The organism is Corynebacterium incognita (assembly GCF_014217255.1).
Classification (GTDB): domain Bacteria; phylum Actinomycetota; class Actinomycetes; order Mycobacteriales; family Mycobacteriaceae; genus Corynebacterium; species Corynebacterium incognitum.
The window spans coordinates 2064806-2122476 of record NZ_CP059404.1 but is presented as its reverse complement, the minus strand read 5'-3'; the positions used below and the strand labels follow the sequence as shown (position 1 = coordinate 2122476).

Genomic DNA, 57671 nt, shown 5'->3' with positions numbered 1-57671 from the left:
CCTCATCCCAGGGCTTTATGGTGCCATCGCCACCCTCGGAGCTTTGGCAGAGCGAGCACACAGTCACCAGGGTCAGCATGTTGACATTGCAATGTTTGATTCCTTGGTGTCAATCCTAGAATCGGTCGGAATGCGTGCCGTGCATACGGACGAGGAACCGAAGCCCGAAGGCAACGACCACGCAATGACCGTTCCATTTTCCACCTATCAAGCTAGTGACGGCCCGGTTGTCATCGCGGTCCTTAACGAGAAACTCTTCGGCAACCTCGCCACCGCTTTCGATTTGGACTACATGCTCGAAGATCCGCGCTTCAACAGCAACGACGCCCGGCGCGACAATCGCGCACTATTCCGCGACTTGCTCGAGGAGAAGCTGTCCCAGTACACCACGTCCGAAGCAATCGCGCTGCTTCGCGAGCATGGCGTTCCCACGTCCCCTGTGCAATCCGTCAGCGAGGCCCTACACGGCCCTATCGGACAAGAACGCCAGGTGCTTGCCAAAGAAGCTGACGACTTCACCACCCTGGCGTCTCCCATTCGCTTAACGGGGTCTGCGGCCCCATCTCCTGCACCCAAACTGGGCGAACACAACCACCTGATCGAATCCTGGCTCGCTGAGCCCCCTCGTGGCTTCGCCTCCGCTCCTTACCGAAAGAAGGAAGAACAATGAGTGGCACCGCAATCCAAGAATTTGCAACCACTGAAGAAAAGGCCAAAGCACCCTGGCGCTTCTTTCTGTACAGTGGTCTCGGTATTTTTGCTTTCTTCGTCCCCTTCCCAGTTGGGGATACGAACACCATCCTTTTGGACCACATTGTCGGGTGGCTCAAGGTAGGGCTTGGCGACGCCGCGAAGTACGTGGTGTGGCTGATTATTCTGGCCGGCGCAGTGGTCCCTTTCTACACCGGTACGTGGCGTAAGTCTGTCGCTCGCCGAGTATTTGCGTTCCTCTACATTTTTGCCGCGATTATCGCGACTATGCTCGTCTTCAATTTTGGCCCGTCTGTGGTGTTCCGCGAAGAACTCGGGCCGTTCTTGATGAACAAGTTGGTCATTCCGGTAGGTCTTTTGATTCCCGTTGGTGCCCCATTCCTCGGCCTTTTGGTGGGATTCGGCCTCATGGAATTCATCGGTGTGTTTGTACAGCCCATCATGCGACCGCTATTCAAAACTCCTGGCCGGTCAGCCGTTGACGCAGTGGCATCATTCGTCGGCTCGTATTCTTTAGGTCTCCTCGTGACTGACCGCGTGTACAAAGCCGGCGGTTATACCAGCAAAGAGGCAGCCATCATCGCGGCTGGCTTTTCCACAGCCTCGGCGACCTTCATGGTGGTCATCGCCAAAGCACTCGGACTCATGAGCGTGTGGGGACTCTACTTCGGCGCGACCCTCATCGTGACTTTCATCGTCACCGCCATCATGGTTCGCGTCCCTCCAATCAGCTCTATCCCAGACGAGTACTACCCCGGGGTTACTCCCACCCCAGAAGAAGCCATTTCAGGCGATCGGATGAAGTTGGCCTGGCTGGAAGCGAAACACGTGCTCAAAAATGTACCAAGCCTCATGCGAGTGCTTTGGGAGAACTTCCGCGATGGAATGCTGATGACGATGCAGGTGCTCCCTGGCATCTTGTCTATCGGCTTTCTCGGGCTCGTCCTCGCCTACTACACCCCAATTTTCGAGTGGATAGGCTACATTTTCTATCCCTTGCTGTGGGTTCTCCAGATCCCTGATACTCAGCTCGCTTCAGAGGCGTTAGCAATTGGGTTGTCTGAGCTGTTCCTGCCCGCCACCATCGTGGCCGACTCACCGCACGACGTCACGAGGATTCTCATTGCCATTGTGTCGGTATCTCAGATCTTCTTCTTCTCTTCGATGGTCCCGTCGATTCTCGCCACCGAAATCCCACTGAAAATAAAAGATATCCTTGCTGTCTGGTTTATCCGCGTCGTGCTCTCGGTAGTGGTAGCTGCCCCCTTCGCCTACCTGATCGCAATGGCGTTGTAGCACACGACGACAACAAGCCGCACTGCCCTCCTCGCACTCAAGTGCCAGGCGCGAGCTGGCTACAACAGCAAATAAGCCAGCGGCGTAGTGATAAGAACTGTCAACGCCACACGCTCAAACCACACGATCACCATGTCCTTGATGGAGATGGGAATCTTGGTGGCCAGGATGCATGGCACCAGGCCGGAGAAGAAGATGATGGCGGAAATAGCCACCACGCCGACGACAAAGCGCAACACCAGGTCACCACTGTCACCGATGAGCGTAGCGGGTAGGAACATTTCCGCTATGCCCATTGCCATAGCCTCGCCGGCAAGCACAGGCTCCGGCAGCCGTACGAGCCAGGCGAACGGGTAGAACAAGTAGCCAATCCATTCAAAGATGGGAGTAAAGCGAGCCAGAAGCAGCCCGCCCAGACCGATGGACATGATCGACGGCACGACCGACGACGACAAGCGAATACCGTCGCGCAAATTCTCCCAGATATTGCGCTGGAGACTGGGCGCACCAGCCAGGGTCAACAGCGCCTCGCGCCAGGCAGCACGGAATCGGTTGCCTTGTACCGGCTTCTCCGGGTCTGGCTCTGCACCGTCGAAGTACTCGTCGGGAATCTTGCTCAAGGGGTAGATGCGCACGGTAATCGCCGTAACGATGAAAGTAACTACCAATGCCACAACGAAATACAGGCCCCACAAGTCCATGATTCCCAGCGACTTCGCCACGATCACCATGAATGCAGCCGAGACCGTCGAAAAGCCCGTGCAAATAATGGCTGCCTCACGAGCCGTGTAGCCACCTTGTTGGTATACCCGGTCAGTAATCAGAATGCCCAAGGAATAGGAACCGACGAAGGAGGCGACGGCGTCGATAGCCGAACGGCCTGGGGTGCGCCACAGCGGGCGCATGATGGGCTGCATGAAAACGCCCACGAACTCAAGCATGCCGTAACCAATAAGCAGCGCCAGGAAGATAGAGCCGACTGGAATAATCAGCCCCACGGACATGGCAATCTTCTCCCACAGGAACGGCACCAAGTCCTTCTCCCCCAGCACCCAGGGCAAGGAGTCCGTCATCATCATGATGGACACCACCAGACCGATGACGTTGGCGAAGGTAAAGAACGCCTTAATGGGGCCGAGCTTATACTCCTTCTTCACAAACCCCATCACGGTGCCGTACGCACACAAGAGCAGCACAAACCACTGCGCGCCCTGGGGCGCTACTTCCTTAATCATGGTGACGAAATGGTCCAACATGATGGAATTGTTGCCCTTGTAGGTCACTGGCCAGAAGAACACCGCAGCGCCAATCGCACTGTAGACAAAAAGGCGCCACACCCCGGATACGCGGGGCAGTTCGCTTGTCGACGCCGCGCCTCCTGCCGCCTGCGCCGGCACCGCATGGCCGTCGGTTACGCCACTAGCTTCGGTAGCCATCGCATTCATCCTTTCCGATCAACCCGCGCCCCACTATTGTGCCGCGCGCCATGAACTCCTCAATGCTATGACATAGAGCACGAATGTTGAACAAAGCACTTGTGGCTGATTGTCTGATATTCCAGACAAGGGGTTCTATGCACAGCCAAATTCGAATAATAGTTCGGCCCGTTGCTTCTTCTGTCGCGCTAGCAGCTATGGTGTTTTGTGTCGAGGCTTCACCGCCACCTTTAAAATCAAAGACTTCACTACGAGGAGCAGCCACCCATGGATGCAGTCAATCCACACAATCCCCCACGTCTCACATCCGTGGAGATTTGTGCAGGCGCGGGTGGCCAAGCCCTAGGCTTAGAGCAGGCCGGTTTTCACCACACCGCGGTAGTAGAAATCGACGAGTGGGCGGCCGAGACCCTACGCCTCAACCGCGCGCATGGTGGTCCACTCGGACCATGGAAAGTTATAGAAGGCGATGTCACCCAGCTAGACGGCATGCAATGGCGGGGGCAAGTCGATCTCTTTGCAGGTGGAGTCCCCTGCCCACCTTTCTCAATCGCCGGCAAACAACTCGGCGCGGACGATGAACGCGACTTATTTCCCGACGCTCTACGCCTCATTTCTGAAATCCGCCCCAAGGCTGTTCTACTAGAAAACGTCAAGGGTCTCGGACAAAAACGCTTTGACAGCTATCGCAACGATGTCATCCGCCAGCTCAACGACATGGGTTACGTGGCTTTCTGGGAGCTCTTGCAAGCCGCCGACTACGGCGTTCCCCAACTCCGTCCCCGTTTTATCCTCGTCGCACTCTTACCCGAATACGCCGACTTCTTCGCTTGGCCGGCGCCTTCCGACACACGTGTGACCGTTGGCGAAGCTCTTTATCCACTCATGAAGAAGAATGGTTGGAAGGGGGCAAAAGCTTGGGCTCAGACAGCTGACAACGTGGCCCCGACACTAGTGGGTGGTTCCAAGAAGCACGGTGGCCCGGACGTGGGTCCCACGCGTGCACGCGAAGCCTGGAAGAAGCTCGGGGTTAAGGGCTCGTCTATCGCTGAGGAAGCCCCGGGAAGCGACTTCCCCGTCGGAGATCCGAACAACATGCCCCGCCTCACCGTAGAAATGGGTGGTGTCATCCAAGGATTCCCTGCAGAATGGACGTGGGCGGGACGTAAGACCGCCCAATGGCGGCAGGTTGGAAATGCTTTTCCGCCCCCGGTCGCAAAAGCCATCGGAATGTCGATCAAGAACGCACTAAACCAGGTTCCTTGCTCACCGGCGACTCCGACCTTGCCAACAGAGTTTCTCGTTGCCCAGTAGAGCCTACGCGGCTCAGCAATAACCTCGCCAAAGGAGTCACAGTGTCCGGCGCTAGCGATTTAGGTTCCCCAATTGATGTTCACCACTGGGAACGCCCTGATCATTCCCAAGAGCTAGCCACGGCAATGCGCAATGAGGATCCCGATGGAAGCGTTTTCGCCCGATTGTTTCGGCAATCTTTCGACCAAATCTACGACGGCCAGAACACCGGACGCTACTCCATTTCGCAGCTCAGTAAAACCGAGTCTGCACACATCGGATCGATTGTGGAGATCAACATCCGTCGCGCTTTCGATGGCTTCATCCGCGACGGCATGGTGATGGACTTCGACATCCTTGGACACGAGGTTGATTGCAAATACTCCAAAGCTCCTTTTGGTTGGATGATCCCTTCTGAGGCCCTCGGACACCACGCAATGGTCTGCCACGCAGATGACGACAAGGGGATGTGGCGAGTGGGGTTCGTGCAGATCAGCGACGACATCCTCACCAGAGGCGGCAATCGCGATGGCAAACGAACGATCTCAAGCCAGGGACGCGCGAATATTTCCTGGGCCTTCTACGACGAACCGTTGATTCCAAACACCCTCCTTCAACTCTCCAGTGAGGATCGTCGCGCCATCCTAAACCCAAAGTCGGGTCAAGCCCGCATCAACGAGCTGTTTCGCCGCGCCCAACAAAGACTCATCCCTCGCGGCATCATTGCAACGGTAGCCCAGCAAAAGGACTATATGAAGCGCGTGCGGGGCAATGGCGGTGCACGTTCCGCATTGGCCGCAGAAGGAATCGTCATCTTGGGCGACTACAAGGCTCATCGGCTCATTGCGGAGACCCTAGAGCTTCCGGTCCCCGGCCCTGGCGATTCTGTAGCGGTGCGACTAGTCCCATCCGAGCCCAATGCCCCGCACCCGTGCATTGAGCTGGAAGGACAGCGGTGGCGCGTCGCCGAAGGCAGCGATCCCATCCACCACGCGCCTGCCATCGTTTACACGGGCTCGCGGTGACCCGCGCAGCAAGTACGTAGCTAGAGCCTCTTACGCAGCGGCCTCAGCACAGCCTTTCGCGCCTGCAGCGTCTCCCGCCCAAATCCCCACGCGATGATTCCCACGAGGGCAACGGCACCGCAGAGGGCGAAGGCTGTGGTGAAGCCGTACACGTCGGCGAGGGCGCCGATGAGGATGGGGCCGAAGATTTGGCCGAGGTCCATGGACATCTGGAAGGTAGACACCACCTTGCCGCCTGCGCGGTCATTGCCAATGATGTCGGCGATGACCGCCTGCTGTGCGGGGTTAATAAGACCAGACGCGGCACCAGCGAGTGCTGAGGCCAACAGCAGCGTGGGGATGGATTCCGCAAGACCGAGTACCCCCATGAACAACCCGGAACCGAGCAAGCCGGCAATGATCAACGGGCGGCGCCCGATACGATCCGCCAGGTTACCGGAGAACTGCAACACGATAGCGTTGCCTGCCGCGAACGTCGCTAAGGCATAGCCGGATGCTTCCGCGCCGTCGGCAAAGATAGCGGCGGCGAACAACGGGAGAACCGAAATACGAACGCCAAAGTTAATCCATCCTTGCGCGAACCCAGACGTCAGCACGGCGCGGTAGGCCGTGTCGCGCCAGGCCTCCCCCAGGCTCATCGCCGGCTTGGCATGGGCCTTGAGTTCGACCATGTCGTCGGCAGGCATTCGCCACCACACAAACACCGCCGCAAGTCCGACGCCAATACCGTAAATCAGGAACGGGAGGCGAAAGCCGAGGAACGACAACGACGCGCCGAGCACCGGGCCGATGACGTTGCCGAGGAGAAACGCTGTGGCGTACGTCGCCGAACACTTACCGCGGATGGACGCCGGCGCCAAACGCACGATGAGGCCCATCGCGGAGACTGTAAACATCGTGGAGCCAATACCCGCGAGGGCGCGGAGCGCAAGAATATGCCAGTAATGCTGGGCGCCGGCCACGAGCCCCGTTGTAATCGCAACAGTAATGAGGCCGGTGAGATACACCTTTCGTGAGCCCAGCTTGTCCACCAGGCTGCCTGACATAGGCGCAAACAGGAGCCGCGACGCTGAGAAAACGGCAACCACGGCACCTGCAGCGGCCATGGTCACATCGAAGCTCACCACAAATTGCGGGAGCAACGGCGCGATCAGACCGTAGCCGAGGGCGATAGTGAACGCGGCAACGACCAAGATCCAGATCTCAGGAGGAATTTTTTCTTGAGGAATCTTGTGTTCAGGAAGTTTTTCTGCATCGGCCATGGTGAATCCTGAGGGTAGTCCTTCCCGTGACGTTCGGCGAATTATGCCCTCGTTTACCCAGCACACAACCCCGGAATAGAACACGTGTTCGAGGATGGGAAATTTCAGTCAGGATGATGTCTTTCGCCTTCGTAATATCCTCACCATGAAACAACACATGGACTACCGCCGCCCGTCATTGAACACTTTCGAGCTCACCGCACGCATTCTTGAGCACCACGGCGAGACGCTCGACTCACTCCAGAGCGTCTTGCATCACCCGCGCTCCCTGGCGCGTCCTACACCAGATTGGCGCCCGCCACAGAAACAACTGCCGGACATCGCGGGCGATGGTGATCTCACCATGACGTTAACGCGCCACCGCGTAGGCCCGCGTGCCAGGGCGCGCGTCCGTGGTTTTGGCGAGACCCGGGAACCGGCTTATTTGGTGTCCGTGCGCATTACCAATCCCAACGGCTACCCGGTACTCCCGGCGCTGGCCGAGGCCTGGGTGCGCGCATTGGTGCCTGGCGCAAAGTCAGGTGCGGTCCACGAGATCACTACGGGGAGCGCAGCCACCTTCCTCTGGTTGGTGGACAAGGCATTCCTGCCCGTGCGCTCCCCTGTGTCTCTCTTCGAGGGCCTTGCCTCAGCGGCGTAGGCGCTGACCCTTACTTTTTGCTGTCGTCGGTGCTGTCGCTGTCGCTGCTGTCGACGTCGTCGTCCTCAAGCTCATCGTCTTCGTCGTCGTAGTCGACGTCGTCATCAAAGTCGTCGGCGCCGAAGATGTCGTAGACGTCAGGCTCGTCGTATTCACCTTCATCGAACTCCACGAGCTGGGACTCCCAGTCGTCGGCTTGGTCGGCGACGAGGGACAGGATGTTAAACAGGCGGTCGAAATCAGTGTAGGTACCCAGCTCCAGTGTTTCTGACGGCACCTCGACTATCGGCTCAATGTCCAAGAACTCGTCATCCGCACCGAGAACGTCGATGTCGTCCTCATCGTCGCCGAAGAGACGCTGGCGATCTTCATCGGAAAGCTCATCGGAGTCATCGGTGATCCAGAAGTCATCCTCCTCCACTTCACGGTCATCATCGAACTCAGCGCTGAGGTCAAAGGAAAGGAATCGCACCACGGCGGTAGGGACGCTATCCACCACTTCCACGAGAACGCGCAGCTGGGATTCCTGCGCTACGTCCGCGATAACGAGGTTCGGATTGAACTCGTCTTGCATGAACTCGAGGTCTGCGATGCGTTCATCGGTGCCTTCGAGAAGGTCGCGCAGGACGGTCACAACCTGGTCGGTGGCAACGTGGCGGGCAACTGCCTCCACAGCGTCATCGACAGAGAACGCCACGGACACCAAGACCGCCTCGAACTCGTCATCGTCCTCGTCCACGTCAGCAGCTGCGATATACACGTTTGCGGCTGGCAGGATGGGGTCGATTTCAACGAACTGAATCTCCAGGTCCGAGGTGATCGGAACGAACATCACGTCATCATTAACACGAGATTCAATGCCCTCAGCGTCCAACGCGGTGGCAATATCTTCGAAAAAGCTCATTTTCCCTTTGCCCTATCTGCATTCAAGAGTGGATGTGAAAGCGAAGCCAAGCCTACCGACTATTGCCCGGGCGCGTGTGCTGAATGCTGTTTATTGCACGTTGGGTGGCTCACCGAGCCCCTCCGTCAGGAAACTCAGGGCTTCAAGAATCTCCGGACGGCCTACTCCCCACTCGGTCATTGAGTACCCCTCCCAAGCAATACGCCGCTCCGCCTTCGGGTCGTACTCCAGTGAGCTTTCCGCGTCGAAGATCCGCGTAATGCGCTGGTCGCAATCATAACGAGGCCAGCTGGAATCCAGGTCTTTGCCGTGGAAGAAGTCGCCCCAAAAACCTTGCATTTCTTGCGTGAGACGCTCCATATCTGTGGAGTCACCCAGTTTGGTGAAGAAGGAAACGCGTGAGGCATCCATGTCGCCAAAGACGTTGGCCAGTTCTAGTGAATGCATCGCGCCCAAGCCAACCCAGCGCAGGGCTGGGGGCGCGAAGTCATAGCGATACATCCACGTTGGGTGGTTGTCCGAGTGCCGGGACGCCAAAGCCGTGGCCGGGGCCCAGAACAGGGCGTCGGCCAGCAATTCTGCAAAGTCCGAGCGCGCCGTCGCATCGTTGTACGCCGCAAGTACCCCCGGGGCGCCGTCCGGATCGAAAGACCGAAGCAGGCGGTGCGCGGCCTTGCTGCGCTTCTTCTGCCGCTGGTAGACGAATTTACCGAAACTTGCCTCGTCGGAGTTCGTGCCGATGAGCAACGGTACTTGCGCCTGATTGCCATTAGCGAAAGCCGCTAAGGGGTGCTCTGGGAGGAAATTCTCGTCCGCGGTCGGAGCGTACGACGTGTTAAGGTGCAGAAACTCTCGCCCCGCCCACATCATTGATTGTCCCGCCCGGACGATATCAGCGAAGTTCTCCACGCGTAGGTCGTCCACTGAGGCCAAGCGCGGCAACCCCAGCCTAGACACCAACTCCCGTGCCCAGAACGTCGATTGCGTCCGCGAGTGAAAGACGCCCATCGGCGGGGATTGCGCCAAGGCGCGGTGGAAGAGACCGTGCGCTGAAGGGACGCTCATCAACGTCAGCACCGCGGCGCCGCCGGCGGACTCCCCCATCAATGTGACGTTGTCCGGGTCACCGCCGAAGGCGGCGATGTTGGCCCGCACCCAACGCAGAGCCAGTAACTGATCCTCCACAGCAGGGTTCGCCGTGCAGTCACCTGAGAGACTGCGCAGGTCCAGGTAACCCAGCGCCCCAAGACGAAAATTCACTGACACGTAGACCACATTCGTAGTGCGGGCTAAATGAAACCCCCGCAGCATCGGCTCATGACTTGCCCCCATGATGAAGGAGCCGCCGTGCAGGTAGACCACCACGGGAAGTTTCTCGTCCGTGGCCCGCCGCACGATGTCTAGATGCAGACAGTCCTCATCGCCTGCGATTCGGTCGGTCCACGAGTACGTGGGTTGGGGAGCAGGGCTGCCGTACTGCGAGCATTCCAGTACTCCTTCCCACGGTTCCACTGGTACCGGCGACGCGAAGCGGCGCTGGCCGCTGGTCTCTTGCCCATAGGGAATGGCACGCCAGGAACGCACCCCCAGCTCAGGCATGTCCACGCCCTTGACCCACCCGAAGCGGGTGCGCACCAGCATGGGGTTGTCGGTGACGTCCAAGTCCTCGACCGCGTCATCAGCTCCGGGTTGCGTGCTCATATTCTCCAGAATAACGATATGGACTCAACGGGAACCGGAGGGAAATCGGTAGCGTTGATGATGGTGTGCGATAAGGAAAGCTCATCGCACGCGTTTACTTAGGAACGAATTTAGAACTTACGACACCACAGAGAAGGAATGATGAGAAATGGGACTTTTTGGTGTGGGTAAAGATGACACTGGCACTTCGCGCGAGTCTTCCACCGAAGTGACGACCCCGCAGGGCGAGACCAGTGCAGTCACCCCGGAGCGTCTTAACGACAACGACACCGCGGCAAAGATGCTCTTGGGCGGTCTGGACCGAGCAGTGTCCATGCAGTCAAGCGCCATTGAGAAGTACATCCGCAGCCTGGTGAAGAAGAACCCCGATGCGTCCCCGGCGGACATTCAGTCGCTTATCGACGGCCACTTCCTCAAGCTTGTCTCTGGCACCGGCGCGGCGGCGGGCGCGACCTCCGCCATCCCAGGTATTGGATTTGTAACCGGTGCCGCGGCAGTAGGCGCTGAGTCGCTCGTGTTCCTCGACGCCAGTGCCTGGTACATCGTGGCCTCTGCCTTCCTGCGCGGCGCTGACATTCGGAACCCCGAGGTGCGGCGCACCCTGGTCCTCGTCGTGTTGCTGGGTAACAAGGGATCCGCCATCGTGGAGACCGTTCTGGGTGATACCGCTTCACTGAAGGGAGCAACCTCGCTGGCAACGCTGTCGCACTTTTCCGGCCCGACTCTGCAGGGACTCAACGGCCGCTTGACCAAGGCCTTCATGAAGCGCGCGACGAAGAAACTGCGGTGGTCACTGTTTTCCAAGATCCTGCCGCTGGGTATCGGCGCCGTGCTGGGCACGATGGCCAACCGCAAGCTGGCGCAGCAGGTTATCTCCTCGGCGCACGACGAGCTTGACCCCTTGCCGGGGACCGTGCGCCAATTCGCGTCGTAAAGCATGGGTGCCAGCCGGGCCGCAGGGCAAAGGAATATCTCTTCCCCCTGCGTACGGTGGCTTGTCAGCACACCTTTTTGGGGTAAAAAACTCCCTACTCGGAAGGGTTCGGGCGTCGTTTTAGGGGTTAAACGACGGCCGTCGTTGTGCATCAATGATTCCCCCGTATGATTGGGGACGGATCACTTTTCAAAGTGCTACTAATGTCTAAAAGACAAAGTTAAAAGCCAAGAAAACACAGCAAGGAAATGAGGCGAGCTTCTGCCGTGAGCAATGCGAGCGTGTACGGCCCTAACGCATGGCTGATCGATGAGATGTACCAGCAGTACAGCGAGGATCCCCAGTCGGTGGATCAGGAGTGGCGCGACTACTTCGAGAAGAACGGCGCACCGAAGTCCGGTGGCGCTGCTGCTGCCGCCCCGACTGCTGTCAAGCAGGCGGAATCCAAGGGACAGGCCGTTCCCCCTACCAAGGTTTCCACCGAGGAGAAGCAGGCTACCCGCGAGACCAAGGTGACCGAAGCAGCCAAGGATGCACGCGCTTCCAAGCCAGAGGCGGGTAAGCCTGCCGCCGCGGCCGCCAAGAAGGCGCCGGAGTCCCCGATGGACCGCATCGGCGAGGCCCCCGAGGCCGGTGAAAAGCAGCTCAAGGGCATGTTCAAGGCTATCGCCAAGAACATGGACGAGTCGCTGGAAATCCCCACCGCTACCACCGTGCGCGACATGCCGGTCAAGCTCATGTGGGAAAACCGCTCCATGATCAACGAGCACCTCAAGCGCACCCGTGGCGGCAAAATCTCCTTCACCCACATCATTGGCTACGCCATTGTGAAGGCCACCCAGATCCACCCGGCTATGAACGTGCGCTACGAGGTCAAGGACGGCAAGCCAACCGTCGTGCAGCCCGAGCACATTAACCTCGGCCTCGCGATTGACCTGCCCCAGAAGGACGGCTCCCGCGCCCTGGTGGTTGCCTCCATCAAGGAGACCGAGAACAAGAACTTCGCCGAGTTCGTGGAGGCTTACGAGGACATCGTTGCTCGTTCCCGCAAGAACAAGCTCACGATGGATGACTTCTCCGGCGTCACCATTAACCTCACTAACCCGGGCGGCATCGGCACCCGCCACTCCATCGCGCGCCTGACCAAGGGCTCCGGCGCCATCATCGGCGTGGGCTCCATGGACTACCCGGCAGAGTTCGCCGGCGCGTCCGCGGACCGCCTGGCTGACCTCGGCGTTGGCCGCCTGGTTACCCTGACCTCTACTTACGACCACCGCGTCATTCAGGGTGCCGAGTCCGGCGACTTCCTCAAGACTATGTCCCAGCTGCTTATCGACGACAAGTTCTGGGACGAGCTCTTCCAGGCCATGGGCGTTCCTTACCAGCCAATGCGCTGGGCACAGGACCTGCCGAATCTGGGCGTGGACAAAAACACCCGCGTCATGCAGCTCATTGAGGCCTACCGTTCCCGCGGCCACCTGCTCGCGGACGTTAACCCGCTGAGCTGGCGTCAGCCGGGTCTGCCGTTCCCGGATCACCGCGACTTGGACATCGCTACCCACGGCCTCACCATTTGGGACCTGGACCGTACCTTCAACGTCGGCGGCTTCGGTGGCAAGGAGACCATGACCCTGCGCGAGGTGCTCTCCCGCCTGCGCAGCGCCTACACCCTGAAGGTGGGCTCCGAGTACTCCCACATCCTCGACCGCGATGAGCGCGAGTGGCTGCAGAACCGCCTGGAAGCGGGCCAGCCTAAGCCGACCAACGCTGAGCAAAAGTACATCCTGCAGAAGGTCAATGCTGCAGAAGCATTCGAGAACTTCCTGCAGACCAAGTACGTGGGCCAGAAGCGCTTCTCCCTCGAAGGCGCCGAGTCCCTCATCCCGCTGATGGACTCCATCATCGACACCGCTGCGGGCCAGGGTCTGGACGAGGTCGTCATCGGTATGCCGCACCGCGGCCGCCTCAACGTGCTGTTCAACATCGTGGGCAAGCCACTGGCGCAGATCTTCAACGAGTTTGAGGGCAACTTCACCGGCGGCCAGGCCGGCGGTTCCGGCGACGTGAAGTACCACTTAGGCGCCGAGGGCCACCACATCCAGATGTTCGGCGAGGGCGAAATTGACATCACCCTGGCGGCGAACCCGTCCCACCTCGAGGCCGTGAACCCGGTCATGGAGGGTATGGCCCGTGCGAAGCAGGACCTGCTGGACAAGGGCGAGAACGGCTACAGCGTCGTCCCGCTGCTGCTACATGGCGACGCCTCCTTCGCTGGCCTTGGCATCGTCCAGGAGACCATCAACCTGTCCCAGCTGCGTGGCTACACCACCGGCGGCACCGTCCACGTTGTGGTCAACAACCAGATCGGCTTCACCACCACCCCGGACTCTGGTCGTTCCACCCACTACTCCACCGACCTGGCTAAGGGCTTCGACTGCCCGGTGTTCCACGTCAACGGCGACGACCCAGAGGCCGTTGCATGGGTGGGTCAGCTAGCCACCGAGTACCGCCGCGAGTTCGGCAAGGACGTCTTCATCGACCTCATCTGCTACCGCCTGCGCGGCCACAATGAGGCTGATGACCCGACCATGACTCAGCCGGTGATGTACGAGCGCATCATTGACCGTAAGACGGTCCGCGAGCGCTACACCGAGGAGCTCATCGGCCGCGGTGATCTGTCCGCTGAAGAGGCCGAGGCGGCTGCACGCGACTTCAACGAGCAGATGGAGGCCGTGTTCTCCGACGTCAAGTCCACCGACAAGTCTGGTCCGGAGGAGCAGGTGGGCATCACTTCCGCTCAGGAACTGGCGCACGGCCTGGACACCTCCATCACCGCCGAGGAAATGAAGGAGATCGGCGAAGCTTACGCCACCCCGCCGGAGGGCTTCCAGATGCACAAGCGCGTGGCCAAGGTGGCCAAGGAGCGCCTGAAGACTGCCACCGAAGGCGGCATCGACTGGGGCTGGGGCGAGCTTCTCGCCTTCGGCTCCCTGGCCAACGGCGGCAAGCTCGTGCGCCTCGCCGGTGAGGATTCCCGCCGCGGTACCTTCACCCAGCGCCACGCTGTCGTGTACGACCCTGAGACCGCTGCAGAGTACAACGGCCTCGACGAACTGGCACAGTCCAAGGGCAACGGCGGCAAGTTCCTGGTCTACAACTCGGCACTCACCGAGTACGCCGGTATGGGCTTCGAGTACGGCTACTCCATCGCCAACAAGGACGCCCTCGTGGCGTGGGAGGCGCAGTTCGGCGACTTCGCCAACGGCGCCCAGACCATCATCGACGAGTACGTCTCCTCCGGCGAGGCCAAGTGGGGCGAGACCTCCAAGATCGTGCTGCTCCTTCCGCACGGCTACGAGGGCCAGGGCCCGGATCACTCCTCCGCACGCATCGAGCGTTTCCTGCAGCTGTGCGCTGAGGGCTCCATGACCGTGGCCCAGCCGTCCACCCCGGCTAACCACTTCCACTTGTTGCGCCGCCACGCCATGGGCCCGCTGAGCCGCCCGCTGGTAGTCTTCAGCCCGAAGTCCATGCTGCGCAACAAGGCTGCGGTATCCTCCATTGAGGACTTCACCGAGGTCAAGTCGTTCCAGTCCGTCATCAACGACCCGAACTTTGTGGACCGCGAGGGCAACAAGATTGGTGACACCGACAAGGTGAAGAAGATCATCCTGTGCTCCGGCAAGATCTACTACGACTTGGCGAAGCGCAAGGCTGACGACAACCGCGAGGACGTCGCCATCGTCCGCGTAGAGATGCTGCACCCGATTCCGTTCAACCGCTTGCGCGAAGCATTCGCGATGTTCCCGAACGCCGAGGAAATCCGCTTCGTTCAGGACGAGCCGGCCAACCAGGGCCCATGGCCGTTCTACAACGAGCATCTGCGCGAGCTGCTGCCGGACATGCCGCCGCTCAAGCGCGTGTCCCGCCGCGCGCAGTCTTCCACCTCCACGGGCATCGCTAAGGTGCACCAGCTGGAGCAGAAGAAGCTTCTCGACGAAGCCTTTGCCTAAACGCTAAAGAAAGAAGGACCCCACAGCATTCGCTGATCTGCTCCCCGTTTTCCGGACTGGGTTAATTCTAAATGGTTTGGGTCTTAGCAAGGGTCTGGTTCCGATATTGCATCGGGGCCAGGCCCTTGAATTGTTCTTGTAGTCGGGTCGTGTTGTACCACAGGATGTAATCATCAATAGCTTGGCAGAACTCATTGACGCTGCTGAAGGAAACACCGTGGTACATCTCAGATTTCAAGTGACCGAAGAAATTCTCCATCACTGAGTTGTCATAGCAATTGCCTTTCCGGGACATTGACTGCACGCCACCAATGTTTGTAATCAGGTTGCGCCAGCTGGTGTGCTGGTACTGGAAGCCTTGGTCGGTGTGCACAATGAGTCCTTCATCCGGGCTGAACAGGGCAATGGCATCGGATAACGATCTTGATGTGAACTTGGTATTCGGTGATGTAGACAAGGTATGAGCCAAGATGGTTCGGTCGAACAGATCCATAATCGGCGACAAGTAGACCTTGGTGCCTGCGACTCGGAACTCGGTGACGTCGCTAACCCACGCTTTATTCGGTGCACTTTGCTCGAAGTTGCGGTCAAGCACGTTGTCGGCAATGTGGCTAATAGCTCCGCGGTAGGAGTTGTACTTCTTACGCCTGATCTTCGATACCAATCCCAGCTGTCGCATCAGCTTGCGGACCAGCTTTTTATTGACGATCTCATTCTCGTTGCGCAACGCACGCCATACGCGGCGATAGCCATACGTGGCATGAGAGTCGTTAAAGATCTTCGTTATCAGTTTCTTCAGATGGACATATTTGTCCGGTTTATCAAGGCGACGCTGATGATCGAAGAAGGTCGACCTGGACAGGCCAGATACGGCGATCAAGTCATCGAGGCGGTGGTCAGACTTAAGAGTGATGATGGCTTCGACTTTTAGCCTCGTCGCTGATCCCTCAAGTCCCGCAATTTTTTTAAGTACGCCAATTCAGCCTTGAGAAGCTCATTTTCGCGTCGCAGCTTGTCTTCTTCAGTCAGTGGTGCAGGCCGAGCTGAGCCTTTAGGCCTGCCCTTCGGCTTCGGCCGTAGTGCATCAATACCGTCTTTGTTGACCTGCCACACCCATTGACTAATCAGGTCAGGCGAGGACAAGCCGAATTCCGCAGCAAGATCAGACCTGGTCTCGCCGGCTTTATGGCGGCGAAGAATCTCCATCTTGGTGTCGAAGGAGTACTGTTTCCTCGTTGGTTTGCTCACAAGACAAAGTCTGCCATGCAAACGGAACCGACCCTCGAGCCTTCGAACCTGGCCCCGCTTGACCCCGAGACGATTAGCCACCGCTCTAGCGCCATAGCCCTGCTCAAATAGTTCCACTGCTTGTTCACGCTGAGCCTAGCTCAACTTGCTGCGTGGATGCATAGAAAACTCCCCACAATCTGGTTTCTGATTTCTCAGTCCGGATTATGGGGAGCAGTTCACGCTGCGGGGTCCTTCTTGTGTGTCCGCCCGCCATGCGAAAACGACGGGTACGACAGGCCTCTAGCTGCCTTGCTCCTCACGCTTGTTTGGGTCGGCACCGATGCCGTTTTCCTTTTGGTTGTCCGACATCTCGAACTGTTCGCCGTTGGCATTCTTCCCCAACCACGAGGAAACAGTTTGGGATACGGAACCGGATTCTTCCGACTTAGCCACGAGTTCGTCTAGCTCCTGATTGGTGATGAACTTGGTGACACCGACGAGTGCCTCTTTCTCCTCGCGGGTAAATCGTTCCTTTTGGAAGAGTGGAACGAAATTCTCCGGCAGGCCAGAGGATTCCTCGTTGTCGCATCCGGTAGCTGGCGACGGGTCCAACGTACCGAGAGTAGGTGGCAAAGACTCGATGAGTGCGATGTGGGTCGTAGCTAGCAGATCTTCCCCCACTGGGGAGACGTCATTGTCCGCTCCGCCGGTACCGCCGCTGTCCGCGAGCTCTCGCGCTGTGGGCGCATTAAAGTGGCGCAACAACTGACCCGTGCAGCCCACGGCCAGCTCGGCGTCGCCGTCAGTCAAGAACCCAGCGCGTACATCGGTATCACCGGGGGTATCCAACAACAAGACGGCATCGCGCCCGGTCTTTTCCAGAGTGCCGCGGTAAATCTCGCCGAACACCACTTGTTCGATGTCGCGGGGATCCACGACCACTTGGACCGTGGAGTCGAGGAGCTTATCCAGCATCGGCTCGGGCTCCGCTGCGGCGCAACCTCCTAATGCCACGCTGGCACTGAGCACCACAGCAGAGGCACGCAGCGTCCGCGGACTCCGCGAGAAGGGTTTGTGCATTTCTAGGTACCGTTCCTCATTACCACAGGTAAATCGACAAAAGTGTGGACCGTCAAAGTATACATCGCCCTCTGGGCGCACCGGCTTCGCGACGCCGCCCCCTCAACAAGGGGCGCGGGCATTGGTGTCCCGCCGTACCAGGACTACACTAACGTTCGATGAGTGCACTAGAAGTTTCCGCTGTCGAAAGCGCGCTATCCCGCGTAGAGGATCCCGAAATCGGACGCCCGTTAACCGAGCTCGGAATGGTGAAGTCCATTGATATCACCGGCAATGACGTTCATGTGGCGCTGTATCTCACGATTGCTGGCTGCCCTATGAAATCAACGATTGAATCCAATGCTCGCGCGGCATTGGAAGAAATCGACGGGGTAGGCAACGTCTCCCTGGAAATGGACGTCATGAGCGATGACCAGCGTCGTGAGCTACGTAAGCAATTGCGCGGCGGCCAAGACGAGCCGGAGATTCCGTTCGCTAAGCCAGACTCCACCACGCGCGTCTTTGCCGTCGCCTCCGGAAAGGGCGGCGTGGGCAAGTCCTCCATGACCGTAAATTTGGCCGCGGCTCTACAGGCAAAGGGCCTGAAGGTGGGCATTGTCGACGCCGACATCTACGGCCACTCGGTACCAGGCCTGCTGGGTTCGACCGCTGGACCGACCGTCGTGGACGACATGCTCATGCCTCCCATTTCGCACGGCATCAAGCACATCTCCATCGGTCAGTTCGTGGAGGGCAACGCCCCCGTGGTGTGGCGCGGCCCGATGTTGCACCGCGCGCTCCAGCAATTCCTCGGCGACGTGTTCTGGGGCGATCTCGATATTCTCCTACTCGATCTGCCACCGGGGACCGGCGACGTCGCCCTCTCGGTGGCACAGCTGCTGCCGAACGCTGAGCTCCTCGTGGTCACTACCCCACAGGCCGCGGCAGCCGAAGTCGCCGAGCGCGCTGGTTCTCTGTCCATTCAGACCCGCCAGCGCATCACCGGCGTCATTGAAAACATGTCTGCCATGGTGATGCCCGATGGCAGCGTCATGGACATCTTCGGCTCCGGCGGCGGCGAGGTGGTGGCCGAGCGGCTGTCCACTCTCACAGGCGCGCAAGTGCCGCTGTTGGGGCAGATCCCATTGGACCCTCAGCTACGTGTCCAAGGCGACGACGGCACCCCCGTGGTGTTGAGTGCCCCCGACTCCCCCGCGTCTCAGGCTGTCATGGCCATCGCGGATCAGCTGGCGGTCCGCAAGGACTCCTTGGCCGGCAAGTCCCTTGGCCTGGGAGTGACCCGCACATAGCGCGCCGCCCAGCGCCTAGACCAAGTCCGTCCAGGACCAGCCCCCCGCCGGGGCCTCGCCTCCGGCAGGGGGCTTTGCGTTGCCGCCATCATTACCGGGGTTGGTTGCGCGGGAGGTTTGATGCGACGGATAATCGCGAGCCTGGGGCTGAGGGGCATCTGTCAAAGCCGGCCCGTCGCCGAGATCCTCGGCAAGCATCTTCTTAGGATCGAAGGCATCGAGGGCAGAGTCATCGCCGTCGAAAAGCGCCTTGGTCAGCGCTGCCCGTGGGCCCATGCGGCCCCACTCCGCTGCCTGGCTTATCGGCTGCCGGAACTGCTCGAATTCCTCGCTGAATTCCCCGAACTCGCCAGTAAGCTCAGCCTTGGCGTTGTTGATGGCGCGGCGGGCAGCAAAAATCGCCGCGCGGATATCCAGGATCACTCCCGGCAACCGCTCTGGGCCGATGATGACAATGCCCACGAGGATAATGAAGATGACCTCGAACCAGCCGATATTTGAAAACACGCTTAATACCTTACCGCCAGTGGTTTACTGGCCGTGATTGCGCTTCAATGCGCGGAACACCATTTCGAACCGATCCATCAGATCGCCCTGTGGTGTCATCTTAGGGTCTTCGCCGGCTTCCCGCGCGGCGTCGGAAGGCGGTGTGTGCTCCAAACCTGCCAACCGCGCGATGAGGTCCTGTGGAGCAGTCAGTTGTTCTTCGGTACTGCGGCCGCGCACCCAGTCTGCGGCGCCCCGGACTCGTTTGACTTCAGCGCGACACTCATTGCAGTGCAATACATGGATTCGCGCACGGTGGGCAGCCTTGTGCTCCATTTCCCCATCCACGAAAGCCACTATGGCTTCCGGGTTGAGATGATCGACATCCGAAAACTGCCGCACGACGTCGTGCAACTTGGCGTTGAGTTTTTCGTTCAGCTTTTTCGCTCGCCGCCGAGCGTTATCGCCGCTCCAGCCGTTGCCAGGGGGTTCCGGGATTTCGTTGAGTGCCATGACGCCGCAATTCTAACGCATGCGCAACAATACCTGCGCGTCTTCCGATTCCTTGGCCGCATCCTCCAGAAGCTGGCGCAGCTGCGAACGCCCCCGGTGGATGCGGGAGCGCACGGTACCCATCTTCACACCCAGGGTCTCCGCGATCTCGTCGTAGCTCATTCCGACCACGTCACAGAGGACGACCGCAACGCGGAAGTCCGGGCTGAGTTCATCCAAAGCAGACTGGAGAACGGGATCCAGGTTGGCAACGTCAAATTCTTGTTCCGGAGTCATACCGCGGCCAGGAACGCGGTCGTAGTCATCCGGCAAGGCCTCCATCCGGATCTTGGTGCGGTGACGCACCATATCCAAGAAGAGGTTAGTGGTAATGCGATGCAGCCAGCCCTCGAATGTGCCCGCCTGGTAGCGGTTCAGCGAGCGGAAGACTCGCATGAAAGTTTCTTGGGTGAGGTCTTCCGCGTCGTGCTGGTTACCGCTGAGGCGGTAAGCAAGGCGGTAGACGCTATCTGCGTGTTCGGCCACCAATTCAGACCAGGAGGGCATACCAGCTTCGCCCGCGTCAAACGCCGCGGTACCGGTAAGTTCGGCGCTTCCCGCCTCACGAGACTCACTAGATACGGACACGGACGGTGTTTCAGACTCCTGTGATGGCATGGGACTAATTGTGCCCTACGCGGAGTACTAACGCCAGTTAAAGAACTGGCAGATCGCTGAGAGCTTTTCGCCCTGAATCCGCGTTATAGCGCGCAAGTCGGGTGAAGTTCCCTACACTGGAGAGCGTGAATACAACGGGTTTTGATGCATTGAATCGCTTTATCGAGGACGCGGCTGCCGAGGAATCTTCTCCAGCCCTGGCTGACGCGCTGGCACACGCGGAAGAATTTGCCCTTCCCACCCCCGACGCCGCCACGGGCGCACTATTGACCACCCTTGTGGCGTCCGCTACTGGCCATAGTTCCGCGGAGGACGGTGCCACTCGCGACAAAGCGCAGGCCATCGCCATCACTCCGGCGTCCTCGGTCGTCGGCCTCCATCTCCTCGCCGGTTTGCCGGAGAGCGGCATCGTCACGTGCATCGACCCGGAGGCGGAACACCATAACCACGCCAAGCAAACCTTCCGCGAAGCGGGATACCCACCGTCTCGCGTGCGCTTCTTGCCATCCCGCCCGCTGGACGTCATGGGTCGCCTAGCCAACGATGCTTACCAGCTCATCTACGTGGACTCCGACATCGTGGACTACCCCGCCCTCGTATCTGCGGCATGGCCGCTGCTCAGCAAGCGCGGCACCGTCGTTTTGGCAGGAAGTCTGCTGGACGGCACCGTTGCCGACGAGTCTCGCAAGGATCGCGCCACCGACGCAGCGCGGGAGGCCGACGCGGCCGTCGCCAAGCTCGACGACGCTCACGTCACCCGCCTGCCCTTGGGGTCAGGACTCACGCTGGTAACCAAACTCTAGGCCGAACGTTCCTGGCCCTAATTGTTTTCCGCGGGCTCGTTCGGCACGGGCTCGGGGTTGCCTACGACCTCATTCTTGCCCACGACCACGACGCCGCCCGCGGAAATGGTGAAGCGGGATTCATCCAAGCCGCGGTCTACGCCAATAATCTCACCGTCGTGAACATAGACGTTCTTATCCAGAATTGCGTGACGCACCACGGCGCCCTTGCCCACACGCACGCCCGGCATCAGAACCGAACCCTCGACGTTGGCCCCCTCCCCCACGTGGACGTCGGAAGCCAGCACAGAATTCCGCACCGTGCCCCCGGAAATAATGCAGCCCGGCGCCACCATGGACGCTTGCGCGATACCGCCCTGGACAAACTTGGCGGGTGGGAAATTAGACACGTCCGTGGAGTGGATGGGCCACAGGCGGTTGTACAAGTTGAATACCGGGTGCACGGAAATCAGATCCATGTGCGCCTCATAGAAGCTGTCGATGGTGCCCACGTCGCGCCAGTATCCTCGGTCACGGTCCGTTGCTCCCGGGACCTCATTGGCCGAGAAGTCGTATACGTGCGCCTCATCCTTAGCCACGAAGTACGGGATGATGTCACCGCCCATGTCGTGGGCGGATTCCTCATTCATTTCGTCAGAAAGCAACGCTTCAATCAACGCGTCCGTGGTGAACACGTAGTTGCCCATCGAGGCGTAGGTCATGTCCGGATCATCAGGGGTACCCGGAGGATCCGCCGGCTTTTCCAAGAACTCAGTGATGGTGCCCATGCCGTCGGCCTGGATGCAGCCAAACGCGTGGGCCTCCGCGCGCGGCACCCGAATACCCGCGACAGAGCAGGCCTTGCCCGTGGCGATGTGCTCTTCGACCATCTGGGATGGGTCCATGCGGTAGACGTGATCCGCGCCAAAGACGATGACGTAGTCGGGCTTTTCGTCATAAATGAGGTTCAGCGACTGGACGATGGCGTCTGCCGAGCCGTTGTACCAGCGCTTGCCGCGGCGCTGCTGCGCCGGCACCGAGGCGATGTATTGCTGAGTCGGGCCCGAAACGTTCCACGCTTGGGAGATGTGGCGGTCCAAGGAGTGGGACTTGTACTGGGTCAACACGGCAATCTTCATGTAACCGGCGTTGACCAGGTTGGACAGCACGAAGTCCACCAAGCGGTAGGTGCCGCCAAACGGCACGGCGGGCTTGGCACGGTCTTCGGTCAAAGGGAAAAGGCGTTTACCTTCTCCTCCGGCAAGGACGATGGCAAGGACATTAGGCTGGCTTCTCACACCCTCAAACTTAAAGGTTTTATGCACAGTCTGCAGGACATGCAGAGGTAATTTACCCCACCATGAGGTGAGCCCAGCGTGAAAACAAAAACGTCACTAAGGTGGGATGTCATGAAAGCGGGTATTTTTTCCAAGGAATATCCACCGGAGATTTACGGTGGTGCGGGTGTTCACGTTGCGGAACTCACACGGTTTATGCGCAACCTTATCGACGTCGATGTGTTCTGCATGGGTGCCGAGCGTGACGAGGCTAATGTCCACGCCTTCGGCGTGGATCCCGAGCTCGACGGCGCCAACGGCGCCATCACCACACTGTCCACCGGCCTGCGCATGGCTAACGCAGCAGGCGGCCTAGACGTCGCGCACACCCACACCTGGTACACCGGCCTTGCCGGGCACCTGGCGTCCCGCCTTTACGACATCCCGCATGTGGTCACCGCCCACTCCTTGGAGCCACACCGCCCCTGGAAGCGCGAACAGCTCGGTGGAGGCTATGACATCTCCTCGTGGTCGGAGAAAAACGCCCTGGAGTACGCCCACGGCATCATCGCGGTGTCCGCAGGAATGAAGGATTCCATCCTCGACGCTTACCCGCACCTCGACGCGGACAAGATCCACGTCGTTCACAACGGCATCGACACCGAACTGTGGCAGGCCACCGAGCCTTTCAACCCGGGTTCCTTGCTGACTGAGGCGGGCGTCGATCCCTCGCGCCCCATCGCCGGCTTCGTCGGCCGCATTACCCGACAGAAGGGGCTGGTGCACCTGTTGCGCGCAGCCCGCGATTTCGATCCGGACATCCAGCTCGTCTTGGGCGCTGGAGCCCCGGACACCCCGGAGATCGCCGCCGAGACCAAGGCCCTCATCGATGAACTCAAGGCAACCCGCGACGGCGTCTTCTGGTTCCAGGACATGCTTACCCGCCCGCAAATCATGGAACTGTACACCGCTTCCGACGTGTTCGTCTGTCCGTCCATCTACGAACCCCTGGGCATCGTCAACTTGGAAGCCATGGCCTGCGGCACCGCGGTGGTCGCTTCCAACGTGGGCGGAATCCCCGAGGTGGTCGCGGACGGCGAGACCGGCGTGCTGGTCAACTACGACGAGAATGACACCGCCTCCTTTGTCCACGACCTCGCCGAGGCAGTTAATGCTATGGTGGCGGACCGTGACCGCGCCCAGCGCTTCGGAACTGCCGGACGCGCCCGCGCCACCGAACTGTTTTCGTGGGAAGCCATCGCGGCTGAAACTGTGAATATCTATCGCAGTCTCCTATAGCCCGCGAGTACCGGCAGCCCCTTGTCCTGCCCCCCACCCCTGGAAGTCCTCTTCGCATGACACCTCATTCCCTCCGCCCCAACCTCCGCTTCGCTCTCGAAACCGGAATCCTCGACGCTCCCGCGGGTATCGTCCGCGACGGCGATACGTGGCACCTGTTTTACCAATACCGCCAGGATGTCAATGCTCCTGCGCGGTGGGGCCACACCTACGCTGAGGACGGTCCCTTCGAGTGGTTCGAGTGCGACGACGTCCTCGCCCCGGAGGGAGAAGAATTAACGTTGCGCGCGGGTACCGTGCTGCCCACACCGGCGGGGGCCAGCCTGTATTTCACCTCGGTGCGCGAACACGAGACCGCCGTCGCGCATGCCACGTACACCGATCTCAAAGAAACCTGCCAGCTTTCCGACGATCCCCTGACCTTGGACTCCGCCGTCACCCGCCACGGTGACTGCGTGGTCTCGCTGGACACCCCGGTCGGCGCTTTCGAGCGTTTCCGCTCCCCGTGCGTGGTCCCAGACTGGGCCGCAGAAGACCGTGAGGAAGGCACCTCTGGCCTCATCATGCTCGCACTGACCGGCCCCGCGGACAAGCCCACGCCCGTGGTGCTGCGCAGCGCCGATGGGAAAGTCTGGGATTTCGAGGGCCCGCTCGAGGTGGTTGGCGACGCCGAACTTCCCGCCAGCTCCGACGCCGACGCTCCCCTCGCCGCCGTCGTTGCGCCGCGCATTATCCGTCTGCGCGACGAGGTAGACGGCAACATCTATGACGTCCTCCTCATCACCCTCGAACGCGACGGCATTGATATCTCCGGCTACGTAGTCGGCCGCCTCGAGGGCGCGGCCTTCCACGTCACCTCTGGTTTCCGCCGCGTGGACTACGGCCATGACTTCACCAGGCCGCGCAACACCAACTACGTTCCCGGTACGGTGTCCGAAGAACAGCGCTACGACCACGCCATCCTGTTCGGCTTGGTCAACGGCGTCGGGCGCCAAGACGATCCGACAAACCACCCCACATGGACAGAAGAGGGATGGGCCAACGTCTTGTCTCTCCCGCGGGTGGTGACGCTCCAGGGCGGCACCTTGTATCAGACCCCTCCGAAGGGGCTGCCAGAGGCCATCAAGGAATCCGCCGGTGCGCGGTCGTGGATCGGCATGCTGGAGGTCCCCACCGATCGTGATTCAGACGCCGCAGTCACCGTCACCCTCAAAGACGCGCAGGGAACCCCCGCCGCGGTTATCACCCACGCTGGCCACGAGCTGCGGCTGGACCGCTCCTCCAGCACGGCTTTTGACAACCGCTTTGCCGGGGAAGCCCCCGCAGTGGCGCCACTAGCAGAGGGAGATTCGGACTCCCTCACCATCATTGTGGACGGCTCCGTGGTGGAGGTGTACGCCGACGGCGGCCAGGTAGCCATGACCAGCCGCGTCTACTTCGACGGCGGCTTCAGCGAATGCGAAGCCACCGTGTCTGGCGACGCCAGCATCGAGCGTTCCTGGGAAAACCGCGGTTAGCGGACCGGACGCAGGCGGTCCAGGCGGGCCACTGCCGTAATGTCCATGGACTGCGGCAGGTTGGCCAGTCGCTCCTCTAGCGTGGCGGCGTCGATGTGGCGCGCGGACGGGCTCATGCCGATCTGATCGGTGATAGCAGCCTTGTCCAAGCGCATCGTGAACTCCACGATCTCCGGCTCCCCGACCGGCTCCAGATATCCTTCCGCCTGCTCCAGCATGCGCTCGACCTTGCCTGGCTCGACGTCGAGAAGCCCCAAAGGCTCACGCAATTCCTTGAGGTGGCCGGCCTGTGGCGTCAGCACCACGACCTCACCGCCCGGAGCGAGGATGCGGCGAAACTCCGCTGGGTTACGCGGTGCGAACACCACGGAGATGGCATCGACGCTGTCGTCTTGGAAGGGCAACCGCTCCCACACGTCCGCAATGACGGCGCCGACGCGGTCGTGGCACTTGGCCAAGTGCTTCGCCGCGGGCTGCGAGATGTCCAGTCCCACTCCCACCGCGCCGGTGATGGAATCCAGCGTGTGCGCCAGGTAGTAGCCCGTACCCGCGCCTACCTCGACGATGACGGGGTCCCTATCTTCCGGCAGTCCGGCGGCCTCCACGACGTCCTGCACTGCCGCAGTGACGGCTTCCACAAAGGGCGCGAAATGGCCGTGCGAAAGGAATGCCTCTCGCGAACGCACCATGTCCAGGTCATCGCCGTCGTGCTTAAGCCCGGCTCCCCCAGCCAAGGTGACGTAGCCTTGCTTGGCCACGTCGTAGCTATGTCCGGATTCGGAGACGAGGCGGGATTCGCCGTCTTCGAAACGCAGTGGGGTACCGTCGGTGGGGTCCGAAAGAACGTGGACGATGTGGCTCAACATGCCCTCCACAATAGACCACAAGGGCCCTTTCACAACGAAAGAGCCCTTGACAGGAGGGGAATTTAATTCAAGGCCTTGAGCTGCCGCCTGTTACTGCTCGACCGCGGCGTTCAGCAGGGACGCCAGCTCGGTGGCTTCCTCCTTGCTCAACTCGACAACGATACGACCGCCGCCGTCCGAAGGAATACGCATCACGATTTTTCGGGACTCCACTGCTGCTTCCATCTCGCCACCAGTGGTCCGTGGTTTCATAGCCGCCATTCCAGCACACTCTTTCTCTCGATGACATTCACGCGCCCGCCCTGCAGACCCGCCGAAAGTTTTATACTTCTCCCATCATAGCGCGATTGCGTACAGCTCGGCGGGCTATTTCTTCTTCGCCAGCTCAGCCAAGAGCGCATCCACTTGGTCTTGGCGGTAACCGCGCGGCACCACGTCGAAGGCAACTTTGTCCAGTTCCCCGGCCTCCACGTGCTCGCGATTGACCCGGTTAACCTCGCTGGCGTCCGGGTGCTCTTCCATCACCTCTCCGGAGCCGAAAATCGAGCCCCAAGCGTAGGTGCCCACCGCGACGAGGGCCACCAGCACGACAATAAGCAACAGCCAAGAAAACATGTTTAGATGATACCCCAAAGCGGCGGACGTTCCCCGGTGACTCCCTGATTCGCCAGATCCAAGATGGTTCCCGCCACGACGTCGGCCATCGGCGCGAGCTCTTCCAACGGACGGTTGCGATGTACCCGGGTCCCCAGCGGAACCTCGCGGATGGCTCTGGCCCCGAACTTCTGCGCCATAGCAATGAGCAGGCCTGCCTCCACGCCATAGCCATGAGCGAAGGGGACGTCGAGAGCGGCGTCGCGACGCACCGCGTACTCCCCGCCCAGCGGCTGACTGATGTGGCCCAGCTCCGGGAAGAAGCGCCGCAGCAGCGGCTTAGCGGTCAACTCTGTCACGCGCCCGCCGCCCGTCGGATTCCCATTGAGGCTGCGCTGGTAGGCCGCCTTAACCATCATGGTGCCCGGATCGCCGAACGGCGCCACCAGCGCGCTAACCATGCCGGGGGCTGCCGATTCCAGGTCTGCGTCCACGAACACCACGACGTCTCCCCGCGCCGCGGCCACGCCACGCCACAGGGATTCACCCTTCCCCGCCCGGGGAGGGATATCGGGGAGGATGTCACGCCAGTTGAGAACCCGTGCCCCTGCCCGTGCGGCCTCCCGCGCGGTGCCATCCGCGGAGTCTGCGTCAATGACAAGAACTTCCCACGGCTCGTCCGCGAGCACCGCCCGCACCACGCCTGCCACGGTTTCTTCCTCGTTCAGGGCGGGGATCACCACCGAAATCTTCATGCCACCTACTATGCCAGCCCACGAACCGTGTCCAACGGCGGCTCCTGGCCCGCAATGGCCCGAGTCATGCGAATAACATCGACGGTCTCGCGGACCTCATGCACCCGGAACGCCGCCACGCCTTTCGACGCCGCCCACGCGGTCGCCGCCAACGTCCCCGCCACGCGTTCCTTCGGGGCCCTTCCTACAGTCTCACCAATAAAGTCCTTGTTCGACAGCGCCATGAGCACCGGCCACCCGGTAGCCACCAGCTCATCCACGCGGCGCAGCAGCTCGAGGCCGTGGAAGGTGTTCTTGCCAAAATCATGCGTCGGATCAATGAACGTCAAAGACTCCGGGACGCCGCACGTGACGGCCTTCTCCGCCAAAGCCGTCGTCTCCGCGATGACGTCAGCCACCACGTCGTCGAAATGCACTCGATAAGGTCGCGTGCGGGGCGTTATTCCGCCGGTGTGCGAGCAAACATAACCAACGCCGTGCTGCCCCGCGACTTCCACGAGCTCGGGGTCCCAGCCCGCCCAGGTGTCATTGATGAGTCCTGCACCAGCCTTGATAGCTTCCTCAGCCACCTCGGCGCGCCAAGTGTCCACAGAGACGATCACGTCAGGGTGCCGCGTGGCGACGGCCGCGATAGTAGGCACCACGCGTTCAATCTCGGCCTCGGCATCCACGGCGTCGCCAGGCCCCGCCTTGACGCCGCCGATGTCAATGATGGACGCGCCGTCGGCCACCGCGGCGTCGACACGCGCGAGGGCCTTGTCCAAGGCGAACGTGGCGCCTTTGTCGTAGAAGGAGTCCGGGGTTCGATTAACGATGGCCATGACCTTGGGTTCAGGCCAGGAAGGGAATTCGTTCACCGGCGGCCTAGTTTCGCTCCGCCTTCTGGACTTCTTCCATCTCTGCGAGGAAAGCGTCCCGTTCAGCCTTAAGCTGCGCCAGGCGCTTATCCGACATCACCTTATGGCGATCCACGATGTGGCTGACGGCCTCCTCTACGGAATCCGTAATGAGGAACAAATCCATGTCCTCGGAGTTAATGAAACCGCCTTCGACGAGGGTCTGCTTCATCCACTCCACCAGCCCGGACCAGAACTGAGTCCCCATGAGCACGATGGGGTAATTGGTCACCTTGCCGGTCTGCACCATGCACAAGACCTCGAAAAACTCGTCCAACGTGCCCATGCCGCCGGGCAGGCAAACGAAGGCCTGGGAGTACTTGAGGAACATGGTCTTGCGTGCGAAGAAGTAGCGGAAGTTGAGGCCCAGATCCACGTATTCGTTGAGCCCCTGTTCAAAGGGCAACTCGATGCCCAGCCCCACGGACAGGCCTTCGGCCTCGTGCGCACCGCGGTTCGCAGCCTCCATGATGCCCGGGCCACCACCCGTCACCACGGCGTAGTCCGCGTCCACCAGGGCCTTGCCGAGCTCCACGCCCAGCTGATAGTTCGGGTCCTCCTCCAGCGTGCGCGCGGAGCCGAAGACGGTCACGGCCTTCGGCATCTTGGACAGCGCGTCGAAGCCCGCCACAAATTCACCCTGGATGCGCAGCACACGCCACGGATCGGCGTGCTGCCATTCGTGGTCCGCACCAGATTCCAGCAACCGCTGATCGTACGTGGAGGCCTGCTCGCCCTGCGTGCGCAGGAGCATGGGGCCCCGAAGGGTGCGGCGACTCGGGTCGTTGGAGGAAATCAAGGGAGCCATGGCGGAATCTTTCGTTGAGCGGTCAGGTCAGGACGTGAGGAATTCTTTCAGCGCGCGGGAGACTTCGACAATGTCTGCCACCGGTACCTGCTCGTCAGGGCGGTGGGCGAAGCCGGGGTCTCCGGGCCCAAAGTTCACGGCCGGAACTCCCAGGGTATTAAACCGGGCCACATCCGTCCATCCGAATTTCGCACGGACTTTGCCGCCCACGGCTTCCACGAGCGCCTGGGCACCTGGCTGACCGAGCCCCGGCAGGGCCCCGGGCGCGGAGTCATCCACGACGTAGCTCACGCCGTTTTTTATTTCTCCCAATTCTTGCCCGGCGAGCCCCAACGCTTCCAGAGCGTGTTCTAAAGCCTCAGCTTCACTGCGATCCGGGGCGAAGCGAAAATTGACCAGGGCGAAGGCGGCATCCGGGATGGTGTTGGTGGCCACCCCCGCTTCCAGGTGCACCACGTTGAGCCCTTCGCGATACTCACAGCCGTCGATGGTCACCGACCGTGGGGAGTAGCTCGCCACCGCCGTTAACACCGGCGCCAGGTTGTGCGCCGCGTTCTCCCCCAGCCACGAGCGCGCCGAGTGGGCGCGGGTGCCGTGCCCGTCGACACGCAGGCGCAGCGTACCCTGACAGCCTGCCTCCACGATGCCGCCGCTCGGCTCTCCCAGCAGCGCGAGGTCGCCCTCCAGCCACTCCGGAGCCCGCTCGAGCAGGTGGCGCAAACCGTTATATTCATCACCGATTTCCTCAGCTTCATATCCCACAAAGGTCAGCTCGGTGGTACGCCGCGGGTCACGGGCCAGTTCGGCGAAAGCGTTGAGGTACACCGCGAGCCCAGACTTCATATCTACGGCGCCGAGGCCATGAATGATTTTTCCGTCCCCGCTCATTCGGTGGGGAATGTTGTTCGCCGCGGGCACGGTATCGATGTGCCCCGCAAGGACGATTCGCTTGTCGACGTTCCCATTCGTCCGCGCGCACACCGTATTCCCCAACCGGAATACGCTGACCGCCGGGACCGCGGCGGCAAGTGCACGCAGCGCCCGTTCGAGAGCATCGGCGATCGCCGCTTCGCTCTGCGATTCGCTCGGAATGTCCATGAGAAGCTTCGTCAGCGTTACGGGGTCAACGCGGGGGTCAATAGTGGTCATGAATTTTATGCTACTCCCGCAGGCTCCTAGACTTATTTCATAAAAACCGCACACCATGAACGACCATTAAGTAATATGACTCACAATTCAAATGGTTCGTGATTCAGAAAGCAGGGCTGACGCGGTGACACACACCGACAACACCTCCAAACTCAAGACCCGACATCTCACGATGATGGGCCTCGGCTCCGCCATCGGCGCAGGGCTCTTCCTCGGCGTCGGCGTCGGCATTCAAATCTCCGGCACTTCCGTGCTCCTCGCCTATCTCGTCGCCGGAATCCTCGTCGCGCTCATCATGCGCATGCTTGGCGAAATGGCCGCAGCACATCCCTCACTCGGGTCCTTTTCTACTTACGCCGGCATGGCTTACGGCAACTGGGCGCGCTTCACCCTCGGCTGGATTTTCTGGTTCATGCTCATCATGGTGATGGGCGCCGAAATCACCGGCGCGGCGGCGATTATCGCCGGCTGGTTCGACATCGCCCCCTGGATCCCTGCACTGATCGCCGTCACCTTCTTCGCGGTCCTGAACTTCGCCAACGTCCGCGGCTTCGGCGAATTCGAATTCTGGTTCTCCATCATCAAGGTCGGCGTCATCGTCGCCTTCCTCGCCATCGGCGGCCTCATGGTGCTGGGCCTATGGCCGAACCACGACGTCGTGGACACCACCAACTTCACCGAGAATTTCATGCCGAACGGCATTCCCGGCTTTGCCGCCGGACTACTGGCCGTGGCTTTCGCCTTCGGCGGCATCGAGCTGGTGACCATTGCCGCCGCCGAGTCCGAGGACCCGGCCGACAACGTTGCCACCGCCGTGCGCGCCGTCATCTTCCGTATCATTGTCTTCTACATCGGATCGGTCCTAGTCATCGCGCTACTGGTGCCGTTTAGCAACATTTCCGACGCCGATGTCGCCGCCGATTCCCCCTTCACCCTGGTCCTTGAGCAGGCAAACATTCCCGCCGCGGTCGGCTTCATGGAGGTCATCATCGCGCTGGCGCTGCTCTCCGCGTTCAACGCGCAGATCTACGCGACCTCCCGCGTCATCTACGACCTGGCCCGCGACGGCAACGCCCCCAAAGCCTTTACCCAGACCAACACGGTGGGCTCACCGACTTATGCCGTCATCTTGTCGATGTTCTTCGCCTTCGCCTCCGTCGGCCTGCAGTACTGGAACCCACCGGGACTTTTGGCATTCCTGTTCAACGCGGTCGGCGGTTGCCTCTTGGTCATCTGGATCCTCATCATCCTGAGCTACCTCAAGCTCCACCCCCGGTTTAAGGCAGAAGGAAAGCTCACCGCGCTCCAGATGTGGGGCTTCCCTTGGTTGGGCGGGCTCACCCTCGTGGCCGTCATCGGACTCATCATCCTCATGCTCTTCGACCCAGCCGCTCGCATGCAGGTCGTCGCGGTGGTGGTCGTATGCCTCGCCCTGGTTGTGCTGTCGCTGTTCGTGAAACCCACGCGGGCGTCGGAAAGCACGTAGTAACACACTGCCCTGCGCGGGCGATGTATCACACAGACCCCGCCCGCGCTATTGCCGGTAGCAATCCGGAGGACTACGATCGCGGGGAGTAACTCAAACACTAAAGCAGAGGTTTACCCAACCATGTCCCACGCGACTGCCCGCGGCCTGGCCACCATCACCTACGACGGCACCGTTCTCGATGTGTGGTTCCCCTCCGTTCATACCGACGAAGCAGTCACCCGCATCGGGACCGAGCGCCTCGACGACACCCCACAGCAATTCGCCTCGTTGGTCGGCCCCGACGAGGAACGCGGCGTCGCCCGCGTCGCTGTCAAGACGTCCATCGCCGACCTGGCTGAACCACCCGTCGACGCCTACGACGCCTACCTGCGCCTCCACCTGCTCTCCCACCGCGCCATCAAACCTCACGAAGCCAACATGGACGGCATCTTCAATCTGCTGGCCAACGTGGTGTGGACCAACTACGGGCCGTGCGCCGTGGCGGACTTCCAAATGATTCGCGGACGCCTCGCCTCCCGAGGCCCCGTGGTGGTCTACTCGGTAGACAAGTTCCCCCGCATGGTCGATTATGTGGTCCCCACCGGTGTGCGTATCGGCGACGCCGACCGCGTGCGCCTGGGCGCCTACCTCGCTGAAGGCACCACGGTCATGCACGAGGGCTTCGTCAACTTCAATGCCGGAACTTTGGGCAACTCCATGGTTGAGGGCCGCATCTCCGCGGGCGTCGTCGTGGGCGATGGCAGCGACGTCGGTGGCGGTGCCTCCATCATGGGCACCCTATCCGGCGGTGGCAAGCAGGTCATTTCGATCGGCGAGCGCTGCCTCCTCGGTGCGAACTCCGGTGTCGGTATTTCGCTTGGCGACGACTGCGTGGTCGAAGCCGGTCTCTACGTCACGGCCGGCACCAAGGTGGCCTGCTACGGCTCAGTGGCCAAGGCCGCGGGCGTCGACAACGGGGCGTCGGTGAAAGCCGAAGTACTGTCCGGCGGCTCCGGAATTTTGTTCCGCCGCAACTCGGTTAACGGCCAGGTAGAGGCCTCCGAATGGAAGGCTGAGGCAGTCACTTTGAATAGCCAATTGCACACCCACTAAGGTGAAGAGGGTGAATGCACCCTCGACGAAGAAACAAGGTGGCTTCAAAACCCGCCACCTGACCATGATGGGCCTGGGATCCACGATTGGAGCCGGGCTCTTTTTGGGTACTGGAGTTGGTATCTCGGCAGCTGGCCCGGCTGTACTCGTCGCGTATATTATCGCCGGCACGCTGGCCATCCTGGTCATGCAGATGCTCGGTGAGATGGGCACGGTCATTCCCGCCTCTGGCTCCTTTTCGGAATACGCGGAACACGGCATCGGCCACTGGGCAGGGTTCACGCAGGGCTGGATTTACTGGCTCGCGACCGTCGCCGTGCTCGGCGCGGAAATCACTGGCGCAGCGGCGTTTATGGGCGCATGGTTCGGCGTGGAGCCCTGGATACCCGCAGCGGTGTGTGTGGCTTTCTTTGGCCTGGTGAATCTTCTCCGTGTCCGTTCCTTCGGCGAATTTGAGTACTGGTTCGCGTTCATCAAGGTAGCAGTGCTAATTGGCTTCCTTGTTGTTGGTGCGCTGCTCATCCTGGGGCTGCTGCCGGGGCACCAGTTCATCGGCACTGAGATTTTCCTCGCCGACGGCTTCGCCCCCAACGGTCTGCCCGGCATCGCCGCGGGCATCCTGGCGGTGGCTTTCGCCTTCGGCGGTATTGAAGTGGTGGCAATTGCCGCCGCCGAATCCGAAGACCCTCAGGGCTCCCTGGTGCGTGCAGTGCGCTCGACGTTCACGCGCATCGCAGTGTTCTACCTGGGCTCGGTCTTCATTATCACGTTCCTCCTTCCCTACTCCTCGCTGGGCGCTGCGGACTCCGCCGCGGATTCCCCCTTCACGATGGTGCTGGAACGCGCCGGCATTCCGGGCGCGGCCGGTTTCATGGAAGTGGTCATCGTGCTGGCTCTCCTGTCAGCATTTAATTCCCAGATTTACGCCTCCTCGCGCATGATGCATTCTTTGGCTTCCCGCGGCGAGGCACCCCGCATTTTCGCGCACACCAACGACACGGGAGTTCCCACTATCGCCATTGCACTATCCGTCCTTCTATCCACGGTTATGGTGGTGCTGAACTACGCGGACACGGGTTGGCTGCTGGCGTTCATGCTAAATTCCGCGGGCGCGTCCTTGCTTATCGTGTGGACGTTCATTGCGGTAGCGCAGCTGCGGCTGCGACCGCGGCTGGAAAAAATCAGCGACCTTCCCATCAGAATGTGGGCCTACCCCTACCTCACCTGGTTCACGCTTGCGGTTCTGGCGGGGCTGGTGGTTCTCATGCTCACCGACGCCACCGCTCGTATCCAGTTGTTGTCCGCGCTGGTTATGTTTGTGGTTCTACTCGTTGCCAGCCTGGTGGTCTCGTCCGCGCGCGGTAAGTCCCCCACCACGACACTGCCACTGCCCGGCGAGTAGCGCGCCGCCGAAACCACCCCACCTGGCAGCCGGCAACCGCGCGCCACGCCCCAAATGGGGCACTTCGGGCGCGCAGGTAAGCTGCCCTCCTCACCGCGGCCGCAACACCTCCCAAACCACCCCACCCGGCAGTCGGCAACCGCGCGCCACGCCCCAAACGGGGCAGTTCGGGCGCGCAGGTAAGCTGCCCTCCTCACCGCAGCCTCAACACCTCCCAAACCACCCCACCCGGCAGTCGGCAACCGCGCGCCACGCCCCAAATGGGGCACTTCGGGCGCCCGAAAAACAAGCGCCGGGAACCGCACACGACGACATCAAGTCCAACCAGGCATACCGAACAGAAAGGGAGCCCTCGTTGGACTTGCAAGAATTCATCAATGACCCGCACGCCTTCATTCCGGCAGACTTCCTTGTGCCCGATCTTCGGCAGCACGACGCCCACCTACGCACCACGCGGCAACTACACAAGGAAGGCTGGAGCAAACACCGCATACAACGCGCCATGCGGGAGGGAAAGCTGCACCGCATCTTTCGTGGGGTGTACTCCACGATGGCGCCATCGACGAACCTTGTGCTCCGCGCACTGCAGAGAAAGTTTCCGCGCGCCACGTTCACCGGGCTGACGGCGCTGCAAATGATTATCGGCGAGGAACCCACCGCGCCCTTCCAGGTGCTCATCCCGCGCAACACCGCGCACATCACGCACCGCGATATTCGTGCGCGCCATACCACGGACATGCCATACGATTCCCTCCCCACCGCCATCTCTGCCGCGCGCGAAAGCTTCCGCACGGCACCCGAAGAAACCCGCGCCATTCTGGAGAAGCACTACGCAGGGTATCCCGGCAAACAGCGCTTCGACGAGCACTTCAGGCAGCTAAGACGCATTCCCCGGGCGTTTCGAGACTTCCTCCACCAGACCATCATCGGTGCTGACAGCCCGCCGGAGCGCATCCTCGCCAGAGCGCTACGGACCCGCATAAAGGGCATCGAGCAAAACGGCCTCTTGGGCCCTTACCGCTTCGACTTTCTACTGCACAAGCACAAGATCGCTATCGAAGTCGACGGCTTCACCTACCATCGCGGCAGCACTGAAAATCTCGCTTCGTTCATCCGCGATCGCTGGAAGGCCAATTTCGCGGCCGCGACGGGGTGGACAGTCCTTCGCTTCTCCGCGACCTGCATCGACCACTACCTGGACCATGTGGTAGCGCAGGTGGAAAGGATCGTCGCCAAGCAAGATGCAGACCCAACCCCGGTGTGGGCCTGGCACCATGTGCTTAGGGGCGCACTTCGTCCACAACCTTGAGGCCCTTCGGCTTGGAGCGGAAGGTCCAGAGTTTATTGAAGACGAAGTTGATGGGCATGGCCGCGAGGATGGAAATCGCCGACGCCCAGTAGAACTTGCGGCGCAAGCCCGAGGAATCGTCGAAGATGGACTCCGGCAGGCCAATGGGTGAGGTCGGGTTCATCAGCAGAACCGCAACAAAGTTGGACACGACCAGCGCGCCGATGCCAGTGAAGAGGAAGGGGAAGAACCCACGCAGCCAGCTGACTTTGGACACCGACTTGAAAGTCCACATCCGGTTGAGCTGGTAGTTCCACGTGTTCGCCACAAGGAACGCGATGCACATGATGACGTTGTACCAACGCACATTGAAGTCCGTGCCCACGATCGGCCACACGATGTCGTTTTCATGCAGGTGGTACACGTTTTCAAGAATCTTGGTGCACACGTAAATCACCGCGAGGTTGACCAGCGTGCCTGATCCGCCGACCATACCGAACTTGATGAATTGCTCAAGGTTGCCCAAAAGGCGGGCGGCGAAGGGAACCTTGGCGCGTTTGCTTGTCGACGCCCCGTTCACCTCCGGCTGTTCCAGCTCGGCAGGCTGCGCTAGGTGATCCAACTGGGATCCCTCGCTTTCTAAGAATTCTTCAGGCACGGGTTCTTTTCAGTCTAGCGCCAGTCGCTTGCGACTTTGAAATTCACGGCGCGTGCCAGTTAACGGATCGGTAAAGGATACGGTGCTGGCACGTAATTGCAGCGGGGTGCGGAAGTCATAGAGCGAACGGGGTGGTTGGGAAGGGTAGGTGTCGTCGCCGCGGATGGGGGCGCCGAGGTGGTTAAGGAGCGCGCGGAGCTGATGCGTATGTCCGGTGACGGGACGAAGCTGGTAGGTCAAGGGCTCTGAGCTGGGGCGCAGCCACGTCTCCGTGCGAGAATGGCCCGGCCCGCTGCCAACGTCGACGGCGCGGGAGCCGCGCTTCTTCTTCATTCCAACGCGGAATCGCCGCCACGTGTGATCGCCCACACTGCCCCACTCCGCGGGCGCCGGCGCTAGCTCACCCGGCCAGGTGGGGTGGTTGGGGCGGCACACGACCGCTGCCACATAGGTTTTGGTCACGGCGCGCTCGGCAAAAAGCCGTTGATACGCGGCGCGGGTGTCGGGGTTGGCTGAGCAGACGACCACCCCAGCGGTGAGCCGGTCGAGACGGTGCAGCGGCACGATGTCGCCATTGTCTAGGTCCACACGAAGGCGGGTCTGCAGGGTTTCGCGGATGATCCGACCATTGGTGGTCGTCGGAAGGAAGTGCGGTTTATCTGCGATAACGAGGTGATCGTCGTGATGCAGGATCTCGTAGTCGAACGGGATGGGCGGTTCCGGGGGAACATCGGGATAAAACCAGGCGGGCGTTGGCCGCTCGAGAACCTGCCCGGGTGGGAGCGGTGTACCCTCGGGGAATGGCGAGTCGCCGGCCGCAGCGGCCCACAATTGCGGGGAGTCCGGCACCTGGTCATAAAGCACGCACTTTTGCGGCGAGATCCCGTCCAACGCGGGTAGCGGGCAGCGCTTGGCCACCTTAAGCGCTCAGTCGCGCAGCGGCCGCGGTGACCTGCTCGTCGGTGGCGTTGAGGCCGACGCGCACGAACTGGGCGCCACCGTCGCCGTAGAAGTCGCCGGGCGCCACCAAGATACCCCGGGCGGCCAGCCAGTCCACTGTGACGCGGCAGTCCTCGCCGCGGGTGGCCCAGAGGTACATGCCAGCGTCGGAATGCTCGATGCGGAACCCCGCGTCAACCAGGGCGCGCATGAGCACCGCGCGGCGGCTTGCGTAGCGCTGGCGCTGGAATGTCTCGGAGTCGTCGTCCACAAGTGCCGCTACCATGGCTGCTTGGACCGGCCCGGGGACGATGAGGCCGGCGTGCTTGCGGACCTCGATCAGCTCGTCTACGACAGCGGGATCACCGGCGAAGAAGCCGGCACGGTAGCTGGCCAGGTTTGCCGTTTTGGATAGCGAGTGGATGGCCAGCAGGTTGTCGTGGTTCCCACCGCACACGCGCGGATCAAGGATGGAGACGGGCTGACGGTCGTCGTTGTAGCCCAGCCCCAAGTAGCATTCGTCGGAGGCGACAAGAGCATCGTTGGCCCGTGCCCACTCCACGATGGTGGAGAGCTCGTCGACCCCGAGCACCGCCCCGGAAGGGTTAGACGGGGAGTTGATAAAGACCAGGGCCGCCGCGCCGAAATCGGGCGGGGTGTCAGCCGAAAGGACGGTCGCGCCTGCCATAATGGCGCCCACTTCGTAGGTGGGGTACGCCAGCGTGGGAATGACCACCGTCTCCCCCGCCAAGCCGAGCAGGCTGGGCAGGCTCGCAATCGCTTCCTTGGTGCCTACCACAGGGAGCACGGCGTCGCGGCCGAGCCCAGTGATGCCGTAGCGTCGCTCCATCGCCGAGGTAATTGCGGCACGGAGCTCGGCGGTACCCGCGGTCTGCGGGTAGCCGGACAGACCTGCCGCGTTCGCGAGTGCCAACTGCACGCCAGGAGACACCGGATCTATGGGGTTTCCCACGGAGAGATCAATCATCCCCTCCGGGTGCGCCGCAGCCTGTGCCTTGGCGCCGGCCAGCGAGTCCCACGGGAAATCCGGTAGCTTGTCGCGCAGCGGGGTCCGAGCCATGACTACAGCTCGACGTCCTGGTTCTGCGGCGGCAATTTCGCGATCATCGGCGCGTCAAAGTCCTGCGGGCCGAGCGCAGCCGCGCCCCCCGGGGAGCCGAGGTCATCAAAGAAAGCGGCGTTAGCGTCGTTGTAGTCCAGCCACTCGTCCGGCACGTCGTCCTCGTAGAAGATTGCTTCCACTGGGCAGGCGGGCTCGCAGGCGCCGCAGTCCACGCACTCGTCGGGGTGGATGTAGAGAGAGCGCTTACCTTCGTAGATGCAGTCCACCGGGCATTCTTCGACGCACGAGCGGTCCATGACATCGACGCAGGGCTGTGCGATGGTGTAGGTCATGAGGTGAGATGCTCCTGTTTTAAACTCAGCAAAGTTGAGGCCCAGGAAGGGCCGAATACATCTAAACAGTATGTCACTTAACCCGCAGGATTGGCCAAACGGCTCCGGCGATTCCGGCCAGCAACAACCCAACGGCCTTGATATCGCTGGCCATGAGCTGGTCGCCGGTGAATTCAACGCCGAATAGTAATCCGAAGTACCCCACCACCCAGACCAGGCCGGGGATGAGCGCAATTGCTTGCCGACGGTCCCATAACCTCGCGGTCTTCGTGAGCACGCCGTTGAACCAGAAGGCTACGGCGATGGTGATGGGGAACGGGATTGTGGTGCCTCCGGGCAGCGGCAGCCAAGTGCTCAAGTAGACCACCTCGAGCAGCAGGGACAACAGCGCGCCGATGCTGAGCCAGACCAGTCCGCCGATGGCCTCGCCGCGGGTGAAGTCGTCGCGGACCGTCATGCGAGGTCCTCGGAGTCGAGGAGGCCATCCGCTACCGGGGTGCGCGGCAAGGTGCCCTCGCCGAGTTGGTAGTACTCGGTGTCAAGAAGCGGCATGAGGTACAAGTTACTCAGTGCGAAGGCGACGGAAGCCGACTCAGCACGCCCAGTGGAATAGGCCGGGGTGGGATTGGTGTGCGTGACGGTGCCGTCGGCCATCCAAATTTGGGTGGCGTGCGCGGCCATGGCGCGGCGCTTGGCGTCGTAGGCGGCGGGGGCCAAGGGCAGCGCTATGTCGTAATGAGAATCTGTGGCGGCGTCGAGGTACGCGGCGGGGGCCGGCTCCCAGCCGTCCGGCGGTGTCATCGCGTCCAACGCCGCGTCGACGGGTTCGCGCGGGGTGGTGGACCACCAGATGCGTGGCACTGCCCACTCCCCTTCCGTGCGCAGTTGCGACACCGCGGCGTGGGTGATGTCGTGGGCGGCGATGTGGTCCGGGTGGCCATAGCCGCCATCGGGGCCGTAGGTCAGCACGGCGTGGGGACGCAGCTCGCGAAGGACCGTAGAGAGAACCTGCGTGGCGTCGTCCAGGTTGTTCACGAAGGCCCGCGGGTTGTCGTGAGCGGGTGAGCCTGCCATACCGGAGTCCCGGTAGCGTCCGGCGGCGCCGAGGTGGATGCCATGGACGCCGAGGATGGACAGGGCGTCGGAAAGCTCGGCGATGCGGAAGCCACCGAGCTGGTCTGCGTGATCGACCGTCAGGTGCTGGTAGGTGTCCCCGATGACCTCGCCTTCCTCGCCGAGCGTGCAGGTCACGACGGTGACATGTGCGCCAGCGCGGGCGAGGGTGGCTAGGGCCCCGCCGGTCCACAGGGATTCGTCGTCGGGGTGAGCGTGGACAGCGACAATGCGGAAGCCGGCCAGCGCGGCAGTGGATGCGAGAGTATTCACGTCTTCTTTTCTATCACGCGGGTCATTGCTCAAGCTGCCACGTGTGGGCCTCGGAGAGGTCGCGCGCGGGAGCGACAAGACCTGTACCCGAAGCGCGGAGGCGAGTCTCGGTGAGGATGGGCAGCCTCGTGAAGGTGGCGTTGTTGAGCGCCCGGAGCTTGCGCTCCAGGCGGTCGGACGCGATATCACCCGACAAGATGTCATCGAGGTTGTCCGCGGCATTGCGTGGGCAATAGCGGGTGAAATTGTCGGTCAGTGGTGTCTTACTGACGTCTGGGCAGAGGTATCTGCCGGCGGCGCTGGCGGGTGTGGGTACGGCTGTGCCCCACGACATGACGCCATCGATGGCGCTGCCGTTGGACAGCTCCTCCGCGATATCTGACATGCTCGCGGAGACGACCTCCGCCTTGATGCCCTCGCTGGCGAGCATATCCACGATGGTGCGCACCGCCGCTGAGGCTTGGGGGTCAGCGGGGTCGGCGGCAAGACGCAGCGGATCTGTAGCGGTCGCGGCGGCGAGGGCGTCGCGCTGAGATGCCGCCGACTCGATCTCGGCACGGGCTTTGTCCCCGAAAGCGTCAGGAGTCTCGACGTGCACGCTGCGCCCGGCGGTAATGCGAGCCAAGGTTTCCCGGTCAATGACGGACAGCAGGGCCTTGCGGCGGGCGGTGTCGCCGAGCATGTTCGAGTCAACGTTGAGCTGCAGCTCCAATTGTCGGCGGGTAGGCGCGACAGAGGTATCCACTCCTGGCACTAGGCCGAAGGCATCCGTGGTCGTCTCGTACGGGGCGATATCCACAAACTGCATCTGGCCGGTGCGCAGATAATCCACGCCCTGGGTGGTGCTGCGCACCGTCATGAGTTTCAGGACGTCGATGTGCGCCGGGTCGGAACCCCAGAAGCGGTCATTGCGGTTGAGTTCAATGATGCCGCGGGCACGGTCGACAGACGCCACGCGGTAACGCCCAGCCGACGCCGGAATACCGTTGCCCAGATCCGATGTGAAGGAGTCCGGGGTCGCACTGAGCAGGTGCGCCGGGAGCAGGTTGTGGAACATCTGCTGCCAATCGGCTACTTCGCGGGTGAAATACACGTCCACTACCCGGCCACCGGCAGAGGAATCGATGTCGCCGATGGAGTGGTACGGCGCCGAGTTAATGACACCCGGGGTGGTGGTCAGCTGGGCCCAGAGATAGGTGAAGTCCTCGGCGGTGATGGGTTTGCCATCGGACCACTGCGCCTCGGGCGCGATTTCGTAGCGCACGCGCTGCACATAGGTTTTCTTCGGCGTGGACCTGGCAGTGGGCGTGGCGCTCGGGCTTTCCGACGCCCCCTGAGGTGACCGTTGTTTGCCTGTGGGCACCGCACGCTCCTCGGCGGACACGAACACATCGGTGTTGAGTTCGCCGTCTACAAAGGTGGAGGGCAGCACGAGGGAGGCGATGTTGTCGACCAGCTCGGAGCGGTTAGCGACAAGGTGGGGGTTGAGCCCGTTGCGAAGCTCGTCCACACCCACGAGCGCCGTGGAGCGATCCGTGGGTTCGGGCTTTTCTTCACTGGTGGTCGACGTCGTAGCGGCAGCGCCGTCGTGAGGCGCTGCCGCCTCGCTTTCCGACGCCGTCGGCGTGCGCTCGACGGGATCGGTGCCGCCGAGTGGCGGCGGGCCAGGGTTCGCCATGCACGCCACGAGGACCGTGGCCGCGGTGCAGGTGGCAGCGATCGTCGTGAAGCGGCGGGCGAACATGGAAGCAGATTTTACTTGTTCATCTGCTTGGCGCGGGAACGCGCGCGGCCGCGTTCCGTAGCATTCAGGATGACCTTGCGCACACGCAGGTTATCCGGGGTGACCTCGACACACTCGTCGTTGCCACAGAACTCAAGGGCCTCATCCAGGGAAAGAGTCTTGGCCTTGGCGAGCGTCACCGTGGTATCGGCGGAAGCGGCACGCATGTTGGTGAGCTTCTTTTCCTTGGTGATGTTGATGTCCATGTCCTCGTCGCGGTTGTTCGCGCCGACGACCATGCCCTCGTAGGCTTCCACGCCGGGCTCGACGAAGAACTCACCACGATCCGCCAGCTGCATGAGCGCGTACTGGGTGATCTGGCCGGAACGGTCAGCGACGAGCGAGCCGGTCGGGCGGCCCTTGATTTCGCCCGCCCAGACGTCCATGCCGTCGGAGTAGGAATTGGCGATACCCGCACCACGGGTCTCGGTGAGGAAGGTGGTGCGGAAGCCGATGAGGCCGCGGGCCGGGATGCGGAACTCCATGCGGATCCAGTCGCCCTCGCGGACATCCATGGACTGCATCTGGCCCTTGCGGGAGGCCATGAGCTGCGTAACGTTGCCTTGGTGCTCGGACGGGGTATCGATGACCATAATCTCGTATGGCTCGTGGAGCTTGCCGTCGATTTCCCTCGTCACAACCTGCGGCTTACCCACGGTGAGCTCGAAGCCCTCGCGACGCATGGTCTCAATAAGCACGGACAGTGCCATTTCGCCGCGGCCCTGAACTTCCCAGGCATCGGGACGCTCAGTCGGGTTGACGCGCAGGGAGACGTTACCGATGAGCTCCTGATCCAGACGGGCCTTAATGACGCGGGCGGTGAGCTTGTCGCCGCCACCACGTCCGGCAAGCGGCGAGGTGTTCACGCCGATGGTCATGGAGATGGCGGGCTCGTCCACGGTGATGCGTGGCAGGGCTACCGGGTTCTCCGGGTCAGCGAGGGTATCGCCGATCATGATCTCCGGGATGCCGGAGATAGCTACGATGTCGCCCGCGATGGCCTCTTCGGTGGGCTGGCGCTCGAAACCGACGGTGCGCAGCAATTCAGCGATCTTGACGGTCTTGGTGTGCTCGTTGCCGTCCTCATCGTAGTGGATCCACGCCACCTGCTGCCCCTTCTTGATCTTGCCGGCGTGCACGCGCAGCAGGCCAATACGGCCGAGGAAGGAGGAAGAGTCCAGGTTGGTGACGTGCGCCTGCAGCGGGCCGTCAACGTTGGCGGAAGGCTCCGGCAAGACGTTGTAGATGACGTCGAACAGGGCCTGCAGGTCCTCGGCCTCGGGCTCATTGCCGTCGCCGGGGTTCTCGGTGGAGGCCTTGCCGGCGCGACCGGAGGCGTACAGCACAGGAAGGTCGAGCAGCTCTTCGGCTGCAGCGGCAGCTTCTTCGTCGTCCAGGCCGGAGGCGATCTCCAGGAGGAGGTCCTGGGCCTCGGTAACCACTTCGTCGATACGCGCATCCGGGCGGTCGGTTTTGTTCACCGCGATAATGACAGGAAGCTTGGACTCAAGCGCCTTGGTGAGCACGAAGCGGGTCTGCGGGAGTGGGCCCTCGGAGGCGTCGACAAGCAGGACGACGCCGTCCACCATGGACAGGCCGCGCTCGACCTCGCCGCCGAAGTCAGCGTGGCCCGGGGTGTCGATGACGTTGATGATAAGGTCGCCGCCGTCCTTCCCCAGGCCCTGACGCACGATGGCGGTGTTTTTGGCCAAGATGGTGATGCCCTTTTCGCGTTCCAGATCGCCGGAGTCCATGACGCGGTCGGTGTGGTCGCCGTGGTCGCCGAAGGCGCCAGACTGTTCAAGCATGCCGTTGACGAGGGTGGTCTTGCCGTGGTCAACGTGCGCCACGATGGCCACGTTACGGAACTCAGTTGTTGTCACGAAGGGGTACTCCTCTATAGATGGAAGACATAAGAATTTTAAGCGGTACCCCACGTTACTCCCCTTGCTGGACATCTGCACTATCGCGGCGTTGCGGCGAGGACTTTTTCTTGGCAGTACAGCCGTTGGGGTTGACTGTGCGTGACAAATCACTATTGTTACTCTTGTTAAAGATGTGACTTGTGTGAAACAAGTGATCTCTCTGCACCCAACCGTCGACAATGGAGTCAGAAAACAGTGGCCGTACAACGCACCGCGGGATCCCCGTTACGCACCTCGCTCAAGGTGGCGGCAGCAATCGCTGCCACCATTGGGTTGACTACCGCTACCCTGGCTCCGGCCTCCGCCGCCACTCCCACGGGGTCGTCGGCAGGCGCCGCCACCTCCTCCATTAAGGACGGCACCCAAAAGCTGTCCTCCGACCTCAACATCCTGGACCGTTACGGACGCCCCACCCCGCACACTCAGAAGCAGGTACGCGACTTCGCCTATCAGCCGTGGATGCCTAAGGACGCGCGCAATGCCATCCTCTCCGCACTCGCGTTTTATTCCGGCGAGGGCAAAGGTGGCCCGGAGCTCAGCCCACTAAAGGGCGGTCCGGAAGTGACCCAGTTCTACTGGCCCACCGTGTCTGGCCGCTGCATCGACGGCCGCGGCGACTCGATCGGCTCTGCCATCGCCGTGCCCGGCCCCACCAAGATTCCGGCGCCGGGCGCACGCTCCGGCGAGACGGTATTCCTCTTCACCGCGCTGGGCACCGACCCCGCCGCGAAGAAACAGGGCAAGATGTTCGTCCACTGGGTCAACCTGGACACCTTGAAGACCGGCGCCACCCCGCTGCGCAACAATGGTATTAATCCGGACGGCCCCGCCACCATATCCGGCACGGCGAAGACCGGCAAGGGCACCGTCGTGGCGTTCCTCTCCGGCACTGTGAAAACCAAGTCCACTGCCTGCAGCTTCGTTCCCACCGCCACCGTCGTGGACGTTAAATAGGGAGGCGACATGTCCGTTGACTTGCACCCGGTCAAGCAGGAATCGTTTGACACCGATCGTGACATCAACGTCGATCCGAAGGGATTTAAGCGCGTCGTCGACACGTTTACAGAGACGGACTTTGGCCTGTACATGGGCCGCGGCGCCGACCACCCCGATTTCGGCTACCTCGAATCGTGGCTTCTCCCCGAGCTCAACCTGCGGGTCAACATCTTCCACTTCCGCGAGGGCGCGGAAAAAGAACAGGATTTCTACATCGACGTCGCCGCTATCACCCGCGACGGAGATACCTGGCACACCCGCGACCTGTACGTCGATTTGGTATCGCTAACGGGTTCCCCCATTTCCGTGATGGACATCGACGAGCTGTCAGCCGCCACCTCCGCTGGACTCATCTCCGCCGAGGATACGGAACTGGCCATCGAAACCACGCTGTCCGCCGTCGAGGGCATCACCCGCAACGCTGACGACGTCACCGCCTGGCTTCAGTCCAAGGGAATCAAACTAACCTGGGCGGCTGAGGTTGAACTGGCGCCAGCGGGTGCGCGGTAGCGGGAGCAAAGTAGCATTTCCCGCTAGAGTGTAACGAGACTTCACCGCTACTAAGGGAGAAAAATATGCCGGGTGGGCTTTTGGCAGTGCTTGATGACGTCGCAGTCATCGCTAGATCGGCAGCGGCCAGCATCGACGACGTCGGTGTGCTCGCGGGTAAGACCTCGGTGAAGGCTGCCGGCGTGGTCGTGGACGACGCAGCCGTCACTCCGCAGTACGTCTCAGGGGTGAATCCCGCGCGCGAGCTGCCCATGATCTGGAAGATCACCAAGGGTTCGCTGCGCAACAAACTCATCATCATTTTGCCCATCGCGCTCTTGTTGTCGTGGCTGGCGCCCTGGGCGCTGACACCGATCCTCATGTGTGGCGGCGCCTTCTTGTGTTTCGAGGGCGCCGAGAAGATACTGCACAAGCTCCTGTCCCATGACGAGCAGGCAGAGGAAAAGCAGGTCATCGATGAGACCCCAGAGGAAGCTGAAAAGCGCCTCGTCAACTCCGCCATTACTACTGACCTCATCCTCTCCGCGGAGATCATGGTTATTTCCCTCAACGAGATCGCGGCGGAGTCATTCTGGATGCGCGCGGCCGTTCTCATCGCGGTCGGTATCGGCATCACCTTCGCCGTGTACGGCGCCGTGGGCCTGCTGGTCAAAATTGATGACATCGGCCTCAAAATGACCGAAAAGAACCCTTCATCCAAGCTCGGCCCCGCACTGGTCAAAGGCATGCCCTATGTGCTGAGCGCCATCGGCATCATCGGCACGGCCGCCATGCTGTGGGTCGGCGGGCACATCGTGTACAACGGCCTGCACGAGTTTGGCATCAATCAGCCTTATCAATTCATCCACGACATGGCCGCCGCCGTTCCGGCGGGGATCTTGGCTTGGCTAGTCGACACCGCCCTGGCCATGGTCGTTGGCTTCATCGTCGGCCTCGTCGTGGTGGGCGTCGTAAAGCTGGTCACGCCACTGCTGCCCAAGAAGTCCACTGAGTCCTCCGCCGCTGCCTAAGGCACAGGAGACTACATGTCATCACGCGCTACCAGCAACGAACCACGGCCGCTACGGCACACGTTGTTGGTGGCGCTCTTGGCAGTTGTGGGCGGGGTCCTCGCCGGTCTCGTTGGCATGGCGATGACCGTGTTCATCCACGCCATTGAGTCCGTCGCTCGCGTCGACGAAATGTCCTGGGCCCGGACCATCGCTGCGCCGGCAGTCGGCGGCGTCGTCGCGGGCCTGGGATGGTGGGCGCTGCGCGCCACCGGTGAAGTCCGTACAGTCAACAAAAGCTTGGCGCGGCAGGAATTGCTGCCCATTAACCGCACGCTTGTCGACGCCTTCTTACAACTCACCGTGGTCGGTGCCGGGGCGTCGCTAGGCCGCGAGAACGCGCCGCGGCAATCCGCAGCCGCGCTCACCGATCGCATGGGCACGTTCACCCCGCTCGGCCCGGACGACCGCGCGATACTCTTGGCTTCCGCAGCCGGGGCGGGCCTGGGCGCAGTATACAACGTGCCGCTGGCAGGCGCGCTGTTTTCCCTCGAAGTCCTTGGTCTCACCCGTTCGCTGCGGTCTATCATCGTGGCTATCACAATGTCACTGGTAGCCACCGCTACCACGTGGCCGGTCATCGGTTGGCGGGCGGTGTACGACTTCCCGGAAGCGCTGCCGTCACTGCGTTTCATCGCCTGGGCTTTGGCATGGGTCATCGTCATCGCACCCCTGGCGTGGGCGGTGGGAGAATCCTTCCGCCGCGCGGCACACCATGCTGTTCAGCACCAACCCCACCGCTACTGGCTCCTGCCGCTGACCGTGGGTGCCGCGACCGCCATGGTGGGCGCGCTCTCCATCGCGCTGCCGGAAATCACCGGCAATGGTTTCAAGATTCTAGAGCTCGGCTTCTCCGAATCGGGAACCTGGCAGGTCTTCCTCGTCCTGCTGCTCCTCAAGCCGGCAGCCACCGTGCTGTGTCTGCGCGCGGGCGCGGTGGGCGGAACCTTAACCCCGGCCTTGGCCACGGGAGCGTCGTTAGGCGGCTGCGTAGCGCTATTGCTCAACAAGGCGGGGTGGCTGAGCCCGGACTACGGCATCACTCTGGCGGTCTTCGCCCTCATCGGTGCTTCCGCAGTCCTCGCGGTGGTCCAGCGTGCTCCGTTCTTCGCCGCGTTCATCACCTGGGAGCTCACCACCCCGGAGGCGTGGACGCTCCCCTTCTTGTTGGCAGCGGCCTTGCTAGCGCGCTATTGGGCGATTATGATTCCGCGTGTTTATCGGTGGGCTCGATCGCGGGGTTAGGTTCGGTGCCGGGTTCGACGTATTCGTTGGACTGGTAGTCATAGCCCAGTTCGCGTCCGTCCTCATCTGTGCGCACGTACCACTCGGTGACCTCATCCGCGGTGGAATCGAACTCCGCGCCCGTGGCGTAATCAGACTCTGAATCCGTGGGCTCCACTGTGATGGCGAAGTCGTCGCCGTGCTTGCGCACGCCCTTCACCACGGCGTTAGCAAGTGCCTGCTTTTCGTAGTACTGCCGGATGCTCATCGGATCATTGCGCAACTCGCGAACAAGTGCCACGCACATCAGTACGATGATAGCGGCGAAAGGCAACGCCGTAATGGTGATGAGGTTCTGCAAGCCCTGCAGGGCGTTTTGTCCGCCGGTGAGCAAGATAACGACGGCGATTCCGGCCATGCACAGTACCCAGAAAGTGGTGACCCACGGGTTGGGGTTCGGGTTGCCCTTCTGGGACAACTGCGAGTTGACCAAGGAGGCAGAATCCGAGGTGGTGATAAAGAATATGGCCAGCATCACGATGACGATGGGCGCCATGATCTCTGCGCCTGGGAAGTGCTCCAACACACGGAAGAAGATTTCAGGTGCGGGCGGCAGCGAATCGATGGTGTTGTCCGGGGCAACCGCGGACGTTTCGCGCTGCAACCAAATGGTCGTGCCACCCAGGATGGCGAACGCGCCGACGATGATCGCAGACGGGATAAAGAGCACGCCCAGAATGAATTGGCGGATCGTGCGGCCGCGGGAAATCTTGGCCACGAACACGCCGACGAAAGGCGCCCAGGACACCCACCAAGCCCAGTAGAAGGTAGTCCATGCGGACAAGAAGGCCTGCATCTCTTCGCCTTGGCCCATGTTGGCCGCCAGCATGTCCGGAATATCTGACATGTACTGGATGATGACGCCTGGGATCACGTTGACGAGGAATGCCGTTGGCCCCACCACGAAGAAGAACACGGCGATGCCTAGGGCGAGCACCAGGTTGATATTGGAGAGCCAGCGAATACCTTTAGCCACGCCGGAGACCGCGGACATGATTGTGCCGATGGTCAGCACACCGATGATGATGAGCGCGAGGGTATTGGTGGTCTCATCCCAGCCGGCGACCACTTTGACGCCCTGCGAGATCTGGAGGGCACCAATGCCCAATGTGGCGGCGGTGCCGAACAACGTCGCGATGATCGCCAGACCGTCGATCACACGAGCCGACCAGTGGTCGTTGCCCTTATTACCGAACAATGGCATGAGGATGGAGCTCATCAGCGGCACACGGCCGCGGCGGTAGGACACGTACGCCACGCAGAGGCCGACGATGCCGTAAATGGCCCACGCGTTAATGCCCCAGTGCATCGCCGCTTGGGCCATTGCCCCCATGACCGCCTCATCCGACGCCGCCTCATAGGCGCCGGGGCGTGGCGACAGATAGTAACTAATCGGTTCGAATGGTCCGAAGAAAATGATGCCGATACCAATGCCCGCGCCGAATAACATCGCCGCCCAGGACGACGTGGAATACTCCGGCTCCTCGCCGTCCAACCCCAGCGGGATGCGCCCGAAGCGGCTGAACGCGATGATGAGCAACAGCACCATGAGACCGGCGGCCAGGATGGTAAACAGCCAGCCCAAGTTCACCATGACCCAGTTGAGTGCCACGGACGAGACATCGAATACCTGTTGCGGTGCTGCCACGCCCCATGCGATGAATGCGAGGATCAGACCACCCACGACAAAAGTAATGGGTTTATCAATCCCATAACGCACGCGTTGATCTTCGATAGACACACCAGGCACCAGCGCGGGGTGTGCGTTGTGCGGATATGATTTCCACCAGGTCCGCCGACTGCGGGCAACCTCCACCTCTTCGTCCGTGCCCTGCGGCGATTGTTGTGATGAGTTCTTGCTGGGATCGTTCTTCATCGAAGAAGAGATGCCTCTACTCCTTAGCTGCAATCGGAAATTCTGGAAAATTCTTGAAAGGCTCCCTCTCAACTTAACGCACCTGGGGGTGGCGCGTGTCACTAAGTTCCCCGTTACGGTGGGTACCGGACCGCACAGACCACCTGCGATAGGCTAGAGCCATGCAGAAGTACCCCGTCCCCACCCCGCCCCTACCTTTGGGGGTTTTTGTGCCGCTGACCTCGCCGTCTGCGGCCGTTGCGTTGAGCGTGGGCGCGCTTCCCGACGCCCCGCGCATCGTGCGCGCGGTGCTCCAACCGCACCCTCTCACTGGTGGCTGGAAGGTGCGCGCCCAGGTGGGGGTGCTAGGTGTCCTCGATGCTGAGGCCGCTGAGTCCTACCCAGGTTTTCAGCAGTGCCAACGGCAGCTCCTCAGCCCGGAGGTTTTCGCGATGGTGACCATCGCAGCGGACAACCTGCACGTCGGTGTCATCCTTCCCCCACCCGGTATGGAGGTCGCTCACGGCGACCACGGCGGTCGCACGGTCCTTGCCGCAACTCCACACGCGGCGAAGTTAGTGACAGTGGACACCGCGGCCAGCGAGGACATCTCCGAGGCAGACCTCGCCGCACTTTCCGGCACGTCCCACGTGGCACAACTTCAGCGCGACGGCGACAGCGGCAGCGGGGCCGTCGTGCTTGTCGACGACACAGTGTGGGGCACTGTCTCATTGACCCCTACCCTCGAGCGGGCCTTCGACGAGCACCACGAGTTGTATGCGTTCGCTTTCATCACCGACGACGAACTGGTTATCGTCGTTTCCAACGAAATGGACGAAGCACGCCGATCCGCAGATTTCACTGCCCCGCCGCTGCCTTCACCTCCGGCCTCGTCTCACTCCTCGCCCGACGCTGGAGACGAAGAATTCAACGACGAGACTCTCGCAAACGAACACTCTCGACCCCACAGCGGCACCTATGGTCTCCATAATCCGGATGGCGACTGGGGCGTGACGCTATCTGCGGAATCTTTTGCCAACGACCTCCCCCAGAACAAGGGAAACGGAAACACCAACTAGCCAGCTCGGAATGCTGCTTTCCGCTTCCCGCTAGACCAGCATAAAGGGGACGACGATGATCTTCGTGATGAGAGCGATAGCGAAGGTCGCGGAATAGCCCGTCATGATGCGGGAATCGGAGGAGTTCTGCATCGTGTATTGCAGCACTGCGGGCTGTCCCAGGAAGCCGGCGACGGCGCCGTTGGTGCGCGGCGAGGACTGGCCATAGAAATACAGCATGAGCATGAGCGATCCACAGCCGAGCAACGCAGTAAGGGCGGCAACGGCAACGGTAAGGAGGCCGTCCATGGTGAATGCCGAGGACGCAAACGCGGGCCCCGACGCGATACCCACGGCGGCCAAGAACAGCATGAGACCCAGCTGCCGCACCGCGTAGTTCGCAGGCATGGGCAGTTTCCACGCCAGGTGTCCGGTGCGGTGTACGGCGCCAAGGATGAGGCCTACAATCAGCGGGCCGCCCGCCGCGCCCAACTCAAAGATGGAACCGCCGGGCAGGGGAATTGGAACGATCGCCAAGGCGAACCCCGCGGCCAATCCCACTGCGGTGGCCACCCAATCCAGTTCGGAGGCTGCCTGAACGGAGTTGCCCACGTAGGACTCTACGGCGTCGTACCGCACAGATGGCAGGACCATTTCCAGCTCGTCGCCCGAAGCAAGATACAGGTCGTCAGTGGCCAAGAGGATCTCATCGCCGCGCTTGACCCGAATAATCTTCGCCCGGTGGTTGCCGTACATGGGGATATTGCCGATGGTGTTGCCCGCGATATCCTCGTTGGACAACACGAACCGCTGCACCGTGACCACGGACTGGCGCCAGCTCCGCCCACTCATGCGCACGCCGATGGCATCCACCAGGTCATCTTCAAGCGATTTATTAGTCACCGCGAAGATTTCGTCCCCGGCGCGCAGCTCGAAGAACGGGCTGGCCACCTTAGATTTTCCGTTGCGGCGGATGGTGGCCACGATGTAGTCGGTGCCAAAGCGCTCGTTCAGATCGTGGAAGGAGATGTCTTGCGTGACGCGAATGCGCACGCCGTCGAGTTCCCGTGCCGCGGAGTCGTCCTGATCGCGCTTTGCCTTCCATGTCTTGCCGATGGTGAGCATGGACAAGATGATGGCCACGGTGATGCCTGTGGGATAGCCGATGGAGTAGCCCACCGCTGGGGCATCGGACCCGGTGTACGCCGTGGCCAGAGACAACGACGGGGTGGAGGTCAGGGAACCAGCGAACGCACCGACGGAGACTTCACGCCCAATGCCCAACAGGCCTCCCGCGATGACGGCCGTGGCCGCGCCCACGAGTACCGACACGATGGACATGGCCATCATCCCGAATTGGCTCTTGACGCTTTTGAAGAATTCCTCGCCAGCTTCCAGCCCAAGGAGGTAAACGAAGAGCCCGAGGCCGAGGTTTTGCAGGAGGGAAAGGTGCGCCCCGTCAGGCGCGATGAAGGCGCCTGCGGCGAGTCCCACAAACAATGCGCCGGCGGCTCCGAACTGGATGGGACCGAACTTGAAGGTACCGAAGAATGTGCCTAACGCAACAACGAAGAATATCGCGATCAAGGTGTTGTTTGTAAAGAACTCGAGCATGGTTCAAACTCTATCGTGTACTGGCCTATTAAGCATTTCGCACACAGCCTTGCTAAGCCATCAGTCGCGCCTAAATTCAGCTCTTCCCCTTTTATACGTTCAGGAGCACCATAAATTGTAGACACATCAACAAACCGAGAATCAATCATGACCCAGCTCTCCGATTCCCTCGGATTCGATCGCCCCATCGAGGTCCACTAGCCCCTACTGGAACAGCAACAGGCTCAGCTCCATGATCGCCATGCCCACCACGAGGCCGTAGACGGCGGCGTGATGCTTGCCCGTGGCTACTGCGGTAGGCAGCAGCTCATCGAGAGAGACGAACACCATGACACCTGCAATCATGGCAAAGACAACCCCCATCGTCGCCGGCCCCAGAAATGGCAGCAGGACCAGCGCTCCAATGAGCGCCCCCAAGGGCTCCGACAGGCCAGCAATCGTAGCCCACCAGAATCCCTTGCGCCGCGACCCCGTGGCCTGCCAAATGGGGACGGCGACCGCGATACCTTCAGGGATGTTGTGAATCGCAATGGCCGCGGCAATGGGGAGCGCGATGTTCAGATCCTCGGTGCCGGACACGAACGTCGCAAAGCCCTCGGGGAAGTTGTGGATGCCAATAGCCAAGGCGGTGACCAGGCCCATCTTCCGCAGCGCCGCGGGCGCGAGTCCCGTGCTTTCCGACGCCCCGTCCACCACCGGTTCGTGGGGATTGACCACCGCGGGAACCAGGCGGTCAATGATTGCGATGAGGCCAATCCCGGCAAAGAACGCTACCCCTGCATACAGCCGCGCCGACGAGTCGCCATAGGCGGCGGTGAAACTATCTACAGCTTCGGGAAACAGCTCCACGAAGGACACCCACAGCATCACCCCGGCAGATAAGCCGAGGGCTGCGGCGAGAAATACCCGTGAGGGCTGCGCTTTCCTGAGGACGACGAGGCCGCCCACGGACGTCGCTAAGCCCGCTGCCAGCGTGAGGCCCAGCGGGACCGCGAGTTCACTGATCATGCGGCAATCCTAGATCAACCTATTACTAAAATCCATTTCCAGATACCCCCAGATCGGGAGAACCTACACGCCAGCGTTGGACGGTAATAGTATAGAAAATCGACACGTTCATCTCTCAGGAGCACTACCCGCCATGATTACCCTGCGCCGCACGGCCCTCTTCATTGCCGCGACCCTCGCCCTCCCCCTCGCCTCCTGCTCACTGTTGCCCGGCAGCTCCGAACCAGTGACCTCTACTGTGATTGTCACCCCGAGCGCCGAACAGGACAACGCCGAGAACAAGGACAAGAACAACAACAAGGCCACTGCCACTGGCGAGGAGTCGACGACGAAGAACAAAGAACCCGCCAAGGAATCCAGCTCATACGCGCAGCTGGCCGCGGGATATAAGAAGGCAATCGCCAACCCAGACGCCATTTCCATGAATTCGGTGGAAGACTACTACCCCACGGGCATCTATTGGTACGGCTTCACCGACGTCAACGGCGACGGCACCCCGGAGATGCTGTACAAAAAGGAGTCGAAGGGTTGGGGCCCGGTTAGCGTGTTCCACACCAGCGATAACGGCAAGACCGTACGGAACACCCAGGACATCCTACTTGCGGGCGCTTCCACAGCGGGCGGCTCCCGCCAAGACGTCTCCGGCTCCACCTCCGGCAGCGGCCTGTGGGAAGTGGCGTGGCATTCCGTCCAAGACGAAGCTGTGGCCCGCCGCTACGAGCTCAATGGCAACAACCTCCAGTCCGTGGGCGAGGAGATTTCGTTTACCAAGATGGTGAACACCCCACCGGATGTCCAGCCCATCGCGTGGTTTAGGACCACTGACACCACCGGCTTCGACACCCTCGCCGAGGGCGACATCCCCACCCAGTCCAACAACATGAGCCGCCTGGGTGAATCCACCAGTGGCGTCGGCGACCCGAACCCGGGCGTCGCCGCGCGAACGGACACGACGTCGTTTAGCGGAACAGTCCGCCGCAAAACCGCGGCCGAGGTCATGAACGGGCACCCCACCCCGAACGGCGAGCCTGAAGATCAGGTGTTCTGGGTCTTGGAGCTCGATACACCGCAAAACGTCACGGCTTCCATTCCCAGCGACGTTGTAACTCGATTCATTTCAGAAATAGCGCTGGGAGAAAAGACCGAGCACCAAGACGACTCCTCACAGTGGGAGAAATTGGAAAACAAGCACGTCACCGTCACCGCGGAGACCAAGCGCGTCCACTACCCTTCCGACTCCTCCATGCCGATGGGCATGCTCCGGCTCGGCCCCGGGGTGAGCGCGAAAGTCAGCTAGGTTCCCGGACCCGCACCACAAAAGCTAGACACAGCACCGCCGCAGCAATGAGTCTATAGAACTGAACTTCTCTCTCAGTTCTCATTCCCTCAGGAGTCCACCCCATCATGACTATGCCTCGCCGCGCGGTCCTCGCTGCCACCATCACCTTCGCCCTGCCTCTCGCCTCGTGCGCCGACTTTCCCGGCGGTAGCGGCCCCATGACCTCGACCGTCATTGTGACCGAAGGCGCCGAGGACGCCGCCAAGGACGACAAGGGAGACAAGGACTCGAAGAATTCCGGCAAGGACGGCAAGGACGGCAAAGACTCCGCCGAGCCGAAGAAGGATTCCAAGAAAGATTCGAAGAAGGAATCCGCTAACTTTTCAGCGCTGGCCGAGGCCTACAAGAAGGACATTGCGGACCCGAGCTCAATCAAGATGAATTCCGCTAGCGGTTCCACCCCGACCGGCACCGCGCGTTATGGCTTCGCAGACGTCACCGGCGACGGCACCCCGGAAATGTTGTATTCGGTAGGCACTGATCGCTGGGAACCGGTCAGCATCTTCTACTCCGAAGACGGCGGCAAGACCGTCAAGAACACCAACGATGTTCTCATCCAGGGCGTCGCCAGCTCCGGTGGTGGCCGCGGCTCCATCGCTGCTGCCACCTCCGGCGTCGGGATATGGGAATTGTCATGGATGTCCATGCAACCAACCGTTTCCGCCAAGCACTACACGCTCGAGGGCAACAAGATTAAGAAGTCCGGAAAGACACTTGAGTACTCCAAGGAGGGCGAGAACCCGAAGGAGATGCGCCCCATCGCTTGGTTCGACTCCAAGAACAACGCCGGCTTTGACATCCTGGCCAAGGGTTCCATCCCCACCCACTCCGATGACATGGGCACAACGGGCGTCCTCAACCGCAATAGTTCTGGCGGCGGTGCGCCAGCGCAGTCGTCGGAAAGCTCCAACTCCTTCAACGGCACCGTGCGGCTTAAGACCGCGGCGGATCTCATGGACGGCAAACCCACGCCGAACGGTGAATCGCTGAGTGAGGAGTTCTGGATCCTTGAGCTGGCTAGCCCGCAGGAGATCACCGCCAAGAGTGCGGCACACACGACGACAAAAACGGTCTCCGAGATTTACCTCGGCGAGAACTACAACTGGCCGCAGTACCAGGACAAGCAGGTCACTCTCACCGCGGATCCGATGACCATGCAGTTCCCCACCGACGCGTCACTGCCGTTGGGCATGCTCCGCCTGGGCACGAGTTTCGAGGTTTCTGCTGGCTAATTCACGTCGGATAAACAGCGTTCAAAAATTTCAGCAAAGTGGTTGAACACAGTTCTAGAACAGCGTTTAATAGACCCATGCCACATTTTGCTGAAATTGCTGAACGAGTACTCGCCGGCGGCGAAGCCGCCACCCGCGAGGAAGCCCTCGCCATGCTCAACGCCAGCGACGCCGAGACCTTCGCACTCGTCGACGCCGCGTCCACCCTGCGCCGCCACTTCTTTGCCAACACGGTCAAGGTCAACTACCTGGTGAACCTGAAGTCCGGACTCTGCCCCGAGGACTGCACCTACTGCTCACAGCGCCTAGGTTCGGAAGCCGATGTGCTCAAGTACACCTGGATCAAGTCCAACGAGGCCGTCAAGCAGGCCACCTACGGCATCCAGGGAGGCGCCTCCCGCGTGTGTATGGTCGCCTCCGGGCGCGGCCCCACCGACCGCGACGTCGAGCGCGTCTCCGGCATGATTGAAAACCTCAAGTCCGAGCACCCGGAGGTCGAGGTCTGCGCCTGTCTCGGCCACCTCAAGGACGGACAGGCCCAGCGCCTCAAGCAGGCCGGCGTGGACGCGTACAACCACAACATCAACACCGCGGAATCCCACTACACCGAGATCTGTTCCACCCACACGTACCAAGACCGCGTGGACACGGTGAACGAAGCCCAGGCGGCGGGCATGTCCGCCTGCTCCGGGCTCATCGTGGGCATGCGCGAGACTAATGAACAAGTAGTGGAGGCCATCTTCGCACTACGCGACATGGGCTCAGATTCCATCCCGGTGAACTTCCTCATGCCTTTCGACGGCACGCCGCTCGAGGGCACCTGGGATCTCACCCCAATGCAGTGCCTGCGCATCCTCGCCACCGTGCGCATGGTCGCACCGGACAAGGAGCTGCGCATGGCCGGCGGCCGGGAGATCCACCTGCGCTCCCTACAGTCGCTGGCGCTCCACGTGGTCAACTCGCTGTTCCTCGGCGACTACCTGACCTCCGTGGGCCAGTCCGCGTTGGACGATCTGAAGATGATCCGCGACGGCGGCTTTGAGGTCCTGGGAGCCGAGGGACGTGACCTCGTGGCTGAACACGAGGAATTCCTCCGCGCACACGGCGTGGCCCCGGGCGACGATGTTCCCGCCCCTGTCACCACTCCCTGCGGCACTACCGTTGACGGCGGTTGCGGAGGCTGCGCCTCCGAAGGCTCTTGTGGGCACACCGCGCCTGTCGACGTCGCCGCAGCCACCACCGCCGCCGCGGCGACAGATTCGGGACTGGAAACAAGCGAAGGCGGGCGCGTGGAAACGGTGATTCCGCGCAAGCGCGGCGTCGGCACGCTGGAGCGCCCCAACGCCTAAGGATTCTTCAACAACCTTTCTGCCTGCATGTGAGTTTGCTGTGACGCAGAGCGCACGTCTCATCGCCGTGTTTTTATGTAGGCAACATCACTACGGCAGAAAGGCTCCCCAGTGGGCATCTTCGATTTCTTCAAAAAGAAGGACACTCCGCAGAACTCTGCACCGACACAGGCACCGCAGCCCGCTCCGCAGCGGGGACAGCCTTATGTCCCGCAGAATGACCAGGCCCAGTTCGGCCGCGAACAGTACGACTAGGCAGCTTTCGGCCAGTCGGCCCAGGCCGCGCACAACCAGACCCAGAATTCGCCGTACGCGCAGGCCCGCGACAATGCCACTGCGCAACGGCGAGCCGGTCGTTGCCAGCGGCGAGGCCGTCATGCAGGCCAACTCCATCCTGTCCGCCCCTCGATTCGGCCCCACGCAAATTTCCACCGCACCCCAACCAATACTGGGGGGCCACAGGCCAGAAGGCCTTCCACCTATACGCCAGGCACTTGGCGCATGACTCCACTTTTCGCGGCAAAAACCAGAAACGCAGAATCTCCCCCAGCTCAAGCCACCTGTAGCGGCTCGATACCGTCAAGCT

At 61.4% G+C, this 57671-nt stretch carries 51 protein-coding genes and 3 pseudogenes (2 of these 54 running past the window's edge); 24 read left to right on the top strand and 30 right to left on the bottom strand.

Features of this window, described 5'->3' with window-relative positions:
* Both H0194_RS09900 and H0194_RS09895 read left to right on the top strand, forming a co-directional pair.
* Positions 1–670 carry the 3' portion of a CaiB/BaiF CoA transferase family protein gene (locus tag H0194_RS09900; protein WP_185175712.1) on the top strand. The gene continues 545 nt to the left of window position 1, outside the view, so only the last 670 of its 1215 coding nucleotides appear in the window; the start codon falls outside the window, past its left edge; the stop codon is at positions 668–670.
* Complete coding sequence (locus H0194_RS09895) at positions 667–2007, top strand: YjiH family protein (protein WP_185175711.1); 1341 nt, start codon at positions 667–669, stop codon at positions 2005–2007. Before H0194_RS09900 ends, H0194_RS09895 begins: the two co-directional genes overlap by 4 nt.
* A 59-nt stretch (positions 2008–2066) precedes the next feature.
* Here H0194_RS09895 and H0194_RS09890 read toward each other — a convergent pair whose 3' ends face one another.
* Positions 2067–3443, bottom strand: a complete 1377-nt coding sequence (locus tag H0194_RS09890; RefSeq protein ID WP_185175710.1) for a YjiH family protein — start codon at positions 3441–3443, stop codon at positions 2067–2069.
* 267 nt (positions 3444–3710) lie between these two features.
* Between H0194_RS09890 and H0194_RS09885 the strand changes: the two genes are divergently transcribed.
* Together H0194_RS09885 and H0194_RS09880 are read left to right on the top strand one after the other, a co-directional pair.
* The gene (locus tag H0194_RS09885) at positions 3711–4757 is read left to right on the top strand and encodes a DNA cytosine methyltransferase (RefSeq protein WP_185175709.1); all 1047 of its coding nucleotides are present in this window, start codon (positions 3711–3713) and stop codon (positions 4755–4757) included.
* Positions 4758–4828: 71 nt separating this feature from the next.
* The gene (locus H0194_RS09880) at positions 4829–5761 is read left to right on the top strand and encodes a NaeI family type II restriction endonuclease (RefSeq protein ID WP_281382579.1); all 933 of its coding nucleotides are present in this window, start codon (positions 4829–4831) and stop codon (positions 5759–5761) included.
* Positions 5762–5781: 20 nt separating this feature from the next.
* Here the strand turns inward: H0194_RS09880 and H0194_RS09875 are convergent, their stop codons facing one another.
* Positions 5782–7023, bottom strand: coding sequence for an MFS transporter (locus H0194_RS09875; RefSeq protein WP_185175708.1), 1242 nt, complete (start codon positions 7021–7023; stop codon positions 5782–5784).
* Positions 7024–7168: 145 nt separating this feature from the next.
* Between H0194_RS09875 and H0194_RS09870 the strand changes: the two genes are divergently transcribed.
* Positions 7169–7663, top strand: a complete 495-nt coding sequence (locus H0194_RS09870; RefSeq protein WP_185175707.1) for a hypothetical protein — start codon at positions 7169–7171, stop codon at positions 7661–7663.
* A gap of 10 nt (positions 7664–7673) precedes the next feature.
* Here H0194_RS09870 and H0194_RS09865 read toward each other — a convergent pair whose 3' ends face one another.
* Complete coding sequence (locus H0194_RS09865; RefSeq protein WP_185175706.1) at positions 7674–8567, bottom strand: DNA primase; 894 nt, start codon at positions 8565–8567, stop codon at positions 7674–7676.
* Positions 8568–8657: 90 nt separating this feature from the next.
* Positions 8658–10268, bottom strand: a complete 1611-nt coding sequence (locus H0194_RS09860; protein WP_185175705.1) for a carboxylesterase/lipase family protein — start codon at positions 10266–10268, stop codon at positions 8658–8660.
* 148 nt (positions 10269–10416) lie between these two features.
* Between H0194_RS09860 and H0194_RS09855 the strand changes: the two genes are divergently transcribed.
* Entirely contained in the window at positions 10417–11202 is a 786-nt protein-coding gene (locus H0194_RS09855) for a hypothetical protein (RefSeq protein WP_185175704.1), read from the top strand.
* A gap of 266 nt (positions 11203–11468) precedes the next feature.
* Complete coding sequence (locus tag H0194_RS09850; RefSeq protein WP_425486429.1) at positions 11469–15215, top strand: multifunctional oxoglutarate decarboxylase/oxoglutarate dehydrogenase thiamine pyrophosphate-binding subunit/dihydrolipoyllysine-residue succinyltransferase subunit; 3747 nt, start codon at positions 11469–11471, stop codon at positions 15213–15215.
* A gap of 67 nt (positions 15216–15282) precedes the next feature.
* Here the strand turns inward: H0194_RS09850 and H0194_RS09845 are convergent.
* From H0194_RS09845 to H0194_RS09840, 3 genes and pseudogenes are all read right to left on the bottom strand, one after another.
* A pseudogene (locus tag H0194_RS09845) lies at positions 15283–16537 on the bottom strand (IS3 family transposase).
* A pseudogene (locus H0194_RS11225) lies at positions 16506–16580 on the bottom strand (hypothetical protein); the annotation flags it as partial. The pseudogenes H0194_RS11225 and H0194_RS09845, both read right to left, overlap by 32 nt.
* A gap of 165 nt (positions 16581–16745) precedes the next feature.
* The gene (locus H0194_RS09840) at positions 16746–17525 is read right to left on the bottom strand and encodes a type 2 periplasmic-binding domain-containing protein (protein ID WP_185175702.1); all 780 of its coding nucleotides are present in this window, start codon (positions 17523–17525) and stop codon (positions 16746–16748) included.
* A gap of 158 nt (positions 17526–17683) precedes the next feature.
* Between H0194_RS09840 and H0194_RS09835 the strand changes: the two genes are divergently transcribed.
* Positions 17684–18814 carry an Mrp/NBP35 family ATP-binding protein gene (locus H0194_RS09835; RefSeq protein WP_185175701.1) on the top strand — a complete coding sequence of 377 codons (1131 nt, stop codon included), beginning with the start codon at positions 17684–17686 and terminating at the stop codon, positions 18812–18814.
* A 15-nt stretch (positions 18815–18829) separates the two neighbouring features.
* Here H0194_RS09835 and H0194_RS09830 read toward each other — a convergent pair whose 3' ends face one another.
* From H0194_RS09830 to sigE, 3 genes are read right to left on the bottom strand one after another with little or no spacing between them, the layout of a single operon-like run.
* On the bottom strand, positions 18830–19321 hold the full coding sequence (locus tag H0194_RS09830; protein WP_185175700.1) for a twin-arginine translocase TatA/TatE family subunit: 492 nt from the start codon (positions 19319–19321) through the stop codon (positions 18830–18832).
* A gap of 24 nt (positions 19322–19345) precedes the next feature.
* Positions 19346–19813 (bottom strand): anti-sigma factor, encoded by a 468-nt coding sequence (locus tag H0194_RS10905; RefSeq protein ID WP_211996066.1) that lies wholly within the window; start codon positions 19811–19813, stop codon positions 19346–19348.
* Positions 19814–19825: 12 nt separating this feature from the next.
* The gene (sigE, locus tag H0194_RS09820) at positions 19826–20470 is read right to left on the bottom strand and encodes an RNA polymerase sigma factor SigE (RefSeq protein WP_185175699.1); all 645 of its coding nucleotides are present in this window, start codon (positions 20468–20470) and stop codon (positions 19826–19828) included.
* 125 nt (positions 20471–20595) lie between these two features.
* Between sigE and H0194_RS09815 the strand changes: the two genes are divergently transcribed.
* Positions 20596–21273: an O-methyltransferase gene (locus tag H0194_RS09815; protein WP_185175698.1), complete on the top strand. Its 678-nt coding sequence runs from the start codon at positions 20596–20598 to the stop codon at positions 21271–21273.
* A gap of 17 nt (positions 21274–21290) precedes the next feature.
* Here the strand turns inward: H0194_RS09815 and glgC are convergent, their stop codons facing one another.
* On the bottom strand, positions 21291–22550 hold the full coding sequence (gene glgC, locus H0194_RS09810; RefSeq protein WP_185175697.1) for a glucose-1-phosphate adenylyltransferase: 1260 nt from the start codon (positions 22548–22550) through the stop codon (positions 21291–21293).
* Between the two features lie 111 nt (positions 22551–22661).
* Here glgC and glgA point away from each other — a divergent pair, with 111 nt between their 5' ends.
* Positions 22662–23828 (top strand): glycogen synthase, encoded by a 1167-nt coding sequence (gene glgA / locus H0194_RS09805; RefSeq protein ID WP_185175696.1) that lies wholly within the window; start codon positions 22662–22664, stop codon positions 23826–23828.
* Positions 23829–23884: 56 nt separating this feature from the next.
* Positions 23885–25345: a GH32 C-terminal domain-containing protein gene (locus H0194_RS09800; protein ID WP_185175695.1), complete on the top strand. Its 1461-nt coding sequence runs from the start codon at positions 23885–23887 to the stop codon at positions 25343–25345.
* On the opposite strand, the gene H0194_RS09795 is transcribed toward H0194_RS09800, so the two are convergent.
* The 7 genes from H0194_RS09795 to dapE form a co-directional block, all read right to left on the bottom strand.
* Positions 25342–26211, bottom strand: coding sequence for a methyltransferase domain-containing protein (locus H0194_RS09795; protein WP_185175694.1), 870 nt, complete (start codon positions 26209–26211; stop codon positions 25342–25344). The two genes, H0194_RS09800 and H0194_RS09795, sit on opposite strands and share 4 nt — an antisense overlap.
* Positions 26212–26301: 90 nt before the next feature.
* Positions 26302–26472 (bottom strand): DUF3117 domain-containing protein, encoded by a 171-nt coding sequence (locus H0194_RS09790; protein WP_185175693.1) that lies wholly within the window; start codon positions 26470–26472, stop codon positions 26302–26304.
* A gap of 105 nt (positions 26473–26577) precedes the next feature.
* On the bottom strand, positions 26578–26826 hold the full coding sequence (locus H0194_RS09785) for a DivIVA domain-containing protein (RefSeq protein ID WP_185175692.1): 249 nt from the start codon (positions 26824–26826) through the stop codon (positions 26578–26580).
* A gap of 2 nt (positions 26827–26828) precedes the next feature.
* Positions 26829–27560 carry a glucosyl-3-phosphoglycerate synthase gene (locus H0194_RS09780; RefSeq protein ID WP_185175691.1) on the bottom strand — a complete coding sequence of 244 codons (732 nt, stop codon included), beginning with the start codon at positions 27558–27560 and terminating at the stop codon, positions 26829–26831.
* Positions 27561–27568: 8 nt separating this feature from the next.
* Positions 27569–28381: a dihydropteroate synthase gene (folP, locus tag H0194_RS09775; RefSeq protein ID WP_185176990.1), complete on the bottom strand. Its 813-nt coding sequence runs from the start codon at positions 28379–28381 to the stop codon at positions 27569–27571.
* 43 nt (positions 28382–28424) lie between these two features.
* Positions 28425–29264 carry an LOG family protein gene (locus H0194_RS09770; RefSeq protein ID WP_185175690.1) on the bottom strand — a complete coding sequence of 280 codons (840 nt, stop codon included), beginning with the start codon at positions 29262–29264 and terminating at the stop codon, positions 28425–28427.
* A 27-nt stretch (positions 29265–29291) separates the two neighbouring features.
* Positions 29292–30413 carry a succinyl-diaminopimelate desuccinylase gene (dapE, locus tag H0194_RS09765; protein ID WP_185175689.1) on the bottom strand — a complete coding sequence of 374 codons (1122 nt, stop codon included), beginning with the start codon at positions 30411–30413 and terminating at the stop codon, positions 29292–29294.
* A 91-nt stretch (positions 30414–30504) separates the two neighbouring features.
* Between dapE and H0194_RS09760 the strand changes: the two genes are divergently transcribed.
* From H0194_RS09760 to H0194_RS09745, 4 genes are all read left to right on the top strand, one after another.
* Positions 30505–31899, top strand: coding sequence for an amino acid permease (locus H0194_RS09760; RefSeq protein WP_185175688.1), 1395 nt, complete (start codon positions 30505–30507; stop codon positions 31897–31899).
* Positions 31900–32022: 123 nt separating this feature from the next.
* Entirely contained in the window at positions 32023–32994 is a 972-nt protein-coding gene (gene dapD / locus H0194_RS09755; protein ID WP_185175687.1) for a 2,3,4,5-tetrahydropyridine-2,6-dicarboxylate N-succinyltransferase, read from the top strand.
* A 10-nt stretch (positions 32995–33004) separates the two neighbouring features.
* Complete coding sequence (locus H0194_RS09750) at positions 33005–34396, top strand: amino acid permease (protein ID WP_281382543.1); 1392 nt, start codon at positions 33005–33007, stop codon at positions 34394–34396.
* A 355-nt stretch (positions 34397–34751) separates the two neighbouring features.
* On the top strand, positions 34752–35705 hold the full coding sequence (locus tag H0194_RS09745; protein WP_185175686.1) for a type IV toxin-antitoxin system AbiEi family antitoxin domain-containing protein: 954 nt from the start codon (positions 34752–34754) through the stop codon (positions 35703–35705).
* Here H0194_RS09745 and H0194_RS09740 read toward each other — a convergent pair.
* The 8 genes from H0194_RS09740 to typA form a co-directional block, all read right to left on the bottom strand.
* Positions 35677–36177, bottom strand: coding sequence for a GtrA family protein (locus tag H0194_RS09740; RefSeq protein WP_185176988.1), 501 nt, complete (start codon positions 36175–36177; stop codon positions 35677–35679). The two genes, H0194_RS09745 and H0194_RS09740, sit on opposite strands and share 29 nt — an antisense overlap.
* A gap of 174 nt (positions 36178–36351) precedes the next feature.
* Positions 36352–37260, bottom strand: a complete 909-nt coding sequence (locus H0194_RS09735) for a pseudouridine synthase (protein WP_185175685.1) — start codon at positions 37258–37260, stop codon at positions 36352–36354.
* 1 nt (position 37261) lies between these two features.
* Positions 37262–38362 (bottom strand): succinyldiaminopimelate transaminase, encoded by a 1101-nt coding sequence (gene dapC / locus H0194_RS09730; RefSeq protein WP_185175684.1) that lies wholly within the window; start codon positions 38360–38362, stop codon positions 37262–37264.
* Between the two features lie 2 nt (positions 38363–38364).
* A complete protein-coding gene (gene fdxA / locus H0194_RS09725; protein ID WP_185175683.1) occupies positions 38365–38697 on the bottom strand; it encodes a ferredoxin in 333 nt (110 codons plus the stop codon).
* A gap of 73 nt (positions 38698–38770) precedes the next feature.
* Positions 38771–39154, bottom strand: a complete 384-nt coding sequence (locus tag H0194_RS09720) for a hypothetical protein (protein WP_185175682.1) — start codon at positions 39152–39154, stop codon at positions 38771–38773.
* Positions 39151–40083, bottom strand: a complete 933-nt coding sequence (gene mshB, locus H0194_RS09715; RefSeq protein WP_246388902.1) for an N-acetyl-1-D-myo-inositol-2-amino-2-deoxy-alpha-D-glucopyranoside deacetylase — start codon at positions 40081–40083, stop codon at positions 39151–39153. The genes H0194_RS09720 and mshB overlap by 4 nt, the downstream gene beginning before the upstream one ends.
* 22 nt (positions 40084–40105) lie before the next feature.
* On the bottom strand, positions 40106–41827 hold the full coding sequence (locus H0194_RS11045) for an ABC transporter family substrate-binding protein (RefSeq protein WP_246388900.1): 1722 nt from the start codon (positions 41825–41827) through the stop codon (positions 40106–40108).
* Positions 41828–41838: 11 nt separating this feature from the next.
* Positions 41839–43749, bottom strand: coding sequence for a translational GTPase TypA (typA, locus tag H0194_RS09710; RefSeq protein WP_185175680.1), 1911 nt, complete (start codon positions 43747–43749; stop codon positions 41839–41841).
* Between the two features lie 237 nt (positions 43750–43986).
* On the opposite strand from typA, the gene H0194_RS09705 reads away from it, so the two are divergent.
* The 4 genes from H0194_RS09705 (at position 43987) to H0194_RS09690 (ending at position 47591) form a co-directional block, all read left to right on the top strand.
* Positions 43987–44745 carry an Rv1157c family protein gene (locus H0194_RS09705; RefSeq protein WP_185175679.1) on the top strand — a complete coding sequence of 253 codons (759 nt, stop codon included), beginning with the start codon at positions 43987–43989 and terminating at the stop codon, positions 44743–44745.
* A 9-nt stretch (positions 44746–44754) separates the two neighbouring features.
* Positions 44755–45297, top strand: a complete 543-nt coding sequence (locus tag H0194_RS09700) for a ribonuclease FAU-1 family protein (RefSeq protein WP_185175678.1) — start codon at positions 44755–44757, stop codon at positions 45295–45297.
* 65 nt (positions 45298–45362) lie between these two features.
* Entirely contained in the window at positions 45363–46307 is a 945-nt protein-coding gene (locus H0194_RS09695) for a DUF808 domain-containing protein (protein ID WP_185175677.1), read from the top strand.
* Between the two features lie 15 nt (positions 46308–46322).
* Positions 46323–47591, top strand: coding sequence for a chloride channel protein (locus H0194_RS09690; protein WP_185175676.1), 1269 nt, complete (start codon positions 46323–46325; stop codon positions 47589–47591).
* On the opposite strand, the gene H0194_RS09685 is transcribed toward H0194_RS09690, so the two are convergent.
* Complete coding sequence (locus H0194_RS09685; protein ID WP_185175675.1) at positions 47548–49506, bottom strand: BCCT family transporter; 1959 nt, start codon at positions 49504–49506, stop codon at positions 47548–47550. The genes H0194_RS09690 and H0194_RS09685 overlap by 44 nt on opposite strands.
* A gap of 161 nt (positions 49507–49667) precedes the next feature.
* Between H0194_RS09685 and H0194_RS09680 the strand changes: the two genes are divergently transcribed.
* Positions 49668–50564, top strand: coding sequence for a hypothetical protein (locus H0194_RS09680; RefSeq protein WP_185175674.1), 897 nt, complete (start codon positions 49668–49670; stop codon positions 50562–50564).
* A gap of 30 nt (positions 50565–50594) precedes the next feature.
* Here the strand turns inward: H0194_RS09680 and H0194_RS09675 are convergent, their stop codons facing one another.
* Together H0194_RS09675 and zupT are read right to left on the bottom strand one after the other, a co-directional pair.
* A complete protein-coding gene (locus H0194_RS09675; RefSeq protein WP_185175673.1) occupies positions 50595–52157 on the bottom strand; it encodes an aspartate:alanine exchanger family transporter in 1563 nt (520 codons plus the stop codon).
* Positions 52158–52361: 204 nt separating this feature from the next.
* Positions 52362–53165, bottom strand: coding sequence for a zinc transporter ZupT (gene zupT / locus H0194_RS09670; RefSeq protein WP_185175672.1), 804 nt, complete (start codon positions 53163–53165; stop codon positions 52362–52364).
* Positions 53166–53298: 133 nt separating this feature from the next.
* Here zupT and H0194_RS09665 point away from each other — a divergent pair, with 133 nt between their 5' ends.
* The 4 genes from H0194_RS09665 (at position 53299) to H0194_RS09650 (ending at position 57340) form a co-directional block, all read left to right on the top strand.
* Positions 53299–54462 (top strand): hypothetical protein, encoded by a 1164-nt coding sequence (locus H0194_RS09665; RefSeq protein WP_185175671.1) that lies wholly within the window; start codon positions 53299–53301, stop codon positions 54460–54462.
* 107 nt (positions 54463–54569) lie between these two features.
* Positions 54570–55736: a hypothetical protein gene (locus H0194_RS09660; protein ID WP_185175670.1), complete on the top strand. Its 1167-nt coding sequence runs from the start codon at positions 54570–54572 to the stop codon at positions 55734–55736.
* Positions 55737–55813: 77 nt separating this feature from the next.
* Positions 55814–57085, top strand: a complete 1272-nt coding sequence (gene bioB, locus H0194_RS09655) for a biotin synthase BioB (RefSeq protein ID WP_185175669.1) — start codon at positions 55814–55816, stop codon at positions 57083–57085.
* A gap of 111 nt (positions 57086–57196) precedes the next feature.
* Entirely contained in the window at positions 57197–57340 is a 144-nt protein-coding gene (locus H0194_RS09650; protein ID WP_185175668.1) for a hypothetical protein, read from the top strand.
* 296 nt (positions 57341–57636) lie between these two features.
* Here H0194_RS09650 and H0194_RS09645 read toward each other — a convergent pair.
* Positions 57637–57671 (bottom strand): annotated as a pseudogene (locus H0194_RS09645) (HigA family addiction module antitoxin); it runs 280 nt beyond the window's last position.

Bases quoted from the DNA above. Each gene is read 5' to 3' on its own strand.
- H0194_RS09895 (WP_185175711.1), top strand. From the start codon at position 667: ATGAGTGGCACCGCAATCCAAGAATTTGCAACCACTGAAGAAAAGGCC.
- H0194_RS09890 (WP_185175710.1), bottom strand. From the start codon at position 3,443: ATGGCTACCGAAGCTAGTGGCGTAACCGACGGCCATGCGGTGCCGGCG.
- H0194_RS09885 (WP_185175709.1), top strand. From the start codon at position 3,711: ATGGATGCAGTCAATCCACACAATCCCCCACGTCTCACATCCGTGGAG.
- H0194_RS09875 (WP_185175708.1), bottom strand. From the start codon at position 7,023: ATGGCCGATGCAGAAAAACTTCCTGAACACAAGATTCCTCAAGAAAAA.
- H0194_RS09870 (WP_185175707.1), top strand. From the start codon at position 7,169: ATGAAACAACACATGGACTACCGCCGCCCGTCATTGAACACTTTCGAG.
- H0194_RS09865 (WP_185175706.1), bottom strand. From the start codon at position 8,567: ATGAGCTTTTTCGAAGATATTGCCACCGCGTTGGACGCTGAGGGCATT.
- H0194_RS09860 (WP_185175705.1), bottom strand. From the start codon at position 10,268: ATGAGCACGCAACCCGGAGCTGATGACGCGGTCGAGGACTTGGACGTC.
- H0194_RS09855 (WP_185175704.1), top strand. From the start codon at position 10,417: ATGGGACTTTTTGGTGTGGGTAAAGATGACACTGGCACTTCGCGCGAG.
- H0194_RS09840 (WP_185175702.1), bottom strand. From the start codon at position 17,525: ATGCACAAACCCTTCTCGCGGAGTCCGCGGACGCTGCGTGCCTCTGCT.
- H0194_RS09835 (WP_185175701.1), top strand. From the start codon at position 17,684: ATGAGTGCACTAGAAGTTTCCGCTGTCGAAAGCGCGCTATCCCGCGTA.
- H0194_RS10905 (WP_211996066.1), bottom strand. From the start codon at position 19,813: ATGGCACTCAACGAAATCCCGGAACCCCCTGGCAACGGCTGGAGCGGC.
- sigE (WP_185175699.1), bottom strand. From the start codon at position 20,470: ATGCCATCACAGGAGTCTGAAACACCGTCCGTGTCCGTATCTAGTGAG.
- glgA (WP_185175696.1), top strand. From the start codon at position 22,662: ATGAAAGCGGGTATTTTTTCCAAGGAATATCCACCGGAGATTTACGGT.
- H0194_RS09800 (WP_185175695.1), top strand. From the start codon at position 23,885: ATGACACCTCATTCCCTCCGCCCCAACCTCCGCTTCGCTCTCGAAACC.
- H0194_RS09795 (WP_185175694.1), bottom strand. From the start codon at position 26,211: ATGTTGAGCCACATCGTCCACGTTCTTTCGGACCCCACCGACGGTACC.
- H0194_RS09790 (WP_185175693.1), bottom strand. From the start codon at position 26,472: ATGGCGGCTATGAAACCACGGACCACTGGTGGCGAGATGGAAGCAGCA.
- H0194_RS09785 (WP_185175692.1), bottom strand. From the start codon at position 26,826: ATGTTTTCTTGGCTGTTGCTTATTGTCGTGCTGGTGGCCCTCGTCGCG.
- H0194_RS09780 (WP_185175691.1), bottom strand. From the start codon at position 27,560: ATGAAGATTTCGGTGGTGATCCCCGCCCTGAACGAGGAAGAAACCGTG.
- folP (WP_185176990.1), bottom strand. From the start codon at position 28,381: ATGGCCATCGTTAATCGAACCCCGGACTCCTTCTACGACAAAGGCGCC.
- H0194_RS09770 (WP_185175690.1), bottom strand. From the start codon at position 29,264: ATGGCTCCCTTGATTTCCTCCAACGACCCGAGTCGCCGCACCCTTCGG.
- dapE (WP_185175689.1), bottom strand. From the start codon at position 30,413: ATGACCACTATTGACCCCCGCGTTGACCCCGTAACGCTGACGAAGCTT.
- H0194_RS09760 (WP_185175688.1), top strand. From the start codon at position 30,505: ATGGTTCGTGATTCAGAAAGCAGGGCTGACGCGGTGACACACACCGAC.
- dapD (WP_185175687.1), top strand. From the start codon at position 32,023: ATGTCCCACGCGACTGCCCGCGGCCTGGCCACCATCACCTACGACGGC.
- H0194_RS09740 (WP_185176988.1), bottom strand. From the start codon at position 36,177: ATGGTCGGCGGATCAGGCACGCTGGTCAACCTCGCGGTGATTTACGTG.
- dapC (WP_185175684.1), bottom strand. From the start codon at position 38,362: ATGGCTCGGACCCCGCTGCGCGACAAGCTACCGGATTTCCCGTGGGAC.
- fdxA (WP_185175683.1), bottom strand. From the start codon at position 38,697: ATGACCTACACCATCGCACAGCCCTGCGTCGATGTCATGGACCGCTCG.
- H0194_RS09720 (WP_185175682.1), bottom strand. From the start codon at position 39,154: ATGACGGTCCGCGACGACTTCACCCGCGGCGAGGCCATCGGCGGACTG.
- H0194_RS11045 (WP_246388900.1), bottom strand. From the start codon at position 41,827: ATGTTCGCCCGCCGCTTCACGACGATCGCTGCCACCTGCACCGCGGCC.
- H0194_RS09700 (WP_185175678.1), top strand. From the start codon at position 44,755: ATGTCCGTTGACTTGCACCCGGTCAAGCAGGAATCGTTTGACACCGAT.
- H0194_RS09695 (WP_185175677.1), top strand. From the start codon at position 45,363: ATGCCGGGTGGGCTTTTGGCAGTGCTTGATGACGTCGCAGTCATCGCT.
- H0194_RS09690 (WP_185175676.1), top strand. From the start codon at position 46,323: ATGTCATCACGCGCTACCAGCAACGAACCACGGCCGCTACGGCACACG.
- H0194_RS09685 (WP_185175675.1), bottom strand. From the start codon at position 49,506: ATGAAGAACGATCCCAGCAAGAACTCATCACAACAATCGCCGCAGGGC.
- H0194_RS09680 (WP_185175674.1), top strand. From the start codon at position 49,668: ATGCAGAAGTACCCCGTCCCCACCCCGCCCCTACCTTTGGGGGTTTTT.
- H0194_RS09675 (WP_185175673.1), bottom strand. From the start codon at position 52,157: ATGCTCGAGTTCTTTACAAACAACACCTTGATCGCGATATTCTTCGTT.
- zupT (WP_185175672.1), bottom strand. From the start codon at position 53,165: ATGATCAGTGAACTCGCGGTCCCGCTGGGCCTCACGCTGGCAGCGGGC.
- H0194_RS09665 (WP_185175671.1), top strand. From the start codon at position 53,299: ATGATTACCCTGCGCCGCACGGCCCTCTTCATTGCCGCGACCCTCGCC.
- H0194_RS09660 (WP_185175670.1), top strand. From the start codon at position 54,570: ATGACTATGCCTCGCCGCGCGGTCCTCGCTGCCACCATCACCTTCGCC.
- bioB (WP_185175669.1), top strand. From the start codon at position 55,814: ATGCCACATTTTGCTGAAATTGCTGAACGAGTACTCGCCGGCGGCGAA.